This window comes from Streptomyces albofaciens JCM 4342 (assembly GCF_008634025.1).
Taxonomy (GTDB): domain Bacteria; phylum Actinomycetota; class Actinomycetes; order Streptomycetales; family Streptomycetaceae; genus Streptomyces; species Streptomyces albofaciens.
In genome coordinates, this window is the sequence record NZ_PDCM01000002.1 from 4,058,433 (window position 1) to 4,116,103 (window position 57,671).

The following is a 57,671-nucleotide window of genomic DNA, read 5'->3' on the forward strand; positions in this document are numbered from 1 at the left end:
TACGCGCGCAGCGACTGGCCGGGGCTGACGTGCTTGCGCTCCTCCCAGGAGAGGTAGTTGGGGAGGTACAGCTTGCGGTGGGCGTGCAGCAGTGCGCCGTCCGTGTAGTAGGTGGCGGTGTTGTACGCGCGCAGCACCGTGTGCTCATGGAAGCCCACGAGGACGTCCGGGCCGAGTGTGCTCAGGTCGCGCAGCCGGGGGTCCTGCGCCTCGACCGACACGTCCCGGGGCAGCACGCCGAGGTGGTACCCGTGCAGGCTCAGCTCGGGGAAGACGACGAGGTCGGCGCCCTGCTCCGCGGCCTGCCCGACCTGCTCGCGCGCGGTGGCGACGTTCGCGTCCACCTCGCCCAGCGCACAGTCCGTCTGCGCCAGCGCCACCCGCATGCCCGTATTTCCCTCCGTCGGCCGCCGCGCCCGCCGTGACGCCGCGCCGCGCGCCGGAGCGGCGGCGAGTCCACTTCGTTGCGTTTTGCGGCGTTACGGGCAGTACGTAGCCATGCTGACAGAGGTCGCGGGCGCGGGCGCGTCCGGAACGGCGGAGCCGGGGCCCCGGCCTATCCCCGGAGGAATTCCTCCATCGTGGTGGCCAGGGCCACCGGGACCTCGTGCATCGGGTAGTGGCCCGATCCCTCGATCGTGACGATCTCGACCTGCGGGTACCAGCGCTGCCACGTCTCCCGCATGAGGTCGGCGGTCACCGCCAGGTCGTACGCGCCGACGACCACCCGTACGGGCACGGGATGGCGTTTGACCGCGTCCGCGACCGCCTCCGAGAGGTCGAGCTGCTGCCAGCTGGCGAGGTAGGCGGCGTGTGCCTCCTGACGGGAGATGTCCAGGGAGTGGCGGACCATGCGGTCCAGCCAGATGCGGCTCGCGCGGTGGCCGGTGACCAGGTCGATGATGGCGCGGCGCTTGTCCGGGTCCGCCGGGGCGCCGTAGAAGAGCTCGCGCGTCGCGTCGTCCATCGGGTACGGGGCGGCGGGCACCGGCGCGAGGCCCAGGAGGCGGTTCACCCGATGGGGCGCGCCGGCCAGCACCTGCTGCGCGGCCTTGGCGCCCATCGAGTGCCCCACCAGGGAGAACCGGTCCCAGCCGAGCTGGTCGGCGAGGGCCAGTGCGTCGCCGGCGATCTCCGCCAGGTCGTAGCGGCCCGGGACGTACTTGCGGTCGCCGTAGCCACGGCAGTCGAGGAAGGCGTACGTGAAGGTGTCCCGGTCGAGGAAGTCCAGGACGGAGCCCCAGTTGGCCGAGGTCCCGAACCAGTCGTGAAGGACGATCACCGGGTGCGGTCCGGAACCGATGGCACGGTGCGCGATGGCCATATGGGCGACTCCCTTGTCTGCCGTGTGCGGGGTGGGGCGAAGTGGCGCGGGGCGGGGTGGGGCGGGGCGAAGTACGGCGTGTGGTGACCGGGTCCTGGTGGGCTCGGCGGGCGCATTCTCCCCTTACTCTCCTGGGCCGGGTAGGGGACGTAACCGGCCAATGTGGCGGTTGACGGTGCGACTTGACGGGGCCGTTCGGCCGGGGCCGATGGCGGCGCGGGCCGGTTCGGCCGGGGATGAAGGTGGCGCGGGCCGCGCGGCAGGCGTCGATGGCGGCGCGGGTCGCGCGGCAAGGGCGTTGTCAGTGGGGTGGTGTGCAATGAGGTCATGAACGGGGATGTGCGGGTGACGCACGAGCAGGTGCTGGCCTGGCGGCTGCGGCGGCAGGGCCTCGTGCCGCGTACGGACGCGTCGGCCGAGGAGATCGTCGGGCGGCTGGCCGGGGTGCAGGCGCAGGTGGCCTCGGCGGCGGAGCTGGCGGTCGCGGTGCGGCAGGAGAAGCCCTCGGTGGCGGGCGTGCGGGAGGCGCTGGAGGCGCGTTCACTCGTCAGGACGTGGGCCATGCGGGGGACGCTGCATCTGCTGCCGGCCGGTGGGGCGGGGGCGTATCTCTCCCTGCTCGGTGCGGCGCGGACCTGGGAAAAGGGCGCCTGGCAGCGGGCGTTCGGGGTGAGCCCGCGGCAGATGGCGGCGCTGGGCGAGGCGGTCGAGGAGATCCTGGACGGGCAGGTGCTGACCCGGCGGGAGCTGACCGAGGCGGTGCTCGCGCGGCCGGGCCTGGCCGGGCTCGGGGAACAGTTGGCGTCCGGGTGGAGCACGGTGCTCAAGCCGTTGGCGTGGACGGGGCGGCTGTGCCAGGGCCCGGCGCGCGGGCAGCACGTGACCTTCGCGTCGCCCCGGTCATGGCTGCCCGGGTGGCGCGGCATACCGGCCCCGGAAGAGGCGGCGGAGGCCGTGATCCCGGCGTATCTGCGCGCGCACGGTCCGGCGACGCCCGAGGTGTTCGACGCGTGGCTGCTGCGGGGCGCCACGCGCAAGGCGGTGCTGCGGGGGTGGTTCGAGGCGCTGGGCGACCGGGTCGCGGAGGTCGAGGTGGACGGCCGGCGGGCGTATCTGATGTCCGACGACGCGGACGGCCTCGCCCGCACGGAGCCCCACCACGGCCTGCGCCTCCTCCCCGCCTTCGACCAGTACGTCCTCGCCCCCGGCACCTCCGACGCCCGCCTGGTCCCGCCGGCCCACCGCAGCAAGGTGAGCCGGGCGGCGGGGTGGATATCCCCGGTGGTGCTCCTCGGCGGCCGGGTGGTGGGCACCTGGTCCCTGACCGGACCGACCGTGGAACTCACGACGTTCGAGGGCTCGACGCTGCCGGGGGCGGAGCTGGAGGAGGAAGTGGCGCGGCTGGGAGCGTGCTTGGGGCAGGAACTGGAGGTCGTGGTGGGAGGGGGCTGAGGCGAACGGGAGGGAACGGAGGCTGGTGCGGGTGACCGCCCGGCGATGCCATATCGTTTTTCGATAGCATCGAAAAACGATATGCGACGGAGGGCGGGACCATGAGGCACTGGTGGACGCGGGCGGCGGACTATGTGTTGGAGCTGATCCTCGGAGCGGCGTTGCTGCTGGTGGGGCTCTTCCACATCGTCTTTCCGGTCCTGGGGGTGGCCGGTCCATGGGCGTCGGCCGACTCCAGGGAGGTACGGGTCGACGCGGCCGCGCGGCTGCCAGGTGGCATGACGTCCACGGCGATGACGTTGCGCGGCTCGGACCGTGCCGAGCTGGTCCTCGCGGATCCCGGGCTCGGGCAGCGGCTGCTCCTGGTCCTTCCGGTGGCCGTGGGCGGGCTGCTGCTCGTCGTGGTGCTCGCGGTGCTCCTGCGGATGGCCCGCACCTTCCGGGACGGCGACTTCTTCGTGCCCGAGAACACACGGCGCCTCACCGTCGTCGCCGTCGCCCTCATGTTGCTGGGCGTCCTCGTCCCGCTGCTTTACATGATGACCACCAACCTCCTCGTCCGCGGGGAACCCATGGCGGCGGCCATCGCACCCGCCCAGGACTACGCGGTCCTGCCCGTGTTCCTGGCGATCCTCGCCGCTGCCGCCGCGGCGGCGTTCCGCAACGGCACCCGCCTGCGCGCGGATACGGAAGGGCTGGTCTGATGCCGCCGGAGGAAGCGCACCGGATCGAGTGCCACCTGGACCGGCTGCTGGACGAACGCGGTATGACGCTGGCCCAGCTGGCCGTACGGGTCGGGGTGACCGTCGCCAACCTCTCCGTCCTGAAGAACGACCGGGCCAAGGCGATCCGCTACAGCACGCTCAGCGCGATCTGCCGCGAGCTGGGCTGTCAGCCCGGTGACCTGCTCACTTTCGCCACGGAGGACGACGGCCGGCGGCAGCCGGGCGTAGGCGGGTAGCCGCGGCCGGGCCGGGGCACAGCGCGCCGCGCCGTTGTCAGTGGTGGGTGGGAAGGTGGGCCCATGCGGTGGGTTGTCGGGGGTTCCGGTGAGGGCGGGGTGGTGGCCTGTGCTGTGGACGGGGCCGGGCGGGCCGTGGGGGTGCCGGTCCGGGCGGGGAGCGTGGTGGAGGCCGTACGGGCGTGTCCGCAGGCGGAGCGGTGGGTGTGGCGCTCGACCTCGGAGACGTACCGCAAGCTGCTCGCGGCGGGGGTGCGCGTCGAGCGGTGCTACGACGTGGAGGCGGCCGAGGCACTGCTGATCGGGCACGAGGAGGGGCAGTCCGGCCAGCCGCGGTCGCTGGCCGCGGCGTGGGCGCGGCTGCACCGGCTGCCGGTGCCCGACGATCCGCCGGTGCGCGGCGCGGAGACGCAGCCGTCGCTGTTCGAACCGGGCCCGGTGCCGCTGCCGCCCGGCGTGGACGAGTTCACGGCGCTGCTGGAGGTGTACGCCGGGCAGCTGGAGCGTACGGAGCGGGCCGAGCATCCGGACCGCATGCGGCTGCTGCTGGCCGCGGAGTCGGCCGGGCTGCTCGTGGCCACCGAGATGGCACGCGCCGGGCTGCCGTGGCGGGCGGACGTGCACCGGGAGTTGCTGGACGAGCTGCTGGGCGAGCGCTATCCGGGCGGGCTGGAGCCGCGCCGCATGGCGGAGCTGGCCGAGGAGGTGTCGCGGGCGTTCGGGGCGGGGGTGCGGGTGCGCCCGGACCTGCCCGCCGAGATCATCAAGGCGTTCGCCGGCGCGGGAATCACGCTGCGCTCGACCCGCAAGTGGGAGTTGCAGGAGGTCCGGCACCCGGCGGTGGCGCCCCTCCTGGAGTACAAGCGGCTGTACCGGCTGCACACGGCGCACGGCTGGTCGTGGTTGCAGCAGTGGGTGCACGAGGGCCGGTTCCGCCCGGAGTACCTGCCCGGGGGCACGGTTTCGGGCCGCTGGACCACCAACGGCGGTGGCGCGCTGCAGATTCCGAAGGTGGTCCGCAGGGCCGTGGTGGCCGATCCGGGCTGGCGGCTGGTGGTCGCCGACGCCGAGCAGATGGAGCCGCGGGTGCTCGCCGCGATCTCGCGGGACCGCGGGCTGATGGAGGTGGCGGGCAGCGGCCGCGATCTGTACGCGGACCTGGCGGCGCGGGCGTTCGGGGGTGACCGCGACCAGGCCAAGCTGGCGCTGCTCGGGGCCGTTTACGGCCAGACGTCCGGGGATGCCCTCAAGCACATGGCGGACCTGCGGCGACGCTATCCGGACGCGGTGGAGTACGTGGACACGGCCGCGCGCGCGGGCGAGGAGGGCCGTCTCGTACGGACCTGGCTGGGGCGTACGTGCCCGCCCGCCTCGGTGACACCGCCCGACGAGGCGGGCCTGCCGCAGGAGGAGGCACCGGCGTACGGGAGCACGGCGGGCGCCCGGGCCCGTGGCCGGTTCACCCGCAACTTCGTGGTGCAGGGCAGCGCCGCCGACTGGGCGCTGCTGATGCTCGCCGCGCTGCGCCGGTCGCTCACGCCGCTCCGGGCGGAGCTGGTCTTCTTCCAGCACGACGAGGTGATCGTGCACGCCCCCGAGGAGGAGGCCCCGGCGGTGGCCGGGCTCGTCGCGGAGGCCGCCGAGGTGGCGGGGCGGATCGCCTTCGGCGAGACACCGGTCCGGTTCCCGTTCAGTACGGCGGTGGTGGAGTGCTACGCGGATGCGAAGTGAGGGGGAAGGCCGGGCGGGGGCGGAGGCTGGATGACGAGGTAGGCGGTGACGGGGTGACGAGGCAGACGAGGTAGGCGGGATGACGGGGTAGACGAGGGAGGAGGGTCCCGCTGGGCCGAGCGAGTGCGAGCGGTGGAGGTGGTGAGTGTCTGCTGTGCCTGCTGAGCCCGATGAGCCTGCCGTGCCCGCTACGCCTGTAGACCCTGAACTGGTGCCCGTGCTGGAGCGGTTGCCGCCGATGCTCGACCCGTACGCCGACATCGCGGGCACCCGCGCCGGTCTGCACGCCCTGGCCTGCCACTTCCCGGCGGACCGCACCGGGGTGGTGAGCGAGCGGTTCGGGGTGCCGCGGCCGGACGGTTCGGAGCTGGCGGTGGAGATTTACCGGCCGGAGCGCGCGCCGGACGAGCCTGGCTCGCTGCCGTACGGACAAGGACCGCTGCCGTACGAACGGGCACCGCTGCCGGGTGTGGTGCAGTTCCACGGCGGGGGCTACACCTTCGGGCAGGCGCCGCCCGGGGAGGACCGTACGGCGATCGAGCTGGTCCGCGCGGTGGGGGCGGCGGTGGTGTCCGTGGAGTACCGCCTCGCTCCGGAGCATCCGTGTCCGGCGGCGGTCGAGGACGGTTTCCTCGCCCTGGAGTGGACGGCCGGGCAGGCGTCGGCGCTCGGCATCGATCCCGCGCGCCTGGCGGTCGGCGGGCAGTCCGCCGGCGGCGGTCTCGCCGCCGCCGTCGCGCTGATGGCCCGCGACCGCGGCGGCCCGGCCCTCGTCCACCAGTCGCTCGTCGTGCCCGACCTGGACGACACGGCCGGTGAGCGCCCGACACCCGCGGACGCCGACCCGCGGCTGCCCGACGGCGCGTTCGTGCAGCGGGGCTGGCGGAACTACGCACCCGAGGGGGCCGGCGCGCACCCGTACGCGGCGGCGGCCCGCGCCACCGACCTGCGCGGCCTGCCCGCCGCGTGCGTCGTCGTCTGCGGCCTCGACCCGCTGCGCGACACCGGGCTCGCCTATGCCCGCCGACTGGTGGACGCCGGTGTGCCGGTCGCGCTGCGTTACGTGCCGGGCGCGTGGCACGGCTTCGAGATGTTCGCGCCGGAGACCCGGCTCGCGCGGGAGACGACGGCGTACTGGACGGGGCGGCTGCGGGCCGCGCTGCACGGCGTGTACGAGGGCGGCTCCCAGGCGGTGTCGGCCGGGCCGGGCTCCCGCCTCACCCCCCGGCCGTCATCAGCAGCCCCCGCGTGATCCGTACCATCGCCGCGACCAGCACCTCGCGCGGCTGCCCGGGGCGTTCCAGCCACCACAGGGCGAGGCCGTAGAGGGAGCTGCGGATCGCCTCGCCGAGCGGTTCCAGTTCGGCTTCCGGCAGGCCGGGGATGTACTCGCGCAGGAGCGCCACATCGGTGGCGCGCTGGCGGCGTTGCAGTTCGCGGTGGAAGTCCTGGACCTCCGGGTCGCCGGTGGTGTCGCGGAACATCATGCGCCAGGTGTACGGGTGGGTCTGCACATGCCCGAACCACGCGTCGTACATCGCTTCCATGCGTGCGAGCAGGTCGCCCTCGCCGTGCAGGAGCTGCTGGACGGGCGCGGCGGCGAGTTCGTCGCGGTGGCGTTCCAGGAGGGCGAGGTGGAGTTCCTTCTTGGAGTCGAAGTGGCGGTAGAGCATCGGTTTGCTCAGGCCGGCTCCGGCGGCGATGTCGCCGATGGTGGTGCCGGCGTAGCCGCGTTCGGCGAAGAGGCGGGCGGCGGTGTCCTCGATGTGCCTGCGGGTCTCGGCGCGGGCCGCACGGGTCCGGTCGATGCCGCCCGGCCGGTTCCGGTCGATGTCCCTCGCGCGTGTCCGGTCGATGTCGCTCATGGGCTCGCCTTCGCGGTGTCTTCGGCGGATACTGGGGCGTGTACTCAAGCGTGTACCAAGAAGTATACGCAACAGTAACTATGGCTGAGGGGATCGGCCCGTATGGCGGGCCGCCCCTGGAACGGGGTACGAAGTGATCGTTTCCGTGCATTTCGCCGACATCGGCCTCCGCACCGCCCGCGATGTCCTGCGCTCCCGTCCACGCCCCGCCGCCCTCCCCGGCCTGCGGCACGCACAGACCGCGCTGACCGGCGACATCGCGGCCGGGCTGCCGCGGCTGCGCCCGGGGCGCGCCGCGCTGATCGCCTCGTGGGACGACGACGCCGCCCTGGACCGCTTCCTGGCGGACCACCCGCTGGCCGGGCACTTCGCCTCCGGATGCCATGTGCGCCTGGAACCGCTCGGGGTACGGGGTTCCTGGTCCGGCATGCCCGTCGAGGTCGCGCCCGACGTCCGGCCGGCGGACGACGACGAGCAGGTCGTGGTGCTCACCCTGGGCGAGACCCGGCTCCGCCGTCTGGGGCCGTTCCTGCGCGCCAACTCCCGGGCGGCCGGGCAGGCCGCCGCCGACCCGGCCATGACCTTCTCGGCCGCGCTGGCCCGGCCGCCGCGCTTCGTCTCCACGTTCTCCGTGTGGCGCAGTCTGCGCGAGATGACGGCGTATGCCTACGGTGCCGGGCGTCCGGAGCACCGGGACACGGTCGCGGCGCACCGGGTCCGGCCGTTCCACCACGAGGCGGCGTTCGTCCGCTTCCGCCCGTACGCGGCGCGCGGGACGCTCGGCGGCCGGGCCCTGTGCGAGGCGGCAGTCCCGGACGTGACCACGCCATAGACTCGGCGGACAGCCGAGCACGTACGGAAAGGGATCAGCGTTGGCCGACACCGGAGCAACTCCAGACGCCTCCGCACCGGCCACGGGAGCGGACCGGTCCGCGAAGGGCGGCGGCAAGGCCGTCCGGACCGCGGCTCCCGAGGGGAAGCTGAGCCCCAAGGACCGGCGCAAACGGATCGCGGACCGGGTGCTGGCCGAGGGGCAGGTCAGCATCGAGGACCTGGTCCAGGAGCTGGGCGTCAGCCAGATGACGGTCCACCGCGACCTGGACTCGCTGGAGCACCAGGGCTGGCTGCGCAAGGTGCGCGGCGGGGCGACCGCCGCGCCCAACGCCCTGTTCGAGTCCAACGCACGCTGGCGCGGCAACGAGCAGGTGGCGGCGAAGGAGGCGATCTGCGCGGCGGCGCTGGCGATCGCCGAACCCGGCCAGGCCGTGATCATCGACGATTCCAGTACGGCGCTGCCACTGGCCCGTTCGCTCGCCTCGCGCGGTGCGTACACGGTCATCACCAACTCGCTCCAAGTGATCAATGAGCTGGCCGAGGAGCCGGACATCCGGGTGATCGCGCTGGGCGGCGAGTACCACGCGGCCTTCAACGCCTTCCTCGGCATGTCCACGGCCGACATCGCCCGCAGCTTCCGCGCCGATGTGGCGTTCCTGTCCACCTCCGCCGTCGACAACGGTCACTGCTACCACCAGGCGCAGGAAAACGTCCTGGTCAAGCGGGCGTTGATGGCGGCGGCGCGGCGCCGGGTGCTGCTGGTGGACCACTCCAAGTTCGGCCGCCAGGCGCTGTACGAGCTGGCGCCGCTGGCCGATTTCGACCTCGTCATCTCGGACGAACGGCTTCCGCAGGAAGAGCGGGACGCGCTGCAATCCCTGGGAGTGCGGTACGAGTTGGCCGCGGAGGGAGCACACCGGACATGAAGGGGGCGCACCAGGGATGAGCGAGGGACGGGCACCGGGCCGTTTCGAGCGGGTGAATCCGCCCGAGCTGTCGCCGCCGACCGGCTTCAGCCACGCCGTACGGGCCGCGCCCGGGACGATCGTGTTCCTGGCCGGGCAGACCGCGCTGGACGGGGCGGGCCGCATCGTCGGTGACGGCGTGGTCGAGCAGTTCGAACGCGCGCTGGGCAATCTGCTGACCGCCGCGGAGGCCGCCGGCGCGGGGCCCGGCGACCTGGCCAAGCTGACGGTCTTCGCCGTGGACGTGGCCGACTACCGCGCCAACGCGGCGGCCATCGGGCAGGTGTGGAAGCGGCTGGTCGGCGGCGACTACCCGGCGATGGCGGTGATCGGCGCGACGCGGCTGTGGGACGAGGCGGCGCTGGTGGAGATCGAGGGCTTCGCGGTCGTACGGCAGCCGCGCCCGGGACGGTAGCCACGCCCGGGACGGTAGCCGCGCCCGGGACGGCCCCGGCCGCCCTCCGGGGCCGGGCCTTGCTCACTCGTCGGGGTCCTCCCTACGCCACCGGCTGTTCCCGGTGCAGGGCCACCAGTTCGGCCGCGTCCCGCTCGTCCAGTACGAGGTCGAAGTCCGACTCCAGTACGGCCGGCAGTTCCCCGGCCGGGACCTGGCGCACCACCCGTGACCAGTCGGGGCGGGTCAGCGTCAGCTCCGTACCGATCAGGGTGCGCCGCAGGTCGGGACCGGGCCGCTGGACGACCAGCCGGCCGGTGAACGGCGAGCGCGGGTGGGTGGAGATGTAGTAATTGAAGATGCCGTAGTCGGCCGGGTAGCGCGCTTCCTGGCCGAAGGCGTACAGGTCGAACCAGCCGTCCTCGTGCCGTGACCGCAGCACCCAGGTACCGCAGGCCGCGTCCGTACCGTGCGTTCCGTCCGCGCCTCCCGCACCGCCCGTACTCCCCGTACCGCCCGCCTCTTCCCGCACCAGGCCGAACGTCCAGCCGCCCTGCCGGACCTCGATGCCGTCGCGCAGCGGGAGCGGCGCCAGCAGCGCCTCGCCGCCGAAGCCGACGTCGGTGATCCAGTCCTCGCCGTCCAGCCGCACCTTGAGCAGCGCGTGGGTGACCGGCCGGATCTTGGACTCGCCCATGCGGATGCGGGCACCCAGGCCGGATACCTGGAAGCCGAGCCGGTCCAGGGCGGCGGCGTACAGCAGGTTCTGCTCGTAGCAGTAGCCGCCGCGGCGGCGGCCGACCATCTTCTCCTGGAGGGACTTCAGGTCCAGCGGGACCGGCCGTCCGAGGACGATCTCCAGGTTCTCGAAGCCGAAGGTGGCCGCGTGACGAGCGTGCAGTTCCCGCAGGGCGGCCTCGGTCGGCGCGCGCTCGCCCTCGTAGCCGATGCGTGCGAGGTAGGCGTCGAGGTCCAGCTGGTCCCCGCCCCAGACGGTGTCGCTCATGGTCGGTCTCTGCTCCTTCGTGCCCTGGGGCGGCCGCTTCCGTACGGTCGGCAGCGTGCCACCCCTTCGACCCTACGAGACCCTACGAGACGGCCGGGGCTCGGCGCGGAGGGCCCGCCGCTGCCACCACTCCGGCCAGCAGCAGAGCGGCGAGTCCGGCGACGAGCAGGGGGGAGAGGGCGGCGGGCTGGCCTTCGGGCCGGGTCGCGCCCATGTAGTCGAGCAGCGGCAGGCCGTTGAAGACGCAGTACCAGAGCGGCAGGTACAGGGCCTGGAAGAGGCGGTGGGTGCGGGAGAGCGAGCCCAGCGCCAGGGCCAGCGATGGAATGAAGAGCGCGCCGCCCGCCCAGGAGGCGACGCCGTGCCAGTCCCCCGCCATCGCCAGCCGCAGCAGTGGTACGGCCCCGGTCGCCGCGGTGAGGACGAAGCCCGCGGACCATTCGGCCAGCGCACGGTGCCGGGCTGCCGGGTAGCTGCCGAGCAGGGCCTGCACACCGTGCTCGTGGCGCTGGGCGCCGAGCCGGGACCAGATCAGTACGGGCCAGATCCAGGCCAGCGGCAGGACCACCCGGGCCGCACCCGACGTGGGCACGCACAGGCCCACGATGGAGATCAGGGCGGCACCGGTCCACCACCACCAGGCGACGCCTTGGAGAAGGATGCGGAGTTCGCCCAGGAGAAGGCGGTGGTAGGTGGCGCCGGGGGGTGTGGGAGCGGCGAGGCTCAGGGATGGGAGGGGCCGATGGGCAGAGGCCGGCGTCGGGGCCGGGGCCGCGGTGAGGCCGGGGGCCGTGGTAGGGCCGGGGGCCGGGGGCGGCTCCTGGACGGCCCCCGGGACCGTGCCTGGGGCCGTCCCCGAGACCGCCCCCTGCACCCTCTGGCCGGCCGTCGCGCCGCGCGCTCCCCCGCGCGCCGGATCGAAGCGGCCGAACCAGAGGGCGGGCAGCAGGGCCAGCACCATGGCGGCGAGGACGAGACCCGCCCGGCCCAGCACGAAGCCCTGCTCCGGAGTGAAGCCGTGCCACACGAACGTGCGCAGCGGCTGCTCCAGGTAGGTGAAGCCGAGACTGAACTCCCCTGTTACGTGCGAGTGTTGAGCGGCGAGATCGTCCGTCATGGAGGTCACCGCGCCGTGCACACCGATGCCGCCCAGCGGCGCGCCCGGCCGCTGACCGCCCAGGACCAGTGCCATCCACACGAAGAACCAGACGACGTTCCCCACCCCGCCGCGCAGCACCGGCAGCGACTCGAACAGCAGCGCCGCGGCCCCGGTGACGACCATCAGCGGCAGCGCGACCAGCACGAACGGCATCAGCAGCGCCACCGGATCGATGCGGTACGACTCGCCGCGCGCCAGTTGCATGACCACCGCGGTGACCGCCAGCACGCCCAGCATCGAGGCCAGCACCAGCACGTTGCTCAGCAGCTTGCCCGCGAAGTAGCCCGTGGTCCGCAGCGGGGTGGCCGCGAGCAGCCGCCCCACGCCCGAACGCTCGTCCCTGGCCAGCGCGTTGCGTACGACGTAGAACCCGGCCAGCGGCAGCCACAGCGCCGCGGCGAGGGCGGTCGCGACCCCGACGTACGCGCTGTTGTACGTCCCCCGGAAATCGCCGATCTGGAGGATGACCCAGTGCGAGGAGGGCTGCGGAACGGCGAGGTAGCCCAGGAGGACGGCGCCCAGCAGCGTCGCGGCGTACGCGGGGCGGCGCACCCGGTCGCGGAAATCCCCGAGCGCCAGCCGGCCGACCCTGCCGACGCCCGTCGGACGCCTGCCGGTGCCTACCGGCGATCTGCCGGTGCCGGTACCCACCGGCGGTCTGCCGGTACCCACCGGCGGTCTGCCGGTACCCATCAGTGGCCCGCCGACGCTCATCGGACGCCTCCCGCACCGACCGTCGCCAGGTACGCGTCCTCCAGATCGGGCGTGCGCTGCACCGCTCCCTCGTACGGCCGCGCCGGTGACAACAGGCGTACCCGTACCCCTTCGGGGGTCCGGACCATCCGGCTGACGACGTGCCGCGCCTGTACCGCCGCCACCTCCCGCGTGCCCACCAGCACCTCCCATACCTGCCCGGCCACCCCGGCGAGCAGTTCCTCCGGCGTGCCGCGGCACAGCAGCCGGCCGCCCGCGACGACCGCGATGTCCCCGGCGACCGACTCGATGTCGGAGACGATGTGGGTGGAGAGCAGCACGATGCGCTCCATGGCCAGTTCGGCGAGCAGGTTGCGCAGGCGGGCCCGCTCCTCGGGGTCCAGCCCCGCGGTCGGCTCGTCCACGATGATCACCTTGGGGTCGGCGAGCAGGGCCTGCGCGATGCCGACGCGGCGCAGCATGCCGCCCGAGTACGCGCCCAGCGGACGGCGGGCCGCCTCCGTCAGGTTGAGCAGTTCCAGCAGTTCGCCGATGCGGGTACGGGCCCGGGCCGCGGGTACGCCCTTGGCGGCGGCCAGGTAGGCCAGGAACTCGCGGGCCGTCAGGTTCGGGTAGACGCCGAAGTCCTGCGGGAGGTAGCCCAGGGCGGCGCGCAGCGGCCCGGGGCGCCGGACCGCGTCCTCGCCGTCGTAGCGGAGCTGTCCGGTGGTGGGCCGGGTGAGGGTGGCGGCGATGCGCATCAAGGAGGACTTGCCGGCGCCGTTGGGGCCGAGCAGGCCCAGCAGCCCGGGCCCCATGCGGAGGGTCAGGCCGTCCACGGCCTGCTTGCCGCCGCGGTAGACCTTGCTGACGCCGAGGAGTTCGAGGGTGGTCATGCGCCGGGGTGGTCCTTGCCGTGCGGGGCCGGCTTCGTGCTGCCGTCCGGGGCCGGCTTCGTGCTGCCGTCCGGGGGCGGCTTCATGTCACCGTCCGGGGCCGGCTTCGCGCCGTTGCGTGCGCCGGTCTTCGTATCGCCGCCCGGGGTCGGCTTCGCGCCGCCGTTCAGGTCCGTCCTGGCGCCGTCGCGCAGGACGGTCACGCCGCGCGGCACCTCGACCTTGAAGCGCGCATCGCAGATGGCCAGGCCGGTGCACCCGGCCTCCAGGTCGAGGGTCTGCCCCGTCAGCTCCCACCGCAGCTTCTTCGCACCGCTCTTCGCGTCGAACCAGCGGGTGACCTTGATGTCCCTGCGGTCGGTGGCGACCAGGTCGGCCGGGATCTCGTGGGTCTTCACGTTCAGCGTCCGGCCGGTGAACGGGAACGTCTTCACCGCGGGCGCGGCGGACTTGGCGTCCACGGAGCAGCCGGTCAGGACGAGGGCCGCCAGCGGGGCGGCGCCGACCGCAGCGAGGCGGCAGCCGGACGTACGGATGCTGCGTGGAACCACCGGAATCGCTCCTCCGAGGTGCGGGAATGGGTGCACCTCCGAGGATCGGCGGCGAGCGGCCGGGCCACATCTGCCGTTCGGCAGATATTGCGCGGGCAGAGCGGTCCGCCGGAACGCCCGGCGGCCCGGCTCAGGTCATCGGGAGCACGGCACGCACCCGCCAGCCCGCCCCGTGCCGCCCGTACTCCAGCGTGCCGCCGAGCGCTTCGACGCGTGCGGTGAGAGCGGCCAGACCGGTGCCGCCACCGTGCCGGGGCAGGCCCAGCGGCCCCGCCTGACGGCCTCCGCCGTCGTCGGTGACCGTCACCGCCACCCCCCGGCCGTCCCCCGCCCCGACACCGGCGGGAGCGCCGGCGACCTCCACGCTCACCGCTCCCGCACCGGCCGCGTGCCGCCGGATGTTGGTCAGCGCCTCCAGTACGACCCGGTGTACGGCGTCCTCGGTGGCGCGGGGCAGGGTGCCGGTCAGGGTGTCGTCGAGGGCGAGCGCCGTCCGTACGCCGGTCGCGCCGAAGCGTTCGACCATCTCGGCCAGGTCCGCGAGCCCGTACAGGCGGGTCGGCGGAAGCTCGCCCGCGTCGGCGGCGCCGGTGTCCCCGAGCGCCTCCGGAGCCCGCGCGGAATCGGTCGCCGCGTGTCCCTCCGGGTCGCGCAGCGTCCGTACCGTACGGTCCATCGAGTCCAGTGCGCGCAGGCCCGCGTCCTCCAGCCGGGCCAGCAGCTCCGCCGTCTGCTCCCGGTCGTACTCGGCGACCCGGGCGGCCTGCACCTCCAGCACGATGCCGGTGATCTCGTGCGCCACGAAGTCGTGGAGGTCGCCGGCGACTTCGAGGCGCTGGTCGCGGCGGGCCTGGGCCACCGCGCGGTGGCGGCGGTCCTCCTGGGCCCGCAGGTACAGCGCGAGGCCGCCCGCGCCCACCGCGACGAACAGGGCCAGCGCGCTCACCAGGGCGGCCGCCTCGCCCTTCACGGGCGGATCGGCGTGCAGGAACCGCAGCGGCAGCAGGACGAACGCCAGCACCGCCAGGAATCCGCCCACGGCGGCCTGCCGGGCCGGGGCCTGGCGGATCTGCCGCGCGGCCAGCAGGAGCAGCGCCGGGGCCTCGGCGAACTCCCACAGGGCCGCATGGCTCTTCGGCCCCCGGTAGACGAGGTCGGCGGCGAGGGACAGCACGGCCGCGGTGATCACGGCGGTGGTGAGGCCGATCCGGCCCCACGGCCAGCGCATCGGCGCGGCGAACGCGGCCACGGCCGCGGGCAGCGCCGCGACCAGGACTTCGAGCGGTGCCCCGCCCCTGACCAGCGGCACCGGCAGGAGCAGGCACAGCGCCCCGGCAGCGGACCACGCCAGGCGCGGCCTGGTCACCACCGCGGGGCCTCCCGCCCCGCGTACCCCATCTCCCAGGCGTGCACCGCGATGCCGACCCGGTTCCGTACGCCCAGCTTGCGCTGGATGCTGGCGACGTGGGTCTTGACCGTGCCCGGCGAGATGAAGAGTTCGCGGGCGATGTCGGCGTTGGTCAGCCCGGCGGCCACCTGCCCGGCGATCTCGGTCTCGCGCTCGGTCAGGGCCTCCAGGGCGCGGGGCGCGGCGGGCCGGGAACCGGTGACGTGCTTGAGCAGCCGGACCGTGATCGAGGGGCTGATCAGGCTGTCCCCGGCGACCGCCGCGCGCACGGCTTCGATCAGCAGCGCCGGGCCCGAGCGCTTGAGCAGGAAGCCACAGGCGCCGTGCCGCAGCGCGGGGTACACGTATTCGTCCAGGTCGAAGGTGGTCACGACGACGACCCTGACCTTGGGCAGCGGCTCGGCGTCACCGCCCGCCGGGCCGGTGCCCGCACCTGAGCCGGTGCCGGTACCTGGGCCGGTGCCCGGACCGGAGCCCGCCCCGGCCAGTCTGCGGGTGACCTCCAGGCCGTCCATACGCGGCATACGGATGTCCACGAGGGCCACGTCGGGCCGCAGGGCGCGGGCCGCCTCCAGGGCCGCCACGCCGTCCGCCGCCTCGCCCACCACCTCGATGTCCGGCCGGCTCTCCAGTATCCGCCGCAGCCCACGGCGGACCATCTCCTGATCGTCCGCGATCAGCACCCGAATCGTCACGACCGGCCATCCTGTCATGACGGCTCCGGGCGGCCCCGGACAGCCGGTCCCGCCCGGAGCCGGACGCGGCCGTGGGCCTAGACGATGACCCCGTCGAAGCCGTACGCGGCGGCGATCCGGTGGTAGTTCCGCGGCGGCACGTCCCAGGCGAAGACCTCCATCCGGTTGCCGTGCACCCCGTGCAGCCGGTGGACGGCGGACACGTACTGCGCGTTCACCTTGGACAGCTGGGGGTTGATCTGGTCCACGTAACGCGAGTACGACGCGAGGGAGTTGACCGGCGGATTGCCGAGGAAGCCCGTGCGCACCTGGGGGACGAGGCCGTGCACCGTGCGCACGCTGGTCGCGCTGAAGCTCTGCACGACCAGCCTGCGGCGTACGTGGCTGCGGTCGAGCCAGCCCGCACCCGCGAGTTCCCTGATGATGCGGGACTCGATGCCGGGATACTGCTGCGGGTTCTTGATCTCCAGCAGCAGCCGCAGGTCGCGGGCCTCCATGCGGCGCAGGAACTCCGCGAGCGTGGGCACCCGTTCGCGCGCGAAGCGCTTGCCGAACCAGCTCCCGGCGTCCAGCCGCGCGATCTCGGCGGCCGTGAAGTCCCGCACCCGCCAGGGCGAGCGCTGCGGGAACAGCTGCTCGACGTTGGTGGTGCGGGCCAGCGTGGCGTCGTGCACCACCACGAGCTTCCCGTCCCTGGTCTGCTGTACGTCGTTCTCCACCCACTCGAAGCCCTGGCGCTCCGCGGCGTCCACCGCGGCGAGGGTGTTCTCCGGGGCCACCTGGGAGGCGCCGCGGTGCGCCACGACGACCGGGCCGCCGAACCAGGGGAACTTCACCGCACCGGCCAGCGGAGCCGTCACCCGACCCACCGTCGAACTGGCGTTCGCCGTTCCCGTACTCGCCGGGACCAGGGCCGCGAGCAGCAGCGCGCATCCGGTGGCCACCACGACACGGAACGATCTCTGGTTCATCGAGGGGCCTCCCGGGGAACGCACACCGCAGGCGGCGACGCCGGCGACGGACAGCAGTGACTGCGACAGCCTTGCCCCGATATGCCCTTAAGCATTCAAAAATGCCGCCATGCGGGGCGCGCGCTCCGGGTAGCGCACGCCCCGGCGCGCGGGGCGCCCGCCCGCCACGGAAGCGGCCCCCTTCACCCCTCGCCGGCCACCAGGCGGTACGTCCCCTCCCCCGCACCGTCCCGCCGCACCAGACCGCCGGTCGGCGCCGGGAAGTGGCTGCCGAGCAGCAGGGCCCCGGTGCGCGCCACCTCGTCGAGGAGACGGCGGCGGGTCCGTACGGCCTCCTCCGGGTCGATGTCCACGCTGCTGCACAGGTCGGGGTGGGCGAGTTGCACGGGGTGGTGCACGCAGTCGCCGGTGATGAGGGCCGACTGACCCCGGCTGCGCAGGGCGACCGCGCTCTGTCCGGGCGTGTGGCCGGGAGCCGGGACGAGGGTGAGCCCCGGGACGATCTCGGTGCCGGCGCCGGCGACATCGATCAGGTCCAACTGACCGTGTTCCCGTACGGGTTCGACCGAGTCGCGGAACATCTGGCGGCGGCTCTCCTCCATTTCGACGCCGGACCAGTAGGCGTACTCGGCGCGCGCGGTGAGGTACCGGGCGCGGGGGAACGTCGGGCGCCAGCCGCCGTCGGGGGCGAGGCGGGTGTTCCAGCCGACGTGGTCCGCGTGGAGGTGCGTGAGGATCACGTAGTCGACGCTCTCCGGCGGGAATCCGGCGGCGGCCAGCCGGTCGAGGTAGGGCGTGTCGAGCTGGTGCCAGGCCGGGTTGGCGCGCGTCTTGCCGTTGCCGATGCCGGTGTCGACCAGGACGCGCAGGCCGCCGATCTCCAGCGCGAAGGTCTGCACGGCGGCGCGGAGGGTGCCGTCGGGCCGCGCGAACGACGGCGCGAGCCAGGGCACATCGGTGACGACTCCCGGCGTCGCGTCGGGGAGCAGCCAGGCACCGGTCTCGGGCGGCAGCGCCACCTCGTCGACGCGGTGCACGACGATGTCGCCGATGCGCCAGGGGGTTTCGGGGCGGGTGGTCATGGAGGCCTCCGTACGGGCGGGAGCGGGAGGGGCGGACGAAGCCGGGAGCAGGGAGGCGTCCGACCCGAGCCCCGTAAAAGCTAAGCATTTGCGTTTGTTGAGCCTAGCCCCCTACGCTCACCAAACGCAAAGCTTTTGCTTTAGCGCGATCCCAGAGCCGCCCCCGCCCACTCCCCCGGAGGCCCCGTGTCCTCGCCCGCACACCCCCCGCTCCCGCCCGACCACCTCGCCCACCTGGCCCGGCGCGCCGGACTGCCGCTCCCGTCCGGCCGCCTGGCCGGTGTCGCGGCGACCGTGCACGCCATCGACACGGTCCTCGGCGCACTGCGCGGCGTCCCGCTGGGCGAGACCCCGCCCGCGCCCTCCTTCACCGCCGTGCCCGGCGTCACCCCCTCCCGGAGGACCTCATGAGCAGCCTTCCCACCGAGCCGTACCGGCTCTCGCTGACCGAAGCGGCCCGCCTCGTCGCGGACCGCTCCCTGTCCCCCGTCGAACTCACCACCTCCGTCCTCGACCGGACCGAGGCCGTGGAGCCCAAGCTCGGCGCCTACGTGTCGGTGGCCCGCGAGGCCGCGCTGCGGTCCGCCGCCGAGGCCGAGCGGGAGATCGCCGCCGGGCGGCTCCGGGGACCGCTGCACGGCGTTCCGGTGGCGCTGAAGGACCTGATCGACGTCGCGGGCGTACCGACCACGGCCAGTTCCCGGGTACGGGCGGACCACGTAGCGGACGCGGACGCCGCCGTGACCGAGCGGCTGCGCGCGGCCGGCGCGGTGCTGACCGGCAAGACCCACACCCACGAGTTCGCGTACGGGCTGACCACCCCGCAGACCCGCAACGCCTGGTCGCCCGAGCACGTACCCGGCGGTTCCAGCGGCGGTTCCGCGGCCGCCGTCGCCGCCGGCACGGCCACCTTCGCCCTCGGTACGGACACCGGCGGCTCGATCCGCGTCCCCGCCGCCCTCAACCACGTCGTCGGCCTGAAGCCGACGTACGGCCTGGTCCCCCGGCACGGCGTGACGTCCCTGTCGTGGTCGCTGGACCACGTGGGCCCGCTCACCCGCACGGCGGCCGACGCGGCCCTGGTCCTCCAGGCCCTCGCCGGACACGACCCGCGCGACCCGGCGTCCCTCGCCCACCCGCGCGAGGACTACACCCGCGCCCTCGGCGCGCCGGTCGCCGGACTGCGCGTCGGCGTCCCCGTCAACTACTACTTCGAGCGCGTACAGCCCGAGGTCGAGGCCGCGGTCCGCACCGCCGTCGACGCGCTCACCGCGCTCGGCGCCACCGCCGTGCCCGTGCGCGTCCCGATGACGGAGTACGTGCACGCCGCCCAGTGGGGCCTGATGGTCCCGGAGGCCACGGCGTACCACCAGGACATGCTGCGGGCCACGCCCGGGCTGTACGCCGACGACGTACGCGTCCTGCTGGAGGCGGGCGAGTTCGTCCCGGCGACCGACTACATCCGCGCCCAGCGCACCCGGACGCTCATGCACCAGCGGTGGCTGGCGCTCTTCGACGGGACCGACGGCGCGGAGGGCGCCGGCGGTATCGACGTGATCGCCGCGCCGGCCGTCCCGGCCACCGCCGCCCGCGCCGGGCAGGCGGAGTTCACCTGGGCCGACGGCTCGGCCGAGTCGGTCTCCGACGCGTACGTACGGCTCTCCGCACCCGCCAACCTCACCGGCTTCCCGGCGCTGTCCGTGCCCGTCGGCCGCGACGGCGCGGGGCTGCCCATCGGCATGCAGCTGATCGGCCGTCCGCTGGCCGAAGCCACCCTGCTCCGGCTGGCTCACGCCTACGAGAGCGCCCACCGGCCGGTGCCGGAACTCGCGCCGCTGTAAAGGCTGTCAGGGCTGTCAGGGCTGTCAGGGCTGTCAGGGCTGTCAGGGCAGCATGAGCCGCATGCGCTGCGTCAGCCGTGCGTGCCGTAAGAGCCCGAGCCCGCGTCAGGCGGGCAGCAGCCGCTCCACCAGGCTCCGGGCGTAGTCCGCCGCGCCCGGGCCGGTCTCCGGCCCGGGCCGGAACAGGATGCGGTACATCATCGGCGCCACCAGGTGGTCCATGACCGCCTCCAGCTCCGGCACCGCCTCGCCCCGGGCGCGCGCCCGGTCCAGGACCGTGCGTACCTGCTCGGCGGCGTAGCGGGAACACTGCCCGGCGTTGCCGCCGTCCGGGTCACCGGCCAGCGCGTCGCGGATGTACGCGCGGCCGGCCGCGGACGCCATCTCCTCAAGGAACTGCTCGGCCCAGGCCCTCATGTCGGCACGCAGCGAACCGTGGTCCTCCGGCGGCCCCTCCGGCCGCAGCCGCTCCACGGCCACATCCGACAGCAGCTCCTGCAAGTCGCCCCACCGCCGGTACACGGTGGACGGTGTGACCCCGGCCCGCGCCGCGATGACCGGCACGGTCAGCCCGTCCCGCCCCCGCTCGGCGATCAGCTCCCGTACGGCCCGGTGGACCGACTCCTGCACCCGCGCACTGCGGCCACCGGGGCGGGCGGCCTTGCGGACACCCTTGGCGCCCGCCGTCCCGGCCCCCGGTGCGCGCTCCTGTGCGGACTCCGCGCTCCTGCTGGCATTCACCAGCCCACCTTAACGCGAATTATTTGCGTCAAGGCATGTCCGGCGTCCGCCGGCCGGCTCCCCCGAGATGCGCGAGAAGGGCGTCGAGCGCCTCCTTGAGCGCCGCCGCGTTCTTCTCGTCGAACCAGGTCGTGCGGACGCGCTCGTTGCTCCCGTTCGGCGTCTCGTGGTCGCCCACGAGCCGGGGCAGCGGCCGGGAGCCGTCGCCCAGGGCCCGTCCGACGTCCTGGAACAGACCGCGGAGGTACCGGTCCGCGTCCTCGGCCGGGACGCCGTGGCCCGCGGCCCACTCGGTCAGCGTGGCGAGGTACGCGTAGTGGCTGGTGATGGTTCCCGTCAGGGCGGAGAAGACATTGAACGACGCCTCGTCCGCCAGCGGCAGCGCGCCGCCGAGCGTGCCGAACAGCGCCGCGGCGGCGGGGCGGTCCGGGCAGATGACGGTGACCGAGGTGCGCCCGCGTACGGCGGGGAGCGGGATCGCCCGTACGACCGGCGCCCGGGTGCCGAGGAGCCGGCGCACCTCGTCGATCGCCACCCCGGCCAGCACGCTGACCACCTCCCGGTCCGCCGGAACCGTGAGCCCGGTGAGGGCTTCGGCGCGCTGGTCGGGGCGGACGGCGATGACGATCAGCGCGGCGCGGTCGATCACGTCCTGGTTGCCGGAGCAGACCCGTACGGTCGGGAAGCGGCCGGCCAGTTCGGCCGCGGCGCCCGCTCCCCTGGGGGAGAGGAAGATCTGCGGCGGGTTCTCGTTCCCCTCGCACAGGCCCTCCACCATGGCGCGGGCCATCTCCCCCACGCCGATGATCCCGACGCGCTCCGTCGCGGCTGCGTCCTTCGCTCGGTTGACCATGCACGTACGTCCTTCTCGTGAGGGCGGTGATCCCGGCCGGGGCCGGGCTGAACGGTAGCCGGGGCACGGCCAGAACGCCTACGGTCACCCGGCCCGGCCCCGCCACGCGGCCTCACGCGCTCACGACCACGAACACGGCGGTGGCCGCCAGAGCCGCGTACACCGCCGCCGCCACCCGCAGGCCGAAGCGCAGCAGGGTGTGCTCCGCCAAGCCCGCGTTCCCGGCACGGTCGCCCGCCACCGCCAGGATGAGCATGATCATCGGTAGCGAGGTGAAGACGGCGTGGCCCGCCGCGCTGTTCTGGAGGGCCGCGAACCATACGTCGAGCCCGGCCCCACCCGGTGCGAGGCGCTGCTGAAGGGGCATCATCAGCGCGTTGCCGCCGACGTTCGAGCCGGTGATGAAGCCGCTGAGCATGCCGAGCGCGGGGGCGGCGAGCGCGATGACCAGCGGCGGCGCCGCGGCCACCGCCGCGCCCAGCGCCCCGATCATGCCGCTGTCCACCATCAGCCGACCGAGCAGCACGAACCCGGCCAGTGCGAGCAGCGGCCGCCCCGCACGGGTCAACGCGGCGCGGACGTCCGGGACATGGGCCCGGCCACGGTCCAGCAGCAGGGCGGCGGCCAGCAGGGGCAGCCCGGGCGAGGACAGCAGCGCGAAGCTCGAATTCCCCACGTGCAGCGCCAGCGGGGGCACGCCCACCGCCGCCGCCAGGCGCGTCAGCGCGATGCCGCCGAGAACCAGGCCGTACGCGTGCAGGACGGCGCGCGGCGGCAGGAGCCGGCCGGCCGGTTCGGTGCCGGTGCCCGAACCGGTGCCGGTGCCCCTGCCGGTGCGTGCCCTTCGTACGGCGCACACCGTCAGCCCCAGCGCCGTGGTGACCAACCCCGCCAGCACACCCGCCGGTTGCACCACTCCCGCCCGGTTCAGCACCAGCAGCCCGAGGGAAAGCGCCACGCCCGAGGCGAACGCCACGGCGGCGGTACGCAGACGGCGCCGCGGCCGGGCCAGCAGCGCGGCCCACACGGTCACCAGCGGGAAGACCAGACCGCTGGTGACCGCGGTGGCGCCGCCCAGGGTGGCCGGGTCGGTGGCCGTGAGCGCGGCGCCGATGACGGTGGCGAGGCCGAGGGTGCCCCACGGCATGATGTTCATGCCGAGCATGGCCTGCCGCAGCGCGGTCGCGGGTGGTGCGAGGGCGAGCAGCACCGGCACGGTGACCAGCAGCGACACCCCGAATCCGGTGAGCGCCTCGACCGTGGGGGCGATGCCCGCCACCACCAGCGCGATCTTCGCGGGACCCGGCAGCGGCAGCCCGCGTACCCACTCCCGCAAGGACCGGTGCACCTCCCGGCGCGTGAGCACCTGGCTGAGGTACACGCCGGGCAGCATCACCGCGGCGGCGTTGAGCACCAGCAGCCCCGCCTCCCCGGCGCCGGTGACCAGGACATCGCCCGGCAGGGTGAAGTCCGGCAGCCACCAGATCAGCAGCAGCGCCAGCCCGGCGCCCGCGGCCGCCGCCCAGTGCGCCGGGCGGCGCAGCCCTGTGATCATTCCCAGCACCATGACGAGCGGGGAAACCGCTATCGCCCACACCATCGCTGAAGTCGCCTTTCGTCTCTCGCGTCGTCTCTCGCGACACGGCGGTTCCAGCCTCACGGGGCGACCGGTGATCGTCTTGAACGAAAGTCGGGGCCCGGGGGCGGGCCGATGGAGGGGCGGCGCCCGGTTCAGGGGCGAATCGCTACGGGTCCGGGGGGGGATCGCACCCGACTCAGGGCGGGGCGAATCGTTCTCGCCTCAGGGCGAATCCCGCCCGGCTCAGGCCGGACCAGGCCCCGGCTCAGGCCGGATCGCTCCCGGCGTCACGCCGAAGTACCGCTTGAAGACACGCGTCAGATGGGCCTGATCGGCGAAGCCCGCGGCCGTCGCCACCTCCGCCGGACGCCGGCCCGTCAGCAGCAGGCGGCGGGCGCGGTTGGCGCGCAGGCGCAGCAGATAGGCGTGCGGCGGAAGCCCGTACGCCTGGCGGAAGGCGGTGATGAGCGAGGCCCGCGGCATGCCCGTGGCGGCGCTCAGCTCCGCGACGGTGACGGGCTCGGCCCACCGGTCGTGCAGCACCTGCCGTGCCAGGTCCGGGCCGCGCCGCCCGCCGTGCGGGGTCCCGGCGGCCCTCGGGCCGGTACGGGCGTGCCCGCGGAGCACCGCGGTGAGGCCGTCGAGCAGCAGGGACTCCGCGGTGAGCGGGTCCCCGTCGTGTTCCTGCTCCTGGTGGACGCGGCGCAGCCGGGCGAAGAGCGCGGCGTCCCGTACGGCGGTGTCGGTGAACCAGACGTCCGCGGCGCCCAGGTGGGCCCGGGCCAGTTCGGCGACCAGGGACGTGTCGAAGTAGAACATCCGGTACCGCCAGCCGGACTCCTCGGCGGCGAAACCGGTGTGCACCTGGCCGGGGTTGAGGACGACCAGGTGTCCGGCGGGGATCACCACCGTGCCGCCGGGCGTGCGCAGTCCCTCGGCGCCCTGCTCGATGACGCCGACGGCGAGCTGCTCGTGGGTGTGCCGGTCGAAGGAGAAGCGCCGGAAACGCGCGGCGAGCAGTTCGACCTGCCCGCTCCCGGCCGCGGTCCACAACCGGGCGTGCTCCCCCTCCGTGACCATGCGGGCATGGTCACAGACGGGCGGGCGGCGGCGTAGGGCCTGGCTCACATCCTCCGTACGGCAGGCGGGGCGGGCTCCGGCCGTCAGCGCAGCCGTGTGACGCCCGTGTCCCCGTCGCCGCGGGGAAGTCGCCGGCCGTCGTCCTGGCATGGCGGCCGCGGAACGCGGAAAGCCCAGCTCAGGCCATGACTGAGCTGGGACTGTCCGGTGCCGTGGGGTCAGCTGGCGAGGACCGCCTTGATCACCGTTCCTTCGGCGACGGCCGCCAGCGCCGCGGCGTGCTCGTCCAGCGGATACGACGTCACCAGATCGCGCAGGCCGAAGCGCGCGGTGAGGGCCGGGAGCAGCTTCACGTACTCGGCCAGGTGGGCGCCGGTGAAGGCCCAGGAGCCGACCACGTCGAGCTGGCGGTACACGATCTGGTGCGGGTTGAGGAGGGTGTCGCCCGCGTCCGTGTACTGGCCGATGATGAGGTAGGAGCCTCCTCTGCGGGCGAGCCGCAGCCCCTGCGCGACGGCGTTGGGCACACCGGCGCACTCGATGACCAGGTCGGCCCCGTCCCCGCCGGTCGCCGTCCGCACCTGGTCCAGGAGCTGGTCGGGGTCCTCGGCGTCGGCGATGTTCAGGTGGACGTCGCCGATGCCCGCCGCCGCGGCGGCCTCCAGCCGGCCCGCGGGCCCGCCGACAATGATCACCTTCGACGCGCCCGCGAGGTGGCTCAGCGCCGCCGCCGCGAGCCCGACCGGGCCGCTGCCCTGGACGACGACGACCTCGCCGAGGCGGACCGGGCGCCGCTCGTACAGCGCGTGGACGACGGTGGGGCCGGCACAGGCCAGCGACATCGCGGCCAGCGGGTCGATGCCGTCGTCGAGGCGCACGACGGTGGTGCCCGCGCGCAGGGCGATCTGCTGCGCCCAGGCCCCGTTCAGGCCCGGCCCGTCGTCCAGTGAGCGGTTGACCCCGTAGGTGCGGCGGTTTTGGCACAGGGTGGGCTCGCGGTGCTGGGCGCAGGGGACGCACCGGCCGCAGGCGATGGACGAGGCCCACATCACGGTGTCTCCCGGCCGCAGTGCGGCGCCGGCCGAGTCGTGGGTGACGCCTTCGGCCAGTTCCCGTACGGTGCCCAGGCCCTCGTGGCCGAGGACCAGGGGCGTGGGGATGTCCAGGTGCCCTTCCCGCAGGTGCAGGTCCGTGCCGCAGATCCCGCCGTAGGCGCAGTCCACGGTCATGCCGCCCTCGGGAGGCGACGGGATGCCGAACTCGCGCACCGTCAGCGGTTCGCCGAACTCTTCCAGCACGACCGCCCGGCTCCGCGCGGCGTCTCGCGTCCCGCTCACGCCGCCACCGCCCCGAACTCGCCGAGGAAGGAGGATTCGAGGCTGCGCAGCGGCCGGGTGTCGCGGCAGACGACGTACTCGGGGCGCGGAGCGCCCTGCCCCGTGGGGACGTTCGCGCAGTCGTTGTAGGTGGCGATGAGGAGCCGGCGCGGGAACGGCGACATGTTCGGCGCGGAGCCGTGCACGATCTCCGGGGAGAAGAGGACCACGGAGCCGGCCGGGCCCTTCGGGCTCACCATGCCGCTGCGCTCGGTGAGCTCGGCGAGCTGCGGCGCGGTGAGCGAGATGTCGTCGGGGTCGAGGTGCTGTTCCGACTTGGCGGAGGCGTCGCGGTCGTCGCGCACGAGCCCGGCGCGGTGCGAGCCGGGAAGGTAGATGACGGGGCCGTTGAACTCGTCCACGTCGTCGAGGAACAGGCCGACGTTGATCAGGCGCGGGGCCGGCAGCCCGTCGGCGATCCGCCAGGCGGCGTAGTCCTGGTGCCAGGACCACTTCTCGCCGCCGAAGGCGGGCTTGGTGTTGATCTTGAACTGGTAGACGTAGACGTCGTCCGTCAGCAGTTGCCTGGCCGGTTCCAGGATGCGCGGGTCCCGCATCAGCGCGGCGAACTCCGGCTGCCGGTGGTGCGAGGCGTAGACGGCCCGGACCTCGTCGCTCCCCTCCTCCAGGATGAGCTGGGGGCCGGGGACGGCGCAGTCCCGCTGAAGCGCCTCGCGCAGGCGGTCCGTTTCCCGCTGGTCCAGCAGGGACTCGAAGAACAGGAAACCGCTTTCGCGGTATGCGTCGATCTGCTGCTGCGTCAGTTGCATTCTTGTCGCTTCCTCACTTACTCGTTTCACGGAACCGGACGCCATCGGACCCATCGGCCTCAGCCCATGAAATGACCGCCGTCCACGATCAGTTGCTGGCCGGTGATGTAGGAACTGCCGGAGGTGACCAGGAACTCCAGCGCGTCCGCGATGTCCGCGGTCGCGCCGATGCGGTTCCGTGGAATGCCGCGCACGATCGCCTCCCGTTTCTCCGGTACGTCCAGGCCGTACCGCTCGGTCACCTCGGGGGTGTCGGTGAAGCCGGGGATCAGGGCGTTGACGCGGACCGCCGGGGCGAGTTCCAGCGCCAGGCACTTGGTCAGCTGCAGCAGCCCGGCCTTGCTGGCGCAGTAGTTGGCGCCGTCGCGGCGGGGCCGGATCGCCGTCGTCGAGCCGATGTTGACGATCGTGCCGCGGCCGGCGGCGACCATCGCGGGGGCGAGGGCGCGGCACATCCGGAAGGGGCCGGACAGGTTCGTGGCCAGCACCTCGTCCCAGTCCTCGTCGGTGAGCTCGGCGAAGGGGCGGTCCCGGTTGCGGCCCGCGTTGTTGACCAGCACCTCGGGAGCGCCGTGCTCGTCCAGGACGCGGCGGCAGCCCTCGCGTACCGACGCCGCGTCCGCCACGTCGAGGCACAGCGCCTCGATACGGCCCGCACCCGCGTCCTCCGCTTGCCGGGCCGCTTCCTTGTCGTTCCGGTAGAGGGCGATCACCCGGTATCCGAGCGCGGTGAGCCGGAGGCTCAGGGCCAGTCCGATGCCCCGGGTGCCGCCGCTCACGACCGCTGTGTGGGAAGTCATGGAGATCACCGCCAGTACTGGAGAGAGCCGTCGTCGTGCCGCCGCGCCTGCATGGCGCCGCGCTGGTGCCCCGTGCCCTGCGGAGGGTTCACAGTCCGACGCTCGCCGGTGTGAAGGCCGGGGCACGCCGGACCGGGTGGGCGGATTCGAAGGCGTGCGCGAAGCGGAGCAAGGCGGGTTCGCTCCACGCCGGGCCGGCGAAGGTGACTCCCACCGGCAGCCCGTGGACGAAACCGGCCGGCACGCTGATCGCCGGGTAGCCGGCGTAGCCCACGGCGAGGGCGCTGCCCATGATCGGGGGGTCGCCGTTGATCATGTCGATCTTCCAGGACGGCGCGCCGGTCGGCATCAGCAGCGCGTCCACCCGGTGCTTCCGCAGCGCCGCGTCGACGCCCTCGTCCCTGGCCACCCGGCGCACCGTGGTGACCGCCTCCTTGTACGCGGCGTCCGACGGCGTGCCCGGGTAGGCGGCCAGCATTTCCAGCACGCTCTGCCCGAAGTACTCCAACTCGGTGTCCGCGTGCGCCTTGTTGTACGCGATCAGCTCGGCCAGGCTGCGCGGATGCGTCCCCGGCGTCCGGGCCAGGTACTGCTCGAAGTCATGCTTCATCTCGGTCAGCTGGAGCGTGAGCGCCGCCTGGAAATTCCCCGTCAGCTGCTGGGCGGTGGGGATGTCGGCGTGGTCGACGACCGTCGCGCCCGCGTCCTTGAGCACCTCGACGGCCTGTGCCAGCACGCTGTCGGCGTGCGGGCTGTAGCCGGTGAAGACCTCCCGGACGACGCCGATCCGGGCGCCGCGCAGACCACCCGGCTTGAGGCAGGGGGTGTAGTCCCGGAGGAAGTGGCCTTCGCTCGCCGCGGTGGCCGCGTCGGTGGGATCGACCCCCGTGAGCACGCCCAGCAGCAGCGCCGCGTCGGCCACGGTGCGGCACAGCGGTCCGATCGTGTCGAAGCTGCGGGCGCCGGGGAACATGCCGGTGCGGCTGGTGAGCCCGGTCGTGGGCCGGAGGCCGACCACACCGTTGGCGCCCGCGGGTCCCAGGATCGAGCCGATCGTCTCGGTCCCGACGGCTCCGGCGCACAGCCCGGCCGCGGTGGCCACCGCGGGGCCCGCGCTGGAGCCGTTCGGCGAACGGTCGAGCTTGTACGGGTTGCGGGTCTGGCCGCCCCGCTGGCTGTAGCCGCTCGACCCGCTGACCGGCGAGGTCAGGTTGCCCTTGCCGAGCGGCACGGCGCCGGCCGCCCGCAGCCGGGCGACCACCGTGGCGTCCTGCGCGGGACGGACGCCCAGCAGGGCCCGCAGGCCGCTGCTGGTGTGCGTCTTGTCCGCGGTGCCGATGTTGTCCTTGATCAGCAGCGGGATGCCGTGCAGCGGTCCGCGGAGCTTGCCCGCGCGGCGTTCCGCGTCCAGCGTGGCGGCGAGTTCGAGGGCGTCCGGGTTGGTCTCCAGGACGGCGTGCAGGGCCGGTCCCCGGTGGTTCAGTTCGGCTATCCGGTCCAGGTAGAACCGCGTCAGCGCCACCGAGGTGAGCTTCCCGCCGGCCAGCCGGTCCCGCAGCTCGGTGAGGCTCGCCTCGTGCAGCCCGCCGTCCCCGCCGGCCGTGGCGGGCGGACGGACGGCGGGCGCGCCGGCGGCCCGTGCCCGGGGCGCGGAGAGACCCAGCAGGGCCGGGGCCGCGGCCGCGCCGAGGCCGAGGAGCCTGCGGCGGTGCAGGCCGGCTGTGTCGGAAAGGGGTGTCCCGTCCATGGTCTCGCTCTCGGGATCGGGTATCGGCGGGTGGCCAGGACCGTATGGGGGCGCGGTTTTCTTTCGTTATCGGTCGTCCGGATCGGTCGTCCGGCGCCGGAGGGCTCCCCCGCTGTGGCCAGGGGAACGGAGCGGTGGTCCGGCCGGCGCCCGAGCGGGCGCCGGCCGGGACGGGGGCCGCGGCTACTTGCCCCGCGCGGCGTCCAGGGCCCGCAGTCGCTCGGAGAGCACCGCGCCGACCGCGCGCAGTCCCCCGCCCTCCAGCAGGCCGTCGTGCGTGGCGGGGACGAGGTGGCTGACGACCTCGCCGTCCGTGAGGGGCTGCCACGCCGCGGGCATCGCGCCGTGGTCCGGGCGTCCGACGGTCGTGGTGAACAGCAGCAGGTCGCCCTTGTACACCCGCGGCTCGTACCGGCTGGTGTTCCCGACCGCGGCGGTCATCGCGTCCAGCAGCCGGGAGAGCTGCTCCTCGGTCAGGTCACCGGGCAGTCCGGGCCGGAGCGAGTCGATCACCTCCGTGCGCATCCGGGCCGGGTCCCCGGTCCCGCCGCCGTCGCCGCACAGATCCGCGTGGAAGCGGGCGAGGGCCTCGGCGGCGGTGAGCGGTACGGGTGCGGCGTCCCCGCCCGGGTAGGCGTCGAGAACGGCCACCAGCTCCACCTCTTCGCCCCGCTCCTGGAGACGGGTGGCGAGCGCCTGGGCGATGTTGCCGCCCAGCGAGTACCCCAGCAGCCGGTACGGGCCGACGGGCTGCACCTGCTGGATGCGGGTGACGTACTCCTCGATCATCTGCGCGAAGTCGCGCGGGAGTTCGCCCGTGCCGTCCAGCCCCGGGCTCTGGAGACCGTAGAGCGGGCAGTCGGGGCCCAACTCCTTGAGCAGGCCGGTGTAGCACCAGCTCAGCGGCACGGTGGGCGGCGCGCAGAACAGCGGCGTACGGTCGCCGGTGGTGCGCAGCGGCAGCAGTACGTCCAGCCCGTTCCCCGCAGCGGCGGCGCTGCCCGGTCCGCTGCCGTCGCGCCCGGTGTCCAGCCTCCCGGCGATGGCGGCGACGCTGGGGGCCGCGAACAGGTCGCGGACGCGGAAGTCCACGCCGTACGCGGCGCGCACCCGCCCGACGAACCGCGCGGCGAGCAGCGAGTGCCCGCCCAGGTCGAAGAAGTTGTCGTCGATGCCGACCCGCTCCACTCCGAGGACCTCCGCGAAGAGCGCGCACAGCGCCTCCTCCCGGGCGGTGCGCGGGCCCCGCCCGCCCTCGGCGCCGGTGACCCGTGGCGCGGGCAGCGCCGCCCGGTCCAGCTTGGCGTTGGGGGTCAGCGGCAGGGCGTCGAGGACGACGAAGGCGGACGGCAGCATGTACTCCGGAAGCGCTCCGGCGGCCCACTCCCGCAGCTCGGCGATGTCCAGGATGCCCGCGCCGGCCTCGGGGGCTCCCGCGCGGTCCGTCCCCGCCTGGTCCGGCACAACGTAGGCGGTGATCCGCTTGTCCCCGGGGCGGTCCTCCCGCACGATGACCGCGGCCCGGCCCACGGCCGGGTGTTCGAGCAGGACGTTCTCGATCTCGCCCAGCTCGATGCGGAAGCCCCGCACCTTCACCTGCCCGTCGACGCGGCCGACGAACTCCAGCTGGCCGTCGTGCCTGCGCCGCACGAGGTCACCGGTGCGGTACATCCGCTCCCCGGTGCCGCTGTACGGATCGGCGACGAACCGGCCGGCGGTCAGGGCCGGCCGGCCCAGGTACCCGCGGGCCAGTCCCCGGCCGGCGATGTACAGCTCGCCGGTCACGCCCGCCGGGACGGGCCGCAGCAGGTCGTCCAGGACGTACAGCCGGGTGTTGAAGACCGGCCGGCCGATGGGCGTGCGGCCCGGGCCCTGGTGCGGGCCGCAGAGCGCGTAGCAGCTGTCCACGGTCGCCTCGGTGGGCCCGTACGCGTTGACCATCCGCTGCCCCCGCGACCAGTACGCGATGACATCGGGCGGGCACGCCTCCGCGCCGACCATGAGCGAGACGAGGCGTGGCAGCTCCCGGCGCGGCATGGCCGTCAGCAGCGCCGGGGGCACATGGGCGTGGGTGATGCCCCGGCCGGCCAGGAAGTCGGCCAGCTCCTCCCCGGCCGGCTGCTCGGCCGGCATGACCAGGCAGGCGCCGGCCAGCAGGCCCATGGACAGCTCCGCCACGGAGACGTCGAAACTCGGCGACACCAGCTGGGAGACCCGGCAGCCCGGCCCGGCGCCCAGCCGTTCGGTCTGGTGCGCCGACAGGTTGGCCAGCCCCCGGTGGGCGACGACGACGCCCTTGGGGCGGCCGGTGGAGCCGGAGGTGTAGATCACGTACGCGGGGTGGTCCGGCAGCAGCCCGGTGGTGCGGTCGGCGTCCGTCGGGTCGTGGTCGGCGCCGGGCGCGAGGTTTGCCACCCGGAGCACCGGCACGCCGGTCCCGGGCAGTCCGCCGGCCGCTCCGTCGCAGGTCAGGACCAGGGCGGGCCGGGTGTCGGCCAGCATGTGCGCGATGCGGTCGGCGGGGTAGTCCGGGTCGACGGGCAGGTAGGCGGCGCCCGCCTTGAGGACCGCGAGGATCGCGACGACCAGGTCGACGGAGCGCGGCAGCACGAGCGCCACGGTCCGCTCCGGCCCGGCGCCGCGCCCGATCAGGTGATGCGCCAGCCGGTTCGCCCGCGCGTTCAGCTCCGCGTACGACAGCGTGACGTCCTCGAACTCCAGCGCCGGGGCCGCGGGGTCCCGGGCCACCTGGGCCTGGAACAGCTCCGGGAAGGTCGCCGCCGGAACGTCGTACGCGGTGTCGTTCCAGCCGGTGAGCAGCCGCTCGCGCTCCTCGGCGCCGAGCACGTCCAGCTCCCCGATGGGCCGGGCCGCGTCCGCCACGACCGCGCGCAGCAGCCGCTCCAGCCGCTCGGCGAACGCCCGCGCGGTCTCCCGCTCGAAGAGGTCCGTCGCGAACTCCACGACGCCGCGCAGCCCGTCGGGCCTCCCGTCGTCCCCCACGCGCTCGGCGAAGTTGAACGCCAGGTCGACCTTGGCCACGCCCATGCCGTCGGGCAGGTGCTCGACCGTCAGCCCGGGCATCTCCAGCTCGGCCCCGGTCGTCTCCTCCAGGCCCACCGCCACCTGGAACAGGGGGTGGCGGGCCAGGGTGCGGAGCGGGTTGACGATCTCCACGAGCCGTTCGAAGGGCACGTCCTGGTGCGCGTAGGCGGCCAGGTCCGCCTCCCGTACCCGCGCCAGCAGTTCGGCGAACGTCGGGTCGCCTGAGGTGTCGGTGCGCAGCACGAGCGTGTTGACGAAGAACCCGACGAGGTCGTCGAGGGCTTCGTCGGCCCGGCCCGCGGTGGCGGTGCCGAGGGGGATGTCGGTGCCGGCGCCGTGGTGGGTGAGCAGGGTCGCCACCGCGGCCTGGAGCACCATGAAGACGCTCGCCCGGTGCTCGCGCGCCAGCCGTGCGATGTCCTGGTGCAGCGCGGTGTCCCACGCGAACTCCACCGTGCCGCCCTGGTGGCCGGCGACGGCGGGCCGGGGCCGGTCGGTGGGCAGTTCGAGCTGGTCGGGCAGCCCGGACAGGGTGTCCTTCCAGTACGCGACCTGCCCGGCGAGCACGGACCGGGGGTCGTGCTCGTCACCGAGGACGTCACGCTGCCACAGCGTGTAGTCCGCGTACTGCACCGGCAGCGGCGCCCACGCGGGTGCCCGGCCCGCGCGACGCGCCCCGTACGCCGTCGACAGGTCGCGGGCCAGCGGGCCCACCGAAGCCCCGTCACCGGCGATGTGGTGGATCAGCAGCAGCAGTGTGTGCTCCTGCGGGCCCGTCTCGAACAGCCATGCCCGGAGGGGGATCTCGCGCGTCAGGTCGAAGGCGTACCGGACCGCCTCGGTGACGGCCGACTCCAGCTCGTCCGGGGCGGGCCGGACACACTCGACGGTGGGCCACCCCGCCGCACCCTGCCGGATGAGCTGGTACGGGGTGCCTTCCGCATGCGGGAAGACGGTGCGCAGGCTCTCGTGCCGTCCGGTGAGGTCGGCCAGCGCCGCGCGCAGCGCCGGTACGTCGAGCGTGCCGGTGAGCCGCAGCAGCAGGGGCACGTTGTAGGTGGGGCTGGGGCCCTCCAGCTGGTGCAGGAACCACAGGCGGCGCTGGGCGAACGACAGCGGTATCCGCTCCGGCCGGTCCATCGGGGCGGGCCCGGAGTTGCCCTGCGGGGTGTCGGCCTGCCGGGCGGCCACCCCCGCGACCGTGGGGGCCTCGAACAGGTCCCGGACGGACAGCTCGATGTCGAAGGCGGTGCGGATGCGGCTGATCAGCCGCATGGCGAGCAGGGAGTGTCCGCCGAGGTCGAAGAAGTTGTCGTCGATGCCGACGCGTTCGACGCCGAGGACCTCCGCGAAGATGTCGCACAGCACCTCTTCCTGCGCGGTCCGCGGCCCCCTGCCGTCCGGCGCCGCGGCGGCCTCGGGGGCCGGGAGCGCGGCGTGGTCGAGCTTCCCGTTCGGGGTGAGCGGCAGCGTGTCCAGCACGACGAACGCGGACGGCAGCATGTATCCGGGCAGCGCCTCCTCGGCGTGGGCCCGCAGCTGGGCGGTGTCCACCGTCCGGTGCCCGTCCGCGGGGGTGACATAGGCGGTGATCCGCTTGTCGCCCGGCCGGTCCTCGCGGACGATGACGGCGCTCGGGCCGACCGAGGGGTGGGCGGCGACCACGGCCTCGATCTCCCCGAGTTCGATGCGGTAGCCGCGGACCTTGACCTGGTTGTCGACGCGGCTGACGAACTCCAGCTGCCCGTCGGCGCGCCACTTGGCGAGGTCGCCGGTGCGGTACATCCGCGCGCCGGAGGGCGCGAAGGGGTCGGCCACGAACCGGCCGGCGGTCTGGCCGGGGCGGTTCAGGTAGCCGCGGGCGAGGAGTCCGCCGGCTATGTAGAGCTCGCCGGTCACCCCGGCGGGCACCGGCCGCAGCCGGGCGTCCAGGACGTACATCCGGGTGTTCCAGATGGGCCGGCCGATGGTGACGACGCCGGAGGGGGCTTCGGCTCCGGGCGCGATCCGGAATTCCGTGCAGCCGACGGTGGTTTCGGTCGGCCCGTACTCGTTGATGACGGTGACACCGGGGTGCCGCTGCCGCCATTCGTCCAGGATCTCGCCGAGGAGCGACTCGCCGCCCAGGACCAGCTGGCCGGTGGGGGAGAACCGCTCGGGCAGGGCCAGCAGCAGGCCCAGGTGGGAAGGGGTCGCCTTGACGAACGTGGGCCGCTCGGGCAGTTCGTCGGCCGACTCCTCGGTCAGCTCGACGAGCTGGACGCAGCCGCCCGCCGTCAGCGGCCCGAACAGGCCGGTCACGGTCAGGTCGAAGGACACCGGCGAGTGCACCAGCGCCCGGCCGCCGACCGCCCCGTAGGCGCTGCGGGCCCACGCCAGGTAGAGGTTCAGCGACCGGTGTTCGACGACCACGCCCTTGGGGCGGCCCGTCGAGCCCGAGGTGTAGATCACGAACGCGGGGTTCGTGACGCCCGCCGGGAGCAGGCGGTCCGCGTCCACCGGGTCGCGGTCCGGCAGCCCGGCCGACGTTCCGGCCGTCCCCGGCACGTCCAGTACGGGTATGTCCGTCCGCGGCAGCGTCCGCGCGGTCGCCGCGTCGCTCAGGACGAGCACGGGCCGGGCGTCGCCGAGCATGTACGTGATGCGGTCGGCGGGGTAGTCCGGGTCGACGGGCAGGTAGGCGGCGCCCGTCTTGAGGACCGCGAGGATCGCGACGACCAGGTCGACGGAGCGCGGCAGCGCGAGCGCGACGATCCGCTCCGGCCCGACACCGCGGCCGATCAGGTGATGCGCCAGCCGGTTCGCCCGCGCGTTCAGCTCCGCGTACGACAGCTGTTCCCGGTCGTGTACGACGGCCACGGCGTCCGGCGTCCGTGCCACCTGGGCCTGGAACAGCTCCGGCAGCTTCGCGGCCGGGACGTGGTGTGCGGTGTCGTTCCAGCCGGTGAGCAGTTGTGCGCGTTCCTCGGCGGCGAGCACCTCCAGCTCGCCGATCGGCCGGGCCGCGTCCGCCGCCACGGCCCGCAGCAGCCGCTCCAGCCGCTCGGCGATCCGCCGCGCGGTGTCCGGTTCGAAGAGGTCCGCCGCGAACTCCACCGAACCGCGCAGCCCGGCCGGCGTCCCGTCGCCGGTCAGCCGTTCCTCGACGGTGAAGGACAGGTCGAACTTCGCCGCCACCGCGGACAGGATGTGGTCCCGGACCTCGGCCCCCGGCAGGTCGGCCTCGATCTCCTCGCTGTTCTGGAAGGTAAGGATGACCTGGAACAGGGGGTGGTGGGAGAGCGAGCGGGTGGGGTTGAGGATCTCCACGAGCCGTTCGAAGGGCACGTCCTGGTGCGCGTAGGCGGCAAGGTCCGTCTCCCGTACCCGCTCCAGCAGTTCGGCGAAGGACGGGTCGCCGGACGTGTCGGTGCGCAGCACGAGCGTGTTGACGAAGAACCCGACCAGGTCCTCCAGAGCGTCGTCCGTACGCCCGGCGATCGGCGAACCGATGGGGATGTCGGTGCCCGCGCCCAGCCGGGTCAGCAGCGCGGCGATGCCCGCCTGCACCACCATGAACAGGCTCGCCTGGTGCTCCCGGGCCAGCCGCACCAGGCCGGTGTGCAGGTCCGCGTCCCACTGGAAGGCGACACTGGCGCCCTGGTGGCCGGCGACGGCGGGCCGGGGCCGGTCGGTGGGCAGTTCGAGCTGGTCGGGCAGCCCGGACAGGGTGTCCTTCCAGTACGCGATCTGCCCGGCGAGCACCGACCCCGGGTCGTTCTCGTCGCCCAGGACCTCCCGCTGCCACAGCGTGTAATCCGCGTACTGCACCGGCAGCGGCGCCCACGCGGGCGCCCGGCCCGCGCAACGCGCCCGGTACGCCGTCGACAGGTCCCGCAGCAGGGGTCCGGCCGACGCTCCGTCGCTGGCGATGTGGTGGGCCACCAGCAGCAGGAGGTGGTCGTCCTCGGCCAGCGTGAACACATGGGCCCGCAGGGGCGCCTCCCCCGTCAGATCGAAGGGCCGGGCCAGCGCCTCCCGCACCGCCGCGTCCAGACGGTCCGCGCCGACATCGGCGGTTTCCAGCGCCGGGCGGGCCGCGGCGCCCTCCAGCACCTGCTGGTACGGCGTGCCGTGGGCCTCGGGGAAGACGGTGCGCAGACTCTCGTGGCGCTCCGCCAGGTCGGCGAGCGCGGCACGCAGCGCCGTGACGTCGAGCGCTCCGGTCAGCCGCAGCGCCACCGGCACGTTGTAGGTCGCGCTGGGCCCCTCGAACTGGTGCAGGAACCACAGGCGGCGCTGGGCGAACGACAGCGGCACCCGCCCGGGCCGCCCGGCCGCCCGGGTCAGCGCGGGCCGCGCCCCCGCCACCCCGTCCAGCCGTGCCGCCAGCCGCGCCACCGTCGGCGCCTCGAACAGGTCCCGCACCGCCGGCTCCACCCCCAGTACGGCGCGGACCCGGCTGATCAGCCGCATCGCCAGCAGGGAGTGCCCGCCCAGGTCGAAGAAGCCGTCGTCGATGCCCACCCGCGGTACGCCCAGCACGCTTTCGAAGAGCCGGCACAGGATCTCCTCGCGCGGATCGCGCGGCCGCCGTGACCCGGCGGCCGCGCCGATCTCCGGGGCGGGCAGCGCGCGGCGGTCCAGTTTGGCGTTGGCCGTCAGCGGCAGCGCGTCCAGCACGACGAACGCGGACGGCACCGCGTAGCCGGGCAGCACGTCGGCGGCCCGTGCGCGTACCGACGCCACGTCCGGCCCCTCCTCGCCGGCGGGCACGAGGTAGGCGACCAGCCGCCGGTCACCGGGCCGGTCCTCGCGGACCACGACCGCGGCCCGGCCCACCCTCGGGTCACCGGCCAGGACCGACTCGACCTCGCCCGGTTCGATCCGCTGGCCGCGGATCTTCACCTGGTCGTCGGCCCGCTCCAGGTACTCCAGCAGGCCGTCCGCCCGTCGGCGCACGACGTCGCCCGTGCGGTACAGCCGCTCGCCGGCCGCGCCGTAGGGGTGGGCGACGAACCGCTGCGCGGTCAGGCCGGGGCGCTTCAGGTAGCCGCGGGCCAGCTGGTCACCCGCGACGTACAGCTCGCCGGCGACCCCCACCGGCACCGGGCGCAGCGCGGCGTCCAGCACGTACAGCCGGGTGTTCCACACCGGCCGTCCGATGGGCACCGTCCCGGTGTCGGCCGCCGGGTCGAAGTCGTGCGCCGTCACCTGGACCGTGGTCTCGGTCGGGCCGTACAGGTTGTGCACCCGCACGCCCCAGGCCGCGACCGCTGCCGCGGCCTGCCCGGCCCCGATCGGTTCGCCGCCGACGAAGACGTGCTCCAGCGGCAGTGCCGCGTCCACCGGCACGCGGAGCAGTTCGGCGAGCAGCGAAGGGACGAACTGGGCCACCGTGATGCCGTGCCGCGCGATGAAGGCCACCAGGCGCTCCGGGTCCCGCACCACGTCGTCCGGTGCCACGCACAGGCCGGCGCCGGTGATCAGCGGAAGCCAGATCTCCCAGACCGACGCGTCGAAACTCACCGCCGTCCGGAACAGCACCCGGTCCCGCGGCTTCAGCGGATACGTGGAGGCCATCCAGGCCAGGTGCCCGCAGACACCGGCGTGGGTGGTGAGGACGCCCTTGGGCCGGCCGGTGGACCCGGAGGTGTAGAGGGCGTACGCCGGGTGCGACGGCAGCAGGGGGGCGACGCGGTCGGCGTCGGACGGATCGGTGGCCGGCTGCGCGGCCAGCGCCGCGCGGGTGCCGGGAGAGTCCAGGACGAGGTGCGGGACGGCCGTCCCGGCCACCGCGCCGGCCGTCCCGGCGGCGGTGATCACCGTGCTGGGGGCGGCGTCGGCGAGGGTGGACGCGATCCGCTCCCGCGGCTGGCCGGGGTCCAGCGGGAGGTGGGCCGCGCCGCTCTTGCACACGCCGAGCAGCGCCACCAGCAGGTCGGCCGAGCGCGGCAGCGCCAGTGCCACCAGCTGCTCGGGCCCCACACCCTGGCCGATCAGCAGATGGGCCAGCCGGTTGGCCCGCTCGTTGAGTTCCGCGTACGTCCAGCCGCCCCCGTCGGCCACCACCGCCGTGGCCTGCGGTGTCCGGGCGGCCTGTGCCTCGAACAGTGCGGCCAGGTGGGTTCCGGGCAGCGGATGGGCGGTGTCGTTCCAGGTGCCGAGGGCCTGCTCGCGTTCGGCGGCGCTGATCAGCTCGACCCGGTTCAGCGGGATGTCCGGCGTGTCGAGCACCGAGGTGAGCAGCGCCCGCACCCGGCCGAGGAGGGCGGTCGCGCGCTCCCGGTCCATCACGTCGGCGCGGTGGTCCAGGCGCAGCGCGAGCCGGTCGCCCGCCAGCTCGCCCACCAGGTTGAGGGCGTAGTGCGTGGCGTCCCGCCCGTCCACCTCGGTCAGGCGCAGCCCGGCCGCGACGTCCTCGTCCTCGGCGGTGCCCAGCGGGTAGTTCTCCAGCAGCGCGGCGGTGTCGAAGAGGTCGCCGACGTCGGCCAGCTGCTGGATGCGGCCCAGACCCAGGTACTGGTGGGGCAGCAGGGCGCTCTGCTCCTCCTGGAGCCGTACGAGGTTGTCCAGCAGCGACCGCCGCTGGTCCAGCCGCACCCGGACGGGCACGGTGTTGACGAACAGCCCGACCATCGACTCCGAGCCGGGCAGGTCGGCCGGCCGGGTGGACACGGTCGTGCCGAACACCACGTCGTCCCGCCCGGTCAGCTGGGCGAGCGCGACCGCCCACACACCGTTCAGCAGGGTGCTCATCGTCAGCCGCCGCTCGCGCACCGCCGCGGTCAGCCGCGCGGTGTCCTCCCGCGACAGCTCCAGCGCCACCCGGCCCGGCACCTCGGGTGTCCGGTCGGTGGCCGCCACCAGCGTCGGCTCCTCCAGCCCCGCCAGCGCCCGCTGCCAGGCGGCCTCCGCCGCCGCCCGGTCCTGCCGGCCCAGCCAGGCCAGGTAGTCGCGGTACGGGGTGACCCGGGGCATCCCCGCAGCGCTGCCCCCCTGTCCGTACAGCGTGAACAGTTCGCTCAGGACAAGCGGCGTCGACCAGCCGTCGAGGAGGATGTGATGGCAGGTCAGCGCCAGGCAGAAGCGGCGGTCGGAGAGCCGGTACAGGGTCAGCCGCAGCAGCGGCGGCCGGGCCAGGTCGAACCGCTCGGCCCGGTCGGCGGCCAGCAGCCGTTCCAGCTCGGCGTCCTGCATGTCCGGCCCGTCCGCGTACCCGGTCAGGTCGTGTTCCCGCCACGGCAGCGGCACCGTGCGGTGGATCACCTGGATCGGCTGCCCGTTCTTGCGGGGGCGGAATCCGGCCCGCAGGTTGGCGTGCCGGGCCAGCAGCGTGCCGGCGGAGGCGCGCAGCGTGGCGGCATCGGCCTCGCCCTCGATCCGCAGGACGAGCTGCACGTTGTAGATGTCGGGTGCCTGCCCGTCGTACAGCGCGTGGAACAGGAGTCCTTCTTGCAGCGGCGCGAGCGGCAGGACGTCCTCAAGGGCGGACGGAGTCTTCACAGCATGTCCAATTCGGCTTCGAGGTCATTGATTTCGTCCTGGCTCAGCGATTCCAGGGACAGGTCGGAGGGGGTGAGGCCGCCGGCGTCCAGGTCCTCGCAGTGGGTCACCAGCGCGGTCAGAGCCGCGAGCCAGCTCTCGGCGAACGCCCGGACGTCCTGCTCGGCCAGCAGGTCCCGCGGCCATTCCCACGTGGCCGACAGCCGTGGTCCGTCGGGCAGGTCCTCGGTCACCGCGTTGATCACCAGTGGGTGACCGGCCGGCATCCGCGGGTCGGCGCCGGGCGGGGTCGGTGCTTCCGCGACGACACCCCAGTCGTCGGTGGCACCGCCCGCCGCGGCCGTGAGGCGGCCCAGGTAGTTGAAGCCGATCTGCGCGCCGGGCAGCCTGGACAGCTCGGCCGCGGTCCCGGGGTTGAGGTGGCGCAGCAGGCCGAAGCCGACGCCGTGGTCGGGGACGGCGCGCAGCTGCTCCTTGATCCGCTTGACCACCTGGCCCGCCGCCGGGCCGCCGGCCCACACCTCGGCCCGGTCGAACGGCCCCGGGTCGAGCCGCACCGGATACAGGCTGGTGAACCAGCCGACGGTGCGGCTCAGGTCCGCACCGGGCACGATCTCCTCCCGGCCGTGCCCCTCCAGGTCGATCAGCACCTGGCTGCCGGTCTCGCCCCGGCCCCGGCGCCGGTCGACGACGGCCAGTGCCAGCGCGGCCAGCAGGATGTCGTCGACCCGGGCGTGGAAGGCTTCCGGCACCGCGGTCAGCAGCGCCGTCGTGGCCGGTGCGGGCAGGGTGACGGTCAGCGACCGGGTGGTGCTTCCCACATCCCGGGTACGGTCCAGCGGCCGGCTGCCCAGCAGCGGTTCCTCGGTGCCCAGCAGGGCGGTCCACGACGGCAGTTCGGCCATCCGCTCGGGACGGTGCGCGGCCGCCGGCAGCTGCCGCGCCCACTGCCGCAGGGAGGTCCCCGCGCGCTCCGGTGACGGCTGCTCGCCCGCTGCCACGGCCCGCCAGGCGGCGGCCAGGTCCGGCAGCAGGATCCGCCACGACACCCCGTCCACCACCAGGTGGTGCAGCATCAACAGCAGCCGGCCGGGTACGGCGGGCCCGGCGTCGAACCACACGGCCTGCACCATGGCCCCCTCGCGCGGCCGCAGCCGGGCCCGGGCCCGTTCGCCCTCGTCCGCCATCAGGTCGTCCAGTGCCGCGCCGCGCAGCCCTTCGGCGGCCACCCGCCGCACACAGTCCCCGGCCGCCACCGTGCCGTGGGGCAGCACCTCGGGCTCCCATTCCGGCAGCCCCGCGCCGTCGTCCGCCGGCCGCTCCGTGAGGCGCATCCGCAGGGCGTCGTGGTGGTCGAGCAGCGCCTGCACCACGTCGATGAGCTGCTGCCGGGCCAGACCCGCCGGGGTCTGGAGCACCATCGACTGGTGGAAGCCGTCCATCGGCGCGTCGAGTTCCCGCAGCCAGTGCATGATCGGTGTCGGCGGCAGGGTGCCGACCGCGTCCCGCGGGTCCTCGGCGGCCGCCGACGGCGCTTCGGCGGCGAGCGCCGCCAGCGCCTCGGCGGTCTGGTGCCGCACGATCTCCCGCGCCGTGAGCACGATGCCCTCCTGCCGCGCCCGGGAGATCACCTGGATGGACAGGATGCTGTCCCCGCCCAGCGAGAAGAAGCTGTCGTCGACACCGACCCGGTCCAGGCGCAGTACCTCGGCGAAGATCCGGCAGAGCGTCTCCTCGCGCGCGGTGCGCGGCGCCTTGGTGCCCGCCGCCGCCGCGAAGTCCGGTGCGGGCAGGGCCCGGACGTCCAGCTTGGCGTGGGTGGTCAGCGGCAGCGCGGCCAGTTCGAGGAACGCGGCGGGCAGCATGTAGTCGGGCAGCTGCCCGGCCAGGTGCGCCCGCAGCGCGCCGGCGTCCAGCGCGGCGTCCCCGGCCGTGACGACATAGGCGACGATGCGCTTGTCGCCGGGCCGGTCCTCACGGACGACGACCGCGGTCTCCGCCACGGCGGGGTGCCCCGCCAGGACGTTCTCGATCTCGCCCAGCTCGATGCGGAATCCGCGGACCTTGACCTGGTGGTCGACGCGCCCGGCGAACTCCAGCTGCCCGTCGGCCCGCCAGGTGGCGAGGTCACCGGTGCGGTACATCCGCGATCCGGGCGCGCCGAACGGGTTGGCGACGAAGCGCGCGGCGGTCATCCCGGGGCGGTGCAGGTAGCCGCGGGCCAGCTGGACGCCCGCGAGATACAGCTCGCCGGGCACCCCGGCCGGCACCGGGCACAGCGCGTCGTCGAGGACGTACACCTGGACGTTGCGCACCGGGCGGCCGATCGGCGGGGCGACCGGCTCGGACAGTGGCGGGCTCGACGTCACCCAGACCGTCGACTCGGTCGGACCGTAGCCGTTGAACATCCGGCGTCCCCCGGCCCAGCGGGCGACGACCTCACCGGTGAAGGCGTCTCCGCCGACCGTCAGCGACCGCAGCTCCGGCAGCGGTGTGGCCGGCACGCTCGCCAGCGCGGCCGGTGCCAGCACCGCGTGGTTGATACGGAGTCCGGCCAGCCGCTGGGCCAGCACCTCACCGGCGAGCGGTCCGGCCGGGGGGATCACCAGGCAGGCGCCGGACAGCAGCGCCAGCCACAGTTCGAGTACGGACGCGTCGAAGCTGGGCGACGAGAACTGCGCCACCCGGCTGCCCGGTTCGACACCGCAGCGCTCGATCTTGTCCGCCGCGAAGCTCGCCATACCGGTGTGCGCCACGACGACGCCCTTGGGGCGGCCGGTGGAGCCGGAGGTGTAGATGACGTACGCGGGGTGTCCCAGCAGCAGCGGCCCGGTGCGGTCGGCGTCGGTCGGATCGGTTCCGGGCCGGTGGGCCCAGGCGCCGGCGTTGCCGGGCACGGGCAGCGCGGCCAGGCCCGGTACGGGTGTCGCGGCGGCACCGGCCGTGGTGAGGACGAGGGCCGGGCCGGCGTCGCGCAGCATGTGGTCGATGCGGTCGGCGGGGTACTCCGGGTCGACGGGCAGGTAGGCGGCGCCGGCCTTGAGGACCGCGAGCAGGGCGACGACCAGGTCCAGGGAGCGGGGCAGCAGCAGTGCCACGGTCCGCTCGGGGCCCACGCCCCGGCCGATCAGCTCATGCGCCAGCCGGTTCGCCCGGATGTTCAGCTCCGCGTACGTCAGGACGCTGCCCTCGTGCTCGGCCGCCGGGGCGTGCGGGGTGCGCTCGACCTGCGCCTGGAAGAGGTCCGGGAGGGTGGCCGGCGCCACCTCGTGCGCGGTGTCGTTCCACTCCGCCAGCAGCCGATGCCGCTCGGCCGGGGACAGCACGTCCAGCCGGGACACCGGCAGCGAGGCGTCCGCCACGACGGCACGCAGCAGCCGCTCCAGCCGCTGGGCCAGCGCCTCGGCCGTCTCCCGGTCGAAGAGGGCGGTCGCGAACTCCACGGTTCCCGTCATCCCCGCCGGAGCCCGCTCGGCGGAGTACAGCTCCTCCATGTTGAACGTCAGGTCGACCTTGGCGGCGCCGGTCTCGACGTCTTCCAGGACGGCCCGCAGCCCGGGCAGGGCGAGCTGGGCGTCCTCGGTGTTCTGGAGGACCAGCAGCACCTGGAAGAGCGGGTGGTGCGCCATCGAGCGGGCCGGGTTGACGGCTTCCACGAGCCGTTCGAAGGGCACGTCCTGGTGCGCGTAAGCCGCCAGGTCCGTCTCCCGCACCCGCTCCAGGAGTTCGGCGAAGGACGGGTCGCCGGACGTGTCGGTACGCAGCACCAGCGTGTTGACGAAGAACCCGACCAGGTCCTCCAGAGCGTCATCCGTACGCCCGGCGATCGGCGAACCGATGGGGATGTCGGTCCCCGCACCCAGCCGGGTCAGCAGCGCCGCGAGCGCCGCCTGCACCACCATGAACACACTGCACTGGTGCGTACGGGCCAGCCGGGTCACACCGGCGTGCAGGTCCGCGTCCCAGGTGAAGGCGACCTGGTCGCCCCGGTAACCGGCGACGGCGGGCCGCGGGCGGTCGGTGGGCAGCGCCAGCTCCTCCGGAGCACCGGCCAGGGCCGTGCGCCAGTGGTCGATCTGGGCCCGGATCACGCTGTCCGGGTCGTCCTCGTCGCCCAGGACGGCCTGCTGCCACAGCGTGTAGTCCGCGTACTGCACCGGCAGCGGCGGGAAAGCGGGCGCGGAGCCGGCCAGGCGCGCGGTGTAGGCGACGCTCAGGTCACGGGCGAGCGGCGCCAGCGAGGCGCCGTCGGCGGCGATGTGATGCGCCAGGATCAGCAGCGCGTGCTCTTCGGGTGCCGTGGTGAACACCCAGGCCCGCAGCGGGATCTCCCGGGCCAGGTCGAAGGTGTGCCGGGCGGCCGCGGCGATCAGCTCCGGGGCCTGCCCGGCGGCGGTCTGCACGGCCTCGACGACGGGCCGTGCCGCGGCGCCCTCCAGCACCAGCTGGTACGGCTTGCCGTCGACGTCCGGGAAGACCGTGCGCAGGCTCTCGTGCCGTTCCGTCAGGTCCGCCAGCGCCGCCCGCAGCGCCGGGACGTCCAGCTCCCCGGTCAGCCGCAGCAGCATCGGCACGTTGTACGTGGTGCTCGGCCCCTCCAGCTTGTCGAGGAACCACAGCCGCCGCTGCGCGAAGGACAGCGGTGTCCGCGCGGGCCGCACCGCGGGCTCCAGCGCCGCCCGGGCGCCCGCCGCGCCGTCCAGCCGCCCGGCCAGGCCGGCGGCCGTCGGGGCCTCGAACAGGTCCCGGACCGCCAGCTCCACCCCGAAGGCGGCACGGACCCGGCCGGTCAGCCGTGTCGCGAGCAGCGAATGCCCGCCCAGCTCGAAGAAGTCGTCGTCGAGCCCGGCCCGCTCGATGCCGAGGACCTCCGCGAAGATGCCGCACAGGATCTCCTCGCGTGCGGTACGCGGCTCCCGGCCGCCGGTGCCCGGCGCGCCGTCGGGGGCCGGCAGCGCCGCCCGGTCGACCTTGCCGTTCGGGGTCAGCGGGAGGGCGTCGAGCACGACGAAGGCGGTGGGCAGCATGTACTCCGGCAGCAGGGTGGCCGCATGGCGCCGCAGCCCGGCCGGCGACGGTGCCGCGCCGCCGTGGGCCGGCACCACGTAGGCCACGATGCGCCGGTCGCCCGGCCGGTCCTCCCGGACCAGCGCCGTGGCCTGCCCGACGGCGGGGTGCCCGGCGAGGGCGGACTCGATCTCGCCCAGTTCGATGCGGAAGCCACGGACCTTGACCTGGTGGTCGACGCGGCCGACGAATTCCAGCTGCCCGTCGGCGCGCCACCGTACGAGGTCGCCGGTGCGGTACATCCGCGTGCCGGTGCCGCCGAACGGGTTCGCCACGAAGCGCCCCGCCGTCACCCCGGGTCGCCCGCGGTAGCCGCGTGCCACGCCCCGCCCGGCGAGGTACAACTCGCCCGGGACGCCCGGCGGTACCGGCCGCAGCCGCGCGTCCAGCACGTACGCCCGGGTGTTGCCGATCGGCCGGCCGATGGGGGCCGCGCCCTCCCCGGTGACGTCCGCGAGGGTCGACCAGATGGTCGTCTCCGTCGGGCCGTAGAGGTTCGTCACACCCGCGGCGTGCGCGGCCAGGGCGCGCGCCAGCGGGGTGGGCAGCGCCTCGCCGCCGACCAGGACCCGCAGCCCGTGCAGCGCTTCGGGGAACTGGTCCGCCAGGCCCTGCCACAGGGAGGGGGTGGCCTGCATCAGCGTGGCGCCGGAGGAGGTCAGCAGCGCGGCCAGGCGCGGGGTGTCGCGCACCTCCTCGGACGTGGCGAGGTGGACGGACGCGCCGCAGATCAGCGGCAGGTACATCTCCAGTCCCGCGATGTCGAACGCGATGGTGGTGACGGCGAGCAGCCGGTCCGACGGTCGCGGAGCGAACACCTCCCGCATCGCGCCCAGGAAGTTGACCAGGTTCCCGACCGAGACGACGACGCCCTTGGGGCGGCCGGTCGACCCGGAGGTGTAGATCGCGTAGGCCGGGCTGTCCGGCGTCGTGCCGACCGGCTGCTCGGGCCCGGTGAGGCGGCCGTCCGGCAGGGCCGCCAGCGCAGCCGTGGTGTCCGGCGCGTCGAGCACCACCTGCACGGCCCCCGTGCCGGGGAGCCGCGGTGCGAGGGCAGCGGTGGTGAGCACGCAGACCGGGGCCGCGTCGGTGAATACGTGGGCGAGGCGGTCGGCGGGGTGATCGGGGTCGACGGGCAGGTAGGCGGCGCCGGTCTTGGCGACGGCCAGCAGCGCGACGGGAAGGTCGACGGACCGGGGCAGGGCGAGCGCCACATAGCTCTCCGGGCCGACGCCGTGGGTGCGCAGCAGGCGCGCCAGCCGGTTGGCGCGGGCGTCGAGCGCCGCATAGCTCAGGCACACGTCCCCGCAGCGCACCGCGTCGGCGCCGGGTGTCCGGTCGGCCTGGGCCTCGAACAGCTCCCGCAGGCTCGCCGCCGGCACCTCGCGGTCCGTGGCGTTCCACGTGACGAGCTGCCGGTGGCGCTCTTCCTCCGAGAGCACCGGCAGCTCCCCGACCGTCCGCGACGGGTCGGCGAGTGCCGCTCGCAGCAGCCGTTCCAGCCGCCGCGCCATCAGCTCGACGCTGCCCTTGTCGAACAGCTCCGTGGCGAACTCCACCTCGACGGCGATCCCCCCGGGTTCACCCGCGGGATCCAGCTTCTCCTCCAGGTCGAAGGAGAGGTCGAATTTGGCGACCCCGGTGTCGACGCCGTCCAGCTCGGCCCGCAGTCCCGGGAACTCCGGCACGGCCTTGGCGTTGTTCTGGAGGAGCAGCATCACCTGGAAGAGCGGGTGGTGCGCCATCGAGCGGGCCGGGTTGACGGCTTCCACGAGCCGTTCGAAGGGCACGTCCTGGTGCGCGTAAGCCGCAAGGTCCGTCTCCCGCACCCGCTCCAGCAATTCGGCGAAGGACGGGTCGCCGGACGTGTCGGTACGCAGCACCAGCGTGTTGACGAAGAACCCGACCAGGTCCTCCAGAGCGTCATCCGTACGCCCGGCGATCGGCGAACCGATGGGAATGTCGGTCCCCGCGCCCAGCCGGGTCAGCAGCGCCGCGAGCGCCGCCTGCACCACCATGAACACACTGCATCCCTGCCGGCGCGCCACACGCACCAGATCACGGTGCAGCCCGGCGTCCCAGGACAGCGCGACATGGTCGCCCCGGTAACCGGCCACCGCCGGCCGCGGCCGGTCGGTGGGCAGCTCCAGCTGGTCGGGCAGCCCGGACAGGGTGTCCTGCCAGAAGGCGACCTGCTCGCTGATCAGGCTGTCCGGGTCGTCCTCGTCGCCGAGGACCTCCCGCTGCCACAGCGTGTAATCGGCGTACTGCACCGGCAGGTCGTCCCACCGCGGTGCCGCGCCCGTACGACGGGCGGCGTACGCCACGGACAGGTCCCCGGTCAGCGGGGCGAGCGAACCGCCGTCGGCCGCGATGTGATGCGCCGTCAGCAGCAGGAGGTGGGAGTCCGGTGCCGTCTCGAACAGCCACGCCCGCACCGGGATGTCCCGCGTCAGGTCGAAGGCGTACGAGGCGGCCTCCCGCAGCAGCGCGGGCAGCCGCTCCTCGTCGGTGCGGACCGTCTCGAACACCGGACGGGCCCCGTCGGCCGCGAGCACCTCCTGGTGGGGGTTGCCGTCGACGTCCGGGAAGACGGTCCGCAGGCTCTCGTGCCGCTCCACCACGTCCTGGAGCGCGCCCCGCAGGGCCGCGACGTCCAGGTCGCCGGTCAGCCGCAGCAGCATCGGCAGGTTGTAGGTCGCGCTCGGTCCCTCGAACTGCTGGAGGAACCACAGCCGGCGTTGGGCGAATGACAGCGGAATCATGGCTACTTCCCGGTCCTCGACATCGGCCGCAGCGCGGGCCGTGCCCTGCGTTTGGCATCGGTCAGACGTTCGGCGAGCGCCGCCACCGTCGGCGCTTCGAACACCGCCCGGATGGACAGTTCGGCTCCCAGGTCCGTCCGTATCCGGTTGATCAGCTTGGTGGCGAGCAGGGAGTGTCCGCCCAGGTCGAAGAAGCCGTCGTCGATGCCGACCTCGGGCAGTCCCAGCACCGCCGCGAAGATCTCGCACAGCGTCCGCTCCCGCGCGTCCCGCGGCCGCCGGCCGGTGGCCGCCGCCGTGTGACCGGGGGCCGGGAGGGCCCGCCGGTCCAGCTTGCCGTTGGGCGTCAGCGGCAGGTCCGGCAGCACGACGAACCCGGCGGGCACCATGTGCGCCGGGAGCCCGGCGGCCGCGAGGGCGCGCAATTCGGCGATGTCCACGCCGGTGTCCCCGGCCGGCACCACATAGGCCACCAGCCGCTTCTCCCCCGGTGTGTCCTCCCGCGCCACCACGGCCACCTGGCGCACGGCGGGGTGTCCGGCGAGCACGCTCTCGACCTCGCCCGGCTCGATCCGGAACCCGCGGATCTTCACCTGGTGGTCCCCGCGCCCGAGGTAGGCCAGCTGCCCGTCGCCGTCCCACCGCACCAGGTCGCCGGTGCGGTACATCCGCTCCCCCGGCGCGCCGAACGGGCAGGCCACGAACCGCTCGGCGGTCATCCGCGGCGCGCCCAGGTAGCCCCGGGCCAGCTGCGCGCCGGCGAGGTACAGCTCCCCGGGGACGCCGGGCGGCACCGGCCGCAGCCGCTCGTCGAGCACATACGCCCGTACGTTCCAGATCGGCCTGCCCACCGGCGCGGCGGCCGGCCAGTCCTCGGCCCGCTCCGGGAGCGTGTACGCGGTCACCAGATGGGTCTCGGTCGGCCCGTAGTGGTTGTGCAGCCGCCGCGCCCCCGCACCGCACAGGTCCCGCAGCGCCGGGCCGAGGCTCAGCGCCTCGCCGCCCTGGGCGAGGTCGGTCAGCGCGGAAAGGCCGATGCCCTGCGCGGCGGCCTCCTCCGCCACCGCGCCGATGACCAGGTTCGGCGCGAACAGCTCGGACACCTGCTGCTCGTCCAGCCACCGGGCGAGCGCCGCGGTGTCCCGGCGGGTGTCGTCGTCGGGGATGACCAGGGTGTTGCCGTGCAGCAGCGCCGAGAGCGTCTCCTGCGTCGCGACGTCGAAGCCCACCGCGGTGAACTGCGCGGTGCGCCGGCCGAAGCCCCCCGGCAGCGTGTCGCCGTGCCACGCCAGCAGATTGATCAGCGCGCCGGCGGGCATCACCACGCCCTTGGGCACGCCGGTCGATCCCGACGTGTAGAGGACGTAGACCGGGTGCGACGGCAGCAGCGGCGTGCGCCGGTCGGTGTCACGCGGGTCGTGGTCCGGCCGTGCGGCGAGCACCCCGGCCGCGTCCGGGCCGTCCAGCACGAGCCGCCCGGCCCCCGGAACCGCCGGCAGCCGTCCGGCGACCGCCTCGTGGGTGAGCACATATGCCGGCCGGGCGCTCTCCAGCATCCGGGCGATCCGCTCGTCCGGGTGCTCCGGGTCCACCGGCAGGTACGCCGCGCCCGCCTTCAGGACGGCGAGGATGCCCGTCACCAGGTCCGCGGAGCGCGGCAGCGCCAGCGCCACCACGTCCTCGGGTCCGACGCCCTGCGCCAGCAAGTGGTGCGCCAGCCGGTTGGCCCGGGCGTTCAGTGCGGCGTACGACAGCACCGTCCCCGCGTACTCCACGGCCGGGGCCCGCGGCGTGCGGGCCACCTGCTCCTGGAACAGTTCCGGCAGCGTCGTCGGCGGCAGCTCGCGCGCCGTGTCGTTCACACCGGTCAGCAGGTGCGTGCGCTCGGCCGGGGAGAGGATCTCCAGCTCGCCGAGTCGCCGGGTGGCGTCCTCGACCACCGCGCGCAGCAGGCGCTCCAGCCGCTCGGCCAGCGCCTCGGCGGTCGGCCGGTCGAAGAGGTCGGTCGCGAACTCCAGCGCGCCCACGAGGCCCGCGGCGGAGCCGTCCTCGGTGTGCCGCTCCCCGATGTGGAAGGTGAGGTCGAACTTGGCGGCGAAGGCGCGGAACGGCCCGTCGGCCACCTTCAGCCCGCGCATCGCGAACTCGCCCTCGGTGGTGTTCGCCAGCACGAGCATCACCTGGAACAGCGGGTGGTGTGCCAGGGAGCGGGTGGGGTTGACGAGTTCCACGAGCCGTTCGAAGGGCACGTCCTGGTGCGCGTAGGCCGCGAGGTCCGTCTCCCGTACGCGGTCCAGCAGTTCGGCGAAGGTCGGGTCGCCGGAGGTGTCGGTGCGCAGCACCAGGGTGTTGACGAAGAAGCCGACCAGGTCGTCGAGGGAGCTGTCGGCGCGGCCGGCGGTCGGCGAGCCGATGGGGATGTCGGTGCCCGCGCCGAGCCGGGTCAGCAGGGCGGCGAGCGCCGCCTGGAGCACCATGAAGACACTCACCTGGTGCTCCCGGGCGAGCCGGGCCACACCGGCGTGCAGGTCCGCGTCCCAGAAGAAGTCGACGTCCTCCCCGTGGTGACCGGCGACGGCGGGCCGCGGGCGGTCGGTGGGCAGCTCCAGCCGGTCCAGCAGACCGGCCAGCCGCCGCTTCCAGTACTCCGCCTGGCGGCTGATCACGCTCTCCGGGTCGCTCTCGTCGCCGAGCACCTCGCGCTGCCACAGCGTGTAGTCGATGTACTGCACCGGCAGCGGCTCCCACCGGGGCGCGGTGCCCTCGCAGCGCGCCGCGTACGCCACCGACAGGTCCAGGGTGAGCGGGTCCATCGACCAGCCGTCGCTGGCTATGTGGTGGGCCAGCAGCACCAGGACGTGCTGCTCGGGGCCGGTGCGCAGGAGCCGGGCCCGCACCGGCAGCTCCCGCGTCAGGTCGAAGGCGTACCGCGCGGTCTCGGCGACCAGCGCCGCCACCTCGTCGGGGGCCGCCTCGGTCACCTCGACGACGGGCCGCGCGTCCGCGCCCTCCAGTACCCGCTGGTACGGCGTGCCGTCCGCCTCCGGGAAGACGGTGCGCAGGCTCTCGTGGCGCGCCGCCACGTCCGCCAGCGCGTCGCGCAGTGCCCCGACGTCCAGCGCGCCGGAGAGCGTCAGCACCATCGGCACGTTGTAGGTGGGGCTCGGCCCCTCCAACTGGTGCAGGAACCACAGGCGGCGCTGGGCGTAGGACAGCGGGACCCGCTCGGTGCGTGGCCGCGGGGCCAGGGCCGCGCGGGCCTCGCCCGCCGAGTTCAGCCGGGCCGCGATCCCGGCGACGGTCGGTGCCTCGAACAGGTCGCGGACGGCCAGTTCGGCACCGAACGCGTCGCGGATCCGGCTCAGCAGCCGCACCGCCGACAGCGAGTGCCCGCCCAGGTCGAAGAAGTTGTCGTCGGTCCCGAGCGTGGTCAGCCCCAGCGTCCGGGCGAAGAGACCGCACAGGATCTCCTCCTGCGGCGTGCGGGAGCGGCGCCGCACCGGGGTACGTGCCGCCCCGGCCTCCTCGGCGTCCTTCTCCGCCGCCGCGGCCATCGGCCGCAGCCGGCCGTCGGCCGTCCAGCGGGCGCACACGCCGGTCGGGAACACGCGCGCCGGTGCCGCGGCGAACGGATCGGGCGCGCCGTCCTCCGGCGCCTGCCCGTACAGCGTCACACCGGACAGGTCGGCGGCCTCGGGGACGGTGACGACGAGCCGCCCCGGCACTCCGGCCGGCACCGGACGGCCCTCCGCGTCCAGGACGTACACGCCCGCCCCCGCCGGCAGCGCCTCGCCGCCGGGCAGCTCCCGCACGCCGAAGGCGCGGCGGCCGAGCAGGTCGTCGCGCTCGGGCCCGGACACGAGGTCCAGTTCACCGACCGGCCGGGCGGCGTCCGCCACCGCTTGCCGCAGCAGCCGTTCCAGGCCCAGTGCGAGCGCCTCGGCCGTCTCCCGGTCGAAGAGGTCGGTCGCGAAGTCCAGCAGTCCCCGCATTCCGGCCGGCCGGCCGTCGGCGGTGGCGGTCTCCTCCAGCGCGAATTCCAGGTCGAACTTGGAGGTCTGGGACCCGATCTGCTCCAACTCGCCGTCGATGCCGGCGAAGTCCACCTCGGCGGGCGACGCCTCGAAGCTCAGCATCACCTGGAAGAGGGGGTGGTACGCCAGCGACCGGGTGGGGTTGACGAGCTCCACCAGCCGCTCGAAGGGAAGGTCCTGGTGGGCGTAGGCGGCGAGGTCGGTCTCCCGTACGCGGTCCAGGAGTTCGGCGAAGGTGGGGTCGCCGGAGGTGTCGGTCCGCAGCACCAGCGTGTTGACGAAGAACCCGACGAGGTCGTCGACGGCGTCGTCGGTACGGCCCGCGGCCGGCGAGCCGATGGGGATGTCGGTGCCCGCGCCGAGCCGGGTCAGCAGGACGGCGAGCGCCGCCTGGACGACCATGAACACACTCGCCTGCCGCTCCCGCGCCAGGCGGGCGATACCGGCGTGCAGGTCCGCGTCCCAGGCGAGCGGGACGCTGTCGCCCCGGTAACCGGCCTCGGCGGGGCGCGGCCGGTCGGTGGGCAGTTCCAGCACGTCGGGCAGGCCCGCCAGCTGCTCCCGCCAGTAGCCGGCCTGGGCGGCGAGCGGGCTGTGCGGATCGCTCTCCTCGCCGAGGACCTGTCGCTGCCACAGGGTGTAGTCGGCGTACTGCACCGGCAGCGGCGCCCACGTCGGCTCCCCGCCCGCGCGCCGCGCGGCATAGGCCGTGGACAGGTCGCGCACCAGCGGCCCCATCGACCACCCGTCACTGGCGATGTGGTGCGCCAGCAGCAGCAGGACGTGCTCGTCCGGCGCCGTCTCGAAGAGCCAGCCGCGCAGCGGCAGTTCCGTCGTCAGGTCGAAGACGTACCCGGCGGCCTGCCGCACCGCCTCGGCCAGTTCTCCGGCGGCGACCCGGACCACCTCCACCGGCGGCCGGGCCTCGGCGCCCTCCAGCACCTGCTGGCAGGGCGTGCCGCCGGTCTCCGGGAAGACCGTCCGCAGCGACTCGTGCCGGTCCGCCAGGTCGGCCACCGCCGCCCGCAGCGCCCCGATGTCCAGCGGTCCGCTCAGCCGCAGCCGCATCGGCACGTTGTACGTCGCGCTCGGCCCCTCCAGCTGGTGCAGGAACCACAGGCGGTGCTGGGCGGACGACAGCGGCACCCGCCGCGGCCGCTCCATCGGCACCAGGGGCGCGACCGGTGTCCCGTCCCGGTCCGCCAGCCGCGCGGCGAGCCGCGCCACCGTCGGCGCCTCGAACAGGTCCCGGACGGACAGCTCCACGTCGAACGCGGCGCGGGTCCGGCTGATCAGGCGCATCGCCAGCAGCGAATGCCCGCCCAGGTCGAAGAAGTTGTCGTCCGTCCCGACGCGTTCGAGGCCCAGCGTCCCGGCGAAGATCCCGCACAGGATCTCCTCCCGCGCCGTGCGCGGCCCCCGGCCGCCCGCGGCCGCCGTGAACTCCGGGGCGGGCAGCGCGGCGGTGTCGACCTTGCCGTTGGGCGTCAGCGGCAGCGCGTCGAGCAGGACGCATGCCGAGGGCACCAGGTACTCCGGCAGGGACTCCGCCAGCCGGGCCCGCAGTCCGGCCGGGTCCGCGTCGTGCCCCGCACGCGCGACGACATGGGCGACGATCCGTCGGTCGCCGGGCCGGTCCTCGCGGACGGTGACCACCGCCTGGGCGACGCCCGGCAGACCCGCCAGCGCGTTCTCGATCTCACCCAGCTCGACGCGGAAGCCCCGGACCTTGACCTGGTTGTCGGCGCGCCCGGCGAACTCCAGCTGCCCGTCGGGGCGCCGGACGGCGAGGTCCCCGGTGCGGTACATCCGTGCCCCGGGCGCCCCGAACGGATTGGCCACGAAGGCGGACGCGGTGGCCCCGGGCCGGCCCAGATAGCCCCGGGCCAGCCGCGGCCCGGCGGCGTACAGCTCGCCGGGCACCCCCACCGGCACCGGACGCAGTCGCTCGTCGAGGACGTACACCTGGGTGTTCCAGCCCGGCCGGCCGATCGGCGGCGTCCCGTTCCCGGAGAGCCGTTCGCTGGCCGTGACCCACACCGTGGCCTCGGTCGGGCCGTACGCGTTGTGGACGGCACGGCCGGCCGACCACCGGTCGACCACCTCGCCGGTGATCGCGTCACCGCCGGTGAGCAGCGTGCGCAGCGCGGGCAGCGGCCGTACCGGCATGCTCGTCAGGGCCGCGGGGGTCACCAGCGTATGGCTGATCCGCAGCTCCGCCAGCGTCTCGGCGAGCGCTTCCCCCGCGAGCGGGCCGGGGGGCGGCACCACCAGGCAGCCGCCGGAGCCGAACGCCGTCCACATCTCCAGCACCGACGCGTCGAAGCTGGGCGAGGCCAGTTGCAGCACCCGGCTGTCGTCCGCCGCCCGCCAGCGGTCGGCCATGTCGGCGGCGAAGGAGGCCATACCGGTGTGCTGCACCACGACGCCCTTGGGGTGGCCGGTGGACCCCGACGTGTAGATGACGTAGGCGGGGTGGTCGGGGCGCAGCGGGGCGCGGCGGTCGGTGTCGGACGGGTTCCGCGCCGGGCGCCGGGCCGGGTCGTGATACGTCACCACGGGCGGCCCGGCCTCCGGCAGGCGCCCGGCCGTGTCCCGGTCGGCGAGCACCAGCACCGGCCCGGCGTCCCGCAGCATGTAGCGGATGCGGTCGGCGGGGTAGTCCGGGTCGACGGGCAGGTAGGCGGCGCCCGCCTTGAGGACCGCGAGGATCGCGACGACCAGGTCCAGGGAGCGCGGCAGCGCGAGGGCCACCACGCGCTCGGGACCGGTGCCCCGGGCGATGAGGTCGTGCGCCAGCCGGTTCGCCCGGGCGTTCAGTTCCCGGTACGCCAGGGCCGTCCCGCCCTGCTCGGCGGCCGGCGCGTCCGGGGTCCGCGCCACCTGTGCCTGGAAGAGGTCCGGGAGGGTCGCCGGGGCGATGGCGCGGGCGGTGTCGTTCCAGCCGGTGAGCAGCTGGTCCCGCTCGGCGGGAGAGAGGATGGCCAGGGAGCCGATGGGCCGGGAGGGGTCCGCGGCCACGGCACGCAGCAGCCGCTCCAGCCGGGCGGCCAGTGCCTCGACCGTCGCCCGGTCGAAGAGGTCCGTCGCGTACTCCACCGTCCCGCGCATCCCGGCCGGCCGGCCCTGCGCGCCGTACTCCTCGGTCACCTCGAAGGCCAGGTCGAACTTGGCCGACGTGACGGCCAGCGGGCGCCTGCGCACGGCCACCCCGGGCAGGTCGAGCGCGGTGTCGTCGTTCTGGAACGCCAGCATGACCTGGAAGAGGGGATGGTACGCCAGCGACCGGGTGGGGTTGACGAGTTCCACCAGCCGCTCGAAGGGGAGGTCCTGGTGGGCGTAGGCGGCGAGGTCGGTCTCGCGTACCCGGTCGATGAGTTCGGCGAAGGTGGGGTCGCCGGAGGTGTCGGTGCGCAGCACCAGCGTGTTGACGAAGAAGCCGACCAGGTCGTCGAGCGCTTCATCGCCACGGCCGGCGATGACCGAGCCGATGGGGATGTCGGTACCGGCGCCGAGCCGGGTCAGCAGGGCGGCGAGCGCGGCCTGGACGACCATGAACACGCTGGCCTGGTGCTCCCGCGCCAGCCGTACCAGGTCCTGGTGCAGCTCCGCGTCCCAGGACAGCTCGACCACGTCGCCCCGGTGTCCGGCGACCGCGGGACGCGGCCGGTCGGTGGGCAGTTCCAGCTGTTCCGGCAGCCCCGCCAGGGTCTTCGTCCAGTAGGCGACCTGGGCGGCCAGCACGCTCTGCGGGTCGTGCTCGTCGCCGAGGACCTGCCGCTGCCACAGGGTGTAGTCGGCGTACTGCACGGGCAGCGGCGCCCACGCCGGCTCCTCGCCGCGGTGCCGGGCCGCGTACGCCGCCGACAGATCTCCGATCAGCGGGTCCATCGACCAGCCGTCACCGGCGATGTGGTGCACCAGCAACAGCAGCACCCGCTCGTCGGGCTCCGTCTCGAACAGCCACGCCCGCAGCGGCAGTTCCGCCGTCAGGTCGAACCGGTGCCGAGCCGCCCCGGCCAGCTCCTCCGGCAGCCTCCCGGGATCCGTCGGCACGACCTCCAGGACGGGCCGGGCGGCCGGACCGTCCAGCACCCGCTGGTACGGAGTGCCGTCCTCCCGGGGAAAGACGGTCCGCAGGCTCTCGTGGCGCTCCGCCACGTCCGCCAGCGCCGCCCGCAGCGCGCCGATGTCCAGGGGGCCGGTCAGCCGCAGGGCCACCGGCAGGTTGTAGGCCGCCCGCGCGTCGCCCAGCTGGTCCAGGAACCACATGCGGGTCTGCGCGAACGACAGCGGGACGCGCGCGGGACGCGCCATCGGCACCAGCGCCGCCCGCGCGCCGGCCGCCCCCGCCAGCCGGCCCGCCAGCCGGGCCGGCGTCGGTGCCTCGAACAGGTCCCGGATACCCAGTTCGGCGTGGAACGTGGCCCTGATGCGGCTGGTCAGCCGTGTCGCGAGCAACGAGTGGCCGCCCAGCTCGAAGAAGCTGTCGTCGATGCCGACCTGCTCCACGCCCAGGATCTCGGCGAAGAGCGCGCACACGATCTCCTCGCGGTCGTCGCGGGGCCGGCGCCCGGCGGCCGTGAGGGTGGCCTCCGGCGCCGGGAGCGCCCTGCGGTCGACCTTCCCGTTCGGATTGAGCGGGAAGGAGTCCAGCTGTACGAAGGCGGACGGCACCATGTACGGGGGCAGCGCCCGGGCCGCCCGGTCGCGCAGTCCGGCCACGTCGAGCCGCTCGCCGTCGCGCACCGGCACCGCATAGGCGGTGATCCGCTGGTCCCCGGGGCGGTCCTCCCGCACGACGGCGACCGTCTGGGCGACTCCGGGATGACCGCCGAGCACGGACTCGATCTCGCCGAGCTCGATGCGGTAGCCGCGCACCTTGACCTGGAAGTCGGTCCGGCCGAGGTACGCCAGCTGTCCGTCCTGCCGCCATGTCACCAGGTCCCCGGTGCGGTACAGCCGCTCGCCCGGGGCACCGTACGGGTGGGCGACGAACCGTCCGGCGGTCAGGCCCGGACGGCCCAGATAGCCGCGCGCCATGCCCTTTCCGGCGATGTACAGCTCACCCGGCACGCCCACCGGGACCGGCCGCAGGGCGTCGTCCAGGACGTACATCCGCATGTTGCCGATCGGCCGGCCGATGGGGGCCGCGCCCTCGCCGGTGACGTCCGCGAGGGTCGACCAGACGGTGGTCTCCGTCGGGCCGTACAGATTGGTGACGCCCGCGGCCAGCTCCACCATCCGCCGGGACAGGGCGGGCGGTACCGCCTCCGCGCCGACGAGGATCCGCAACCCCTTCAGCGCCTCGGGGAACTGGGCCACCAGGCCCTGCCACAGCGAGGGGGTGGCCTGCATGAACGTCGCGCCGGAGGAGGACAGGAGCGCGGCCAGACGAGGGGTGTCACGCACCTCCTCGGAGGTGGCGAGGTGGACGGACGCCCCGGAGAGCAGCGGAAGGTAGAAGTCCAGCCCCGCGATGTCGAACGCCACGGTCGCGACGGCGAGGAACCGGTCCGAGGGCCGGGGCCGGAACGTCTCGCGCATCGCGGCGAGGAAGTTGACCAGGTTCTCCCCCGTGATCACCACGCCCTTGGGGCGGCCGGTGGATCCGGAGGTGAACAAGGCGTACACCGGGGACGCCGGGGACCAGCCGGCCGGCCGCTCGTCCGCGCCGAGGTTCCCGGCCGGCAGCTCCGCGAGCGCGGCACGGGTGTCCGGGTCGTCGATGGCGATCAACCGGGCGTCGGTCGGCGGCAGTTGCCGCTTCAGGGCACGGGTGGTGAGCACGCACGAGGGGGCCGCGTCGGCGAAAACCGAACCGATCCGGTCGGCGGGGTGCTCCGGATCGACGGGCAGGTAGGCGGCGCCCGTCTTGACCACCGCCAGCAGGGCGGCGGGCAGATCGACGGTACGGGGAAGGGCGACCGCGACATAGCGCTCGGGCGCGGCGCCGTGCCGGATCAGCAGGCGGGCCAGCGCGTTCGCCCGGGCGTTGAGTTCCGCGTAACCGAGGAGGTCGTCCCCGCAGCGCACCGCGTCCGCGCCGGGCGTCAGCGCGGCCTGCGCCTCGAACTGCTCCCGCAGGTTCGCCGTGGGCACCTCGGAAGCGGTCGCGTTCCACTCGTCCGGCACCGGCCGGGGCGGCGCCGTGCCGGCGCCGGGCTGCCCCTCATCCGGAAGGTCCGAACCGTGCATCGATGCTCCCACCATGCCGTCGACTCCTTGTGCGGTCCCGTGTCGAGGCCATGGGTGTTACGGAAAAGAGAATGGGCCTCGCGATTTCTGCGCCGGCGAACACACGAAAGGAACCCGTGAAGTCACGGGTCCCAGTTCACCAGCCGGTCGGAAAGGTAGGCGGTCCAGCTTTCGTCTTGTTATCGCGGCCGCTTCGCGGCCGGAAAGCCCGCGCCGCCGCCCGCACCGGGCGCGACCGGGCACGGCCGGCGGCCGGGAAACCCGGCGGCGTCGATAGTCCAGCGATAAACGCCTCTTCTAGCG

Annotated in this window: 32 protein-coding genes (1 of these 32 only partly in view); 10 read left to right on the forward strand and 22 right to left on the reverse strand. The window is 74.2% G+C overall.

Translation table 11 applies throughout. The features are described 5' to 3' along the window. Positions 1–386 carry the 5' portion of a nitrilase-related carbon-nitrogen hydrolase gene (locus tag CP973_RS37770; RefSeq protein WP_150249069.1) on the reverse strand. Its footprint begins 460 nt before the window's first position, so the window shows 386 of its 846 coding nt (coding positions 1–386); its start codon is at positions 384–386; its stop codon lies off the left edge, out of view. Positions 387–556: 170 nt separating this feature from the next. After that, positions 557–1,324: an alpha/beta fold hydrolase gene (locus tag CP973_RS37775; protein WP_150249071.1), complete on the reverse strand. Its 768-nt coding sequence runs from the start codon at positions 1,322–1,324 to the stop codon at positions 557–559. A gap of 327 nt (positions 1,325–1,651) precedes the next feature. Between CP973_RS37775 and CP973_RS37780 the strand changes: the two genes are divergently transcribed. From CP973_RS37780 to CP973_RS37800, 5 genes are all read left to right on the forward strand, one after another. Continuing rightward, positions 1,652–2,776 (forward strand): winged helix DNA-binding domain-containing protein, encoded by a 1,125-nt coding sequence (locus CP973_RS37780; protein WP_150249074.1) that lies wholly within the window; start codon positions 1,652–1,654, stop codon positions 2,774–2,776. A 101-nt stretch (positions 2,777–2,877) separates the two neighbouring features. Continuing rightward, positions 2,878–3,480 carry a DUF2975 domain-containing protein gene (locus CP973_RS37785; RefSeq protein WP_150249077.1) on the forward strand — a complete coding sequence of 201 codons (603 nt, stop codon included), beginning with the start codon at positions 2,878–2,880 and terminating at the stop codon, positions 3,478–3,480. After that, positions 3,480–3,737 carry a helix-turn-helix domain-containing protein gene (locus tag CP973_RS37790; protein WP_150249080.1) on the forward strand — a complete coding sequence of 86 codons (258 nt, stop codon included), beginning with the start codon at positions 3,480–3,482 and terminating at the stop codon, positions 3,735–3,737. Before CP973_RS37785 ends, CP973_RS37790 begins: the two co-directional genes overlap by 1 nt. A 63-nt stretch (positions 3,738–3,800) precedes the next feature. Beyond that, complete coding sequence (locus tag CP973_RS37795) at positions 3,801–5,468, forward strand: bifunctional 3'-5' exonuclease/DNA polymerase (protein ID WP_150249082.1); 1,668 nt, start codon at positions 3,801–3,803, stop codon at positions 5,466–5,468. Positions 5,469–5,679: 211 nt separating this feature from the next. Further along, on the forward strand, positions 5,680–6,720 hold the full coding sequence (locus CP973_RS37800; protein ID WP_244410223.1) for an alpha/beta hydrolase: 1,041 nt from the start codon (positions 5,680–5,682) through the stop codon (positions 6,718–6,720). Here the strand turns inward: CP973_RS37800 and CP973_RS37805 are convergent. Continuing rightward, positions 6,686–7,333, reverse strand: coding sequence for a TetR/AcrR family transcriptional regulator (locus CP973_RS37805; RefSeq protein WP_150249085.1), 648 nt, complete (start codon positions 7,331–7,333; stop codon positions 6,686–6,688). The genes CP973_RS37800 and CP973_RS37805 overlap by 35 nt on opposite strands. Before the next feature lie 133 nt (positions 7,334–7,466). On the opposite strand from CP973_RS37805, the gene CP973_RS37810 reads away from it, so the two are divergent. The 3 genes from CP973_RS37810 to CP973_RS37820 are packed head-to-tail and all read left to right on the forward strand — an operon-like array spanning position 7,467 to position 9,547. Next, the gene (locus CP973_RS37810) at positions 7,467–8,165 is read left to right on the forward strand and encodes a spheroidene monooxygenase (RefSeq protein WP_150249088.1); all 699 of its coding nucleotides are present in this window, start codon (positions 7,467–7,469) and stop codon (positions 8,163–8,165) included. Positions 8,166–8,205: 40 nt separating this feature from the next. Then, entirely contained in the window at positions 8,206–9,093 is an 888-nt protein-coding gene (locus CP973_RS37815; protein ID WP_150249092.1) for a DeoR/GlpR family DNA-binding transcription regulator, read from the forward strand. Positions 9,094–9,109: 16 nt separating this feature from the next. After that, entirely contained in the window at positions 9,110–9,547 is a 438-nt protein-coding gene (locus tag CP973_RS37820; RefSeq protein WP_150249095.1) for a RidA family protein, read from the forward strand. Between the two features lie 82 nt (positions 9,548–9,629). Here the strand turns inward: CP973_RS37820 and CP973_RS37825 are convergent, their stop codons facing one another. The 8 genes from CP973_RS37825 to CP973_RS37860 form a co-directional block, all read right to left on the reverse strand. Further along, positions 9,630–10,532, reverse strand: a complete 903-nt coding sequence (locus tag CP973_RS37825; protein WP_150249097.1) for an arylamine N-acetyltransferase family protein — start codon at positions 10,530–10,532, stop codon at positions 9,630–9,632. 82 nt (positions 10,533–10,614) lie between these two features. Next, entirely contained in the window at positions 10,615–12,342 is a 1,728-nt protein-coding gene (locus CP973_RS37830) for an ABC transporter permease (protein ID WP_425282062.1), read from the reverse strand. Positions 12,343–12,401: 59 nt separating this feature from the next. Beyond that, complete coding sequence (locus CP973_RS37835) at positions 12,402–13,280, reverse strand: ATP-binding cassette domain-containing protein (RefSeq protein ID WP_150249100.1); 879 nt, start codon at positions 13,278–13,280, stop codon at positions 12,402–12,404. Continuing rightward, positions 13,277–13,831 (reverse strand): hypothetical protein, encoded by a 555-nt coding sequence (locus tag CP973_RS37840; RefSeq protein WP_244410224.1) that lies wholly within the window; start codon positions 13,829–13,831, stop codon positions 13,277–13,279. The genes CP973_RS37835 and CP973_RS37840 overlap by 4 nt, the downstream gene beginning before the upstream one ends. Positions 13,832–13,961: 130 nt before the next feature. Then, positions 13,962–15,197, reverse strand: a complete 1,236-nt coding sequence (locus CP973_RS37845) for a sensor histidine kinase (protein ID WP_280119051.1) — start codon at positions 15,195–15,197, stop codon at positions 13,962–13,964. Continuing rightward, complete coding sequence (locus CP973_RS37850) at positions 15,194–15,934, reverse strand: response regulator (protein WP_150249104.1); 741 nt, start codon at positions 15,932–15,934, stop codon at positions 15,194–15,196. The genes CP973_RS37845 and CP973_RS37850 overlap by 4 nt, the downstream gene beginning before the upstream one ends. 77 nt (positions 15,935–16,011) lie before the next feature. Then, complete coding sequence (locus CP973_RS37855) at positions 16,012–16,905, reverse strand: glycerophosphodiester phosphodiesterase (RefSeq protein ID WP_150249107.1); 894 nt, start codon at positions 16,903–16,905, stop codon at positions 16,012–16,014. Between the two features lie 182 nt (positions 16,906–17,087). Next, a complete protein-coding gene (locus CP973_RS37860; RefSeq protein ID WP_150249110.1) occupies positions 17,088–17,987 on the reverse strand; it encodes an MBL fold metallo-hydrolase in 900 nt (299 codons plus the stop codon). Positions 17,988–18,173: 186 nt separating this feature from the next. On the opposite strand from CP973_RS37860, the gene CP973_RS37865 reads away from it, so the two are divergent. Beyond that, positions 18,174–18,398, forward strand: a complete 225-nt coding sequence (locus CP973_RS37865) for a hypothetical protein (protein WP_150249113.1) — start codon at positions 18,174–18,176, stop codon at positions 18,396–18,398. Continuing rightward, complete coding sequence (locus tag CP973_RS37870; protein ID WP_150249116.1) at positions 18,395–19,828, forward strand: amidase; 1,434 nt, start codon at positions 18,395–18,397, stop codon at positions 19,826–19,828. Before CP973_RS37865 ends, CP973_RS37870 begins: the two co-directional genes overlap by 4 nt. Before the next feature lie 105 nt (positions 19,829–19,933). Here CP973_RS37870 and CP973_RS37875 read toward each other — a convergent pair whose 3' ends face one another. The 11 genes from CP973_RS37875 to CP973_RS37925 all read right to left on the reverse strand — a co-directional run bounded on the left by CP973_RS37875 (position 19,934) and on the right by CP973_RS37925 (position 57,383). After that, a complete protein-coding gene (locus CP973_RS37875) occupies positions 19,934–20,458 on the reverse strand; it encodes a TetR/AcrR family transcriptional regulator (RefSeq protein ID WP_150250842.1) in 525 nt (174 codons plus the stop codon). Positions 20,459–20,597: 139 nt separating this feature from the next. Then, a complete protein-coding gene (locus tag CP973_RS37880; protein ID WP_150249120.1) occupies positions 20,598–21,422 on the reverse strand; it encodes an NAD(P)-binding domain-containing protein in 825 nt (274 codons plus the stop codon). A 112-nt stretch (positions 21,423–21,534) separates the two neighbouring features. Continuing rightward, positions 21,535–23,022 (reverse strand): L-lactate permease, encoded by a 1,488-nt coding sequence (locus CP973_RS37885; protein WP_150249123.1) that lies wholly within the window; start codon positions 23,020–23,022, stop codon positions 21,535–21,537. 222 nt (positions 23,023–23,244) lie between these two features. Then, positions 23,245–24,081, reverse strand: coding sequence for an AraC family transcriptional regulator (locus tag CP973_RS37890; protein ID WP_167538590.1), 837 nt, complete (start codon positions 24,079–24,081; stop codon positions 23,245–23,247). Positions 24,082–24,299: 218 nt separating this feature from the next. After that, a complete protein-coding gene (locus CP973_RS37895) occupies positions 24,300–25,418 on the reverse strand; it encodes a zinc-binding dehydrogenase (RefSeq protein WP_208853378.1) in 1,119 nt (372 codons plus the stop codon). Next, positions 25,415–26,227: a phytanoyl-CoA dioxygenase family protein gene (locus tag CP973_RS37900; protein ID WP_150249128.1), complete on the reverse strand. Its 813-nt coding sequence runs from the start codon at positions 26,225–26,227 to the stop codon at positions 25,415–25,417. Before CP973_RS37900 ends, CP973_RS37895 begins: the two co-directional genes overlap by 4 nt. A gap of 59 nt (positions 26,228–26,286) precedes the next feature. Then, the gene (locus CP973_RS37905) at positions 26,287–27,027 is read right to left on the reverse strand and encodes an SDR family NAD(P)-dependent oxidoreductase (RefSeq protein WP_150249131.1); all 741 of its coding nucleotides are present in this window, start codon (positions 27,025–27,027) and stop codon (positions 26,287–26,289) included. Between the two features lie 88 nt (positions 27,028–27,115). Beyond that, a complete protein-coding gene (locus CP973_RS37910) occupies positions 27,116–28,774 on the reverse strand; it encodes an amidase (RefSeq protein ID WP_150249134.1) in 1,659 nt (552 codons plus the stop codon). A gap of 183 nt (positions 28,775–28,957) precedes the next feature. Further along, complete coding sequence (locus CP973_RS37915) at positions 28,958–39,304, reverse strand: non-ribosomal peptide synthetase (RefSeq protein ID WP_150249137.1); 10,347 nt, start codon at positions 39,302–39,304, stop codon at positions 28,958–28,960. After that, positions 39,301–47,136 (reverse strand): non-ribosomal peptide synthetase, encoded by a 7,836-nt coding sequence (locus CP973_RS37920; protein WP_150249141.1) that lies wholly within the window; start codon positions 47,134–47,136, stop codon positions 39,301–39,303. The genes CP973_RS37915 and CP973_RS37920 overlap by 4 nt, the downstream gene beginning before the upstream one ends. A gap of 2 nt (positions 47,137–47,138) precedes the next feature. Further along, positions 47,139–57,383, reverse strand: coding sequence for a non-ribosomal peptide synthetase (locus tag CP973_RS37925; protein WP_150249144.1), 10,245 nt, complete (start codon positions 57,381–57,383; stop codon positions 47,139–47,141). Positions 57,384–57,671 lie beyond the last annotated feature (288 nt).

Bases quoted from the DNA above. Each gene is read 5' to 3' on its own strand.
- CP973_RS37790 (WP_150249080.1), top strand. From the start codon at position 3,480: ATGCCGCCGGAGGAAGCGCACCGGATCGAGTGCCACCTGGACCGGCTG.
- CP973_RS37885 (WP_150249123.1), bottom strand. From the start codon at position 23,022: ATGGTGTGGGCGATAGCGGTTTCCCCGCTCGTCATGGTGCTGGGAATG.
- CP973_RS37900 (WP_150249128.1), bottom strand. From the start codon at position 26,227: ATGCAACTGACGCAGCAGCAGATCGACGCATACCGCGAAAGCGGTTTC.
- CP973_RS37820 (WP_150249095.1), top strand. From the start codon at position 9,110: ATGAGCGAGGGACGGGCACCGGGCCGTTTCGAGCGGGTGAATCCGCCC.
- CP973_RS37825 (WP_150249097.1), bottom strand. From the start codon at position 10,532: ATGAGCGACACCGTCTGGGGCGGGGACCAGCTGGACCTCGACGCCTAC.
- CP973_RS37835 (WP_150249100.1), bottom strand. From the start codon at position 13,280: ATGACCACCCTCGAACTCCTCGGCGTCAGCAAGGTCTACCGCGGCGGC.
- CP973_RS37910 (WP_150249134.1), bottom strand. From the start codon at position 28,774: ATGGACGGGACACCCCTTTCCGACACAGCCGGCCTGCACCGCCGCAGG.
- CP973_RS37795 (WP_150249082.1), top strand. From the start codon at position 3,801: ATGCGGTGGGTTGTCGGGGGTTCCGGTGAGGGCGGGGTGGTGGCCTGT.
- CP973_RS37775 (WP_150249071.1), bottom strand. From the start codon at position 1,324: ATGGCCATCGCGCACCGTGCCATCGGTTCCGGACCGCACCCGGTGATC.
- CP973_RS37920 (WP_150249141.1), bottom strand. From the start codon at position 47,136: ATGATTCCGCTGTCATTCGCCCAACGCCGGCTGTGGTTCCTCCAGCAG.
- CP973_RS37890 (WP_167538590.1), bottom strand. From the start codon at position 24,081: ATGGTCACGGAGGGGGAGCACGCCCGGTTGTGGACCGCGGCCGGGAGC.
- CP973_RS37905 (WP_150249131.1), bottom strand. From the start codon at position 27,027: ATGACTTCCCACACAGCGGTCGTGAGCGGCGGCACCCGGGGCATCGGA.
- CP973_RS37880 (WP_150249120.1), bottom strand. From the start codon at position 21,422: ATGGTCAACCGAGCGAAGGACGCAGCCGCGACGGAGCGCGTCGGGATC.
- CP973_RS37805 (WP_150249085.1), bottom strand. From the start codon at position 7,333: ATGAGCGACATCGACCGGACACGCGCGAGGGACATCGACCGGAACCGG.
- CP973_RS37855 (WP_150249107.1), bottom strand. From the start codon at position 16,905: ATGAACCAGAGATCGTTCCGTGTCGTGGTGGCCACCGGATGCGCGCTG.
- CP973_RS37785 (WP_150249077.1), top strand. From the start codon at position 2,878: ATGAGGCACTGGTGGACGCGGGCGGCGGACTATGTGTTGGAGCTGATC.
- CP973_RS37860 (WP_150249110.1), bottom strand. From the start codon at position 17,987: ATGACCACCCGCCCCGAAACCCCCTGGCGCATCGGCGACATCGTCGTG.
- CP973_RS37925 (WP_150249144.1), bottom strand. From the start codon at position 57,383: ATGGTGGGAGCATCGATGCACGGTTCGGACCTTCCGGATGAGGGGCAG.
- CP973_RS37870 (WP_150249116.1), top strand. From the start codon at position 18,395: ATGAGCAGCCTTCCCACCGAGCCGTACCGGCTCTCGCTGACCGAAGCG.
- CP973_RS37780 (WP_150249074.1), top strand. From the start codon at position 1,652: ATGAACGGGGATGTGCGGGTGACGCACGAGCAGGTGCTGGCCTGGCGG.